Source organism: Streptomyces albiaxialis (genome assembly GCF_039530985.1).
In the GTDB taxonomy this organism is placed as follows: Bacteria; Actinomycetota; Actinomycetes; order Streptomycetales; family Streptomycetaceae; genus Streptomyces; species Streptomyces albiaxialis.
This window is the reverse complement of the sequence record NZ_BAAAPE010000017.1, coordinates 1-57671: the sequence shown is the minus strand read 5'-3', so window position 1 is coordinate 57671 and position 57671 is coordinate 1. Positions and strand designations below refer to the sequence as shown.

The 57671-nt window shown below is 73.9% G+C and carries 38 protein-coding genes and 2 pseudogenes (1 of these 40 running past the window's edge); 23 read left to right on the top strand and 17 right to left on the bottom strand.

What is annotated here, in order from left to right; all coding sequences use genetic code 11:
• A protein-coding gene (locus tag ABD343_RS34195) for an alpha/beta fold hydrolase (protein ID WP_344533968.1) crosses the window boundary here: on the top strand, positions 1-394 show its 3' portion. Its footprint begins 323 nt before the window's first position; 394 of the gene's 717 nt are visible here — the last part of the coding sequence; its start codon lies off the left edge, out of view; it ends in the stop codon at positions 392-394.
• Between the two features lie 41 nt (positions 395-435).
• Here the strand turns inward: ABD343_RS34195 and ABD343_RS34190 are convergent, their stop codons facing one another.
• Complete coding sequence (locus ABD343_RS34190; protein ID WP_344533967.1) at positions 436-588, bottom strand: hypothetical protein; 153 nt, start codon at positions 586-588, stop codon at positions 436-438.
• Between the two features lie 38 nt (positions 589-626).
• On the bottom strand, positions 627-2258 hold the full coding sequence (locus tag ABD343_RS34185) for an acyl-CoA synthetase (RefSeq protein ID WP_344533965.1): 1632 nt from the start codon (positions 2256-2258) through the stop codon (positions 627-629).
• A 159-nt stretch (positions 2259-2417) separates the two neighbouring features.
• On the opposite strand from ABD343_RS34185, the gene ABD343_RS34180 reads away from it, so the two are divergent.
• The 5 genes from ABD343_RS34180 to ABD343_RS34160 all read left to right on the top strand — a co-directional run bounded on the left by ABD343_RS34180 (position 2418) and on the right by ABD343_RS34160 (position 6846).
• A complete protein-coding gene (locus tag ABD343_RS34180) occupies positions 2418-3218 on the top strand; it encodes a crotonase/enoyl-CoA hydratase family protein (RefSeq protein ID WP_344533963.1) in 801 nt (266 codons plus the stop codon).
• 55 nt (positions 3219-3273) lie between these two features.
• Complete coding sequence (locus ABD343_RS34175) at positions 3274-4236, top strand: Zn-ribbon domain-containing OB-fold protein (protein WP_344533961.1); 963 nt, start codon at positions 3274-3276, stop codon at positions 4234-4236.
• Positions 4233-5297 carry a thiolase domain-containing protein gene (locus ABD343_RS34170; protein WP_344533959.1) on the top strand — a complete coding sequence of 355 codons (1065 nt, stop codon included), beginning with the start codon at positions 4233-4235 and terminating at the stop codon, positions 5295-5297. The genes ABD343_RS34175 and ABD343_RS34170 overlap by 4 nt, the downstream gene beginning before the upstream one ends.
• Positions 5294-6484 carry a thiolase domain-containing protein gene (locus tag ABD343_RS34165; RefSeq protein ID WP_344533958.1) on the top strand — a complete coding sequence of 397 codons (1191 nt, stop codon included), beginning with the start codon at positions 5294-5296 and terminating at the stop codon, positions 6482-6484. Before ABD343_RS34170 ends, ABD343_RS34165 begins: the two co-directional genes overlap by 4 nt.
• 140 nt (positions 6485-6624) lie before the next feature.
• Positions 6625-6846: a DUF397 domain-containing protein gene (locus ABD343_RS34160; protein WP_344533956.1), complete on the top strand. Its 222-nt coding sequence runs from the start codon at positions 6625-6627 to the stop codon at positions 6844-6846.
• Between the two features lie 196 nt (positions 6847-7042).
• Here ABD343_RS34160 and ABD343_RS34155 read toward each other — a convergent pair whose 3' ends face one another.
• Together ABD343_RS34155 and ABD343_RS34150 are read right to left on the bottom strand one after the other, a co-directional pair.
• Entirely contained in the window at positions 7043-8083 is a 1041-nt protein-coding gene (locus ABD343_RS34155) for an isoafricanol synthase (RefSeq protein WP_344533954.1), read from the bottom strand.
• A gap of 145 nt (positions 8084-8228) precedes the next feature.
• The gene (locus tag ABD343_RS34150) at positions 8229-8741 is read right to left on the bottom strand and encodes a hypothetical protein (RefSeq protein WP_344533952.1); all 513 of its coding nucleotides are present in this window, start codon (positions 8739-8741) and stop codon (positions 8229-8231) included.
• On the opposite strand from ABD343_RS34150, the gene ABD343_RS34145 reads away from it, so the two are divergent.
• The 3 genes from ABD343_RS34145 to ABD343_RS34135 all read left to right on the top strand — a co-directional run bounded on the left by ABD343_RS34145 (position 8713) and on the right by ABD343_RS34135 (position 14418).
• Positions 8713-11247, top strand: a complete 2535-nt coding sequence (locus ABD343_RS34145) for an ATP-binding protein (RefSeq protein WP_344533950.1) — start codon at positions 8713-8715, stop codon at positions 11245-11247. The genes ABD343_RS34150 and ABD343_RS34145 overlap by 29 nt on opposite strands.
• Positions 11248-11381: 134 nt before the next feature.
• Entirely contained in the window at positions 11382-11879 is a 498-nt protein-coding gene (locus ABD343_RS34140; RefSeq protein ID WP_344533948.1) for a hypothetical protein, read from the top strand.
• Positions 11880-11988: 109 nt separating this feature from the next.
• Entirely contained in the window at positions 11989-14418 is a 2430-nt protein-coding gene (locus ABD343_RS34135) for a glycoside hydrolase family 95 protein (RefSeq protein WP_344533946.1), read from the top strand.
• 21 nt (positions 14419-14439) lie between these two features.
• Here the strand turns inward: ABD343_RS34135 and ABD343_RS34130 are convergent, their stop codons facing one another.
• Together ABD343_RS34130 and ABD343_RS34125 are read right to left on the bottom strand one after the other, a co-directional pair.
• A complete protein-coding gene (locus ABD343_RS34130; RefSeq protein ID WP_344533944.1) occupies positions 14440-16512 on the bottom strand; it encodes an N-acetylmuramoyl-L-alanine amidase in 2073 nt (690 codons plus the stop codon).
• Positions 16513-16690: 178 nt separating this feature from the next.
• The gene (locus ABD343_RS34125) at positions 16691-17863 is read right to left on the bottom strand and encodes an aminoglycoside phosphotransferase family protein (protein ID WP_344533942.1); all 1173 of its coding nucleotides are present in this window, start codon (positions 17861-17863) and stop codon (positions 16691-16693) included.
• Between the two features lie 287 nt (positions 17864-18150).
• Between ABD343_RS34125 and ABD343_RS34120 the strand changes: the two genes are divergently transcribed.
• Positions 18151-19641 carry a DNA-binding protein NsdB gene (locus tag ABD343_RS34120; protein WP_344533940.1) on the top strand — a complete coding sequence of 497 codons (1491 nt, stop codon included), beginning with the start codon at positions 18151-18153 and terminating at the stop codon, positions 19639-19641.
• A 114-nt stretch (positions 19642-19755) separates the two neighbouring features.
• Here the strand turns inward: ABD343_RS34120 and ABD343_RS34115 are convergent, their stop codons facing one another.
• The gene (locus ABD343_RS34115) at positions 19756-21243 is read right to left on the bottom strand and encodes a PP2C family protein-serine/threonine phosphatase (RefSeq protein ID WP_344533938.1); all 1488 of its coding nucleotides are present in this window, start codon (positions 21241-21243) and stop codon (positions 19756-19758) included.
• A 357-nt stretch (positions 21244-21600) separates the two neighbouring features.
• On the opposite strand from ABD343_RS34115, the gene ABD343_RS34110 reads away from it, so the two are divergent.
• Complete coding sequence (locus ABD343_RS34110) at positions 21601-23082, top strand: HEAT repeat domain-containing protein (RefSeq protein ID WP_344533936.1); 1482 nt, start codon at positions 21601-21603, stop codon at positions 23080-23082.
• A gap of 380 nt (positions 23083-23462) precedes the next feature.
• A complete protein-coding gene (locus ABD343_RS34105; RefSeq protein ID WP_344533934.1) occupies positions 23463-27044 on the top strand; it encodes a hydantoinase B/oxoprolinase family protein in 3582 nt (1193 codons plus the stop codon).
• A gap of 214 nt (positions 27045-27258) precedes the next feature.
• Here the strand turns inward: ABD343_RS34105 and ABD343_RS34100 are convergent.
• Both ABD343_RS34100 and ABD343_RS34095 read right to left on the bottom strand, forming a co-directional pair.
• A pseudogene (locus ABD343_RS34100) lies at positions 27259-27723 on the bottom strand (D-glutamate cyclase family protein); the annotation flags it as partial.
• The gene (locus ABD343_RS34095; protein ID WP_344533932.1) at positions 27710-29056 is read right to left on the bottom strand and encodes an MFS transporter; all 1347 of its coding nucleotides are present in this window, start codon (positions 29054-29056) and stop codon (positions 27710-27712) included. The gene ABD343_RS34095 and the pseudogene ABD343_RS34100, both read right to left, overlap by 14 nt.
• A 112-nt stretch (positions 29057-29168) precedes the next feature.
• Here ABD343_RS34095 and ABD343_RS34090 point away from each other — a divergent pair, with 112 nt between their 5' ends.
• From ABD343_RS34090 to ABD343_RS34055, 8 genes and pseudogenes are all read left to right on the top strand, one after another.
• The gene (locus tag ABD343_RS34090) at positions 29169-29963 is read left to right on the top strand and encodes a GntR family transcriptional regulator (protein ID WP_344533930.1); all 795 of its coding nucleotides are present in this window, start codon (positions 29169-29171) and stop codon (positions 29961-29963) included.
• 98 nt (positions 29964-30061) lie between these two features.
• Positions 30062-31606 (top strand): hypothetical protein, encoded by a 1545-nt coding sequence (locus tag ABD343_RS34085; RefSeq protein ID WP_425578345.1) that lies wholly within the window; start codon positions 30062-30064, stop codon positions 31604-31606.
• 163 nt (positions 31607-31769) lie between these two features.
• The gene (locus ABD343_RS34080; protein WP_344533928.1) at positions 31770-32651 is read left to right on the top strand and encodes a hypothetical protein; all 882 of its coding nucleotides are present in this window, start codon (positions 31770-31772) and stop codon (positions 32649-32651) included.
• Positions 32652-32684: 33 nt separating this feature from the next.
• On the top strand, positions 32685-37559 hold the full coding sequence (locus ABD343_RS34075) for a coiled-coil domain-containing protein (protein WP_344533927.1): 4875 nt from the start codon (positions 32685-32687) through the stop codon (positions 37557-37559).
• Between the two features lie 598 nt (positions 37560-38157).
• Entirely contained in the window at positions 38158-41061 is a 2904-nt protein-coding gene (locus tag ABD343_RS34070; RefSeq protein WP_344533925.1) for a nitrate- and nitrite sensing domain-containing protein, read from the top strand.
• Positions 41058-41498, top strand: coding sequence for a roadblock/LC7 domain-containing protein (locus ABD343_RS34065; protein ID WP_344533923.1), 441 nt, complete (start codon positions 41058-41060; stop codon positions 41496-41498). The genes ABD343_RS34070 and ABD343_RS34065 overlap by 4 nt, the downstream gene beginning before the upstream one ends.
• Before the next feature lie 43 nt (positions 41499-41541).
• On the top strand, positions 41542-41988 hold the full coding sequence (locus ABD343_RS34060; RefSeq protein WP_344533921.1) for a DUF742 domain-containing protein: 447 nt from the start codon (positions 41542-41544) through the stop codon (positions 41986-41988).
• Positions 41969-42574 (top strand): annotated as a pseudogene (locus ABD343_RS34055) (GTP-binding protein); the annotation flags it as partial. The gene ABD343_RS34060 and the pseudogene ABD343_RS34055, both read left to right, overlap by 20 nt.
• A 187-nt stretch (positions 42575-42761) precedes the next feature.
• On the opposite strand, the gene glpK reads toward ABD343_RS34055, so the two are convergent.
• The 4 genes from glpK to ABD343_RS34035 all read right to left on the bottom strand — a co-directional run bounded on the left by glpK (position 42762) and on the right by ABD343_RS34035 (position 46910).
• Entirely contained in the window at positions 42762-44273 is a 1512-nt protein-coding gene (glpK, locus tag ABD343_RS34050; RefSeq protein ID WP_344533919.1) for a glycerol kinase GlpK, read from the bottom strand.
• Positions 44274-44352: 79 nt separating this feature from the next.
• A complete protein-coding gene (locus ABD343_RS34045; protein ID WP_344533918.1) occupies positions 44353-45096 on the bottom strand; it encodes an MIP/aquaporin family protein in 744 nt (247 codons plus the stop codon).
• Between the two features lie 150 nt (positions 45097-45246).
• A complete protein-coding gene (locus tag ABD343_RS34040; RefSeq protein WP_344533916.1) occupies positions 45247-46452 on the bottom strand; it encodes a lipid-transfer protein in 1206 nt (401 codons plus the stop codon).
• Positions 46449-46910 (bottom strand): Zn-ribbon domain-containing OB-fold protein, encoded by a 462-nt coding sequence (locus ABD343_RS34035; protein ID WP_344533914.1) that lies wholly within the window; start codon positions 46908-46910, stop codon positions 46449-46451. Before ABD343_RS34035 ends, ABD343_RS34040 begins: the two co-directional genes overlap by 4 nt.
• 227 nt (positions 46911-47137) lie before the next feature.
• Between ABD343_RS34035 and ABD343_RS34030 the strand changes: the two genes are divergently transcribed.
• Positions 47138-47947, top strand: a complete 810-nt coding sequence (locus tag ABD343_RS34030) for a M15 family metallopeptidase (RefSeq protein WP_344533913.1) — start codon at positions 47138-47140, stop codon at positions 47945-47947.
• A gap of 22 nt (positions 47948-47969) precedes the next feature.
• Here ABD343_RS34030 and ABD343_RS34025 read toward each other — a convergent pair whose 3' ends face one another.
• A complete protein-coding gene (locus tag ABD343_RS34025) occupies positions 47970-48440 on the bottom strand; it encodes a hypothetical protein (protein ID WP_344533911.1) in 471 nt (156 codons plus the stop codon).
• Between the two features lie 87 nt (positions 48441-48527).
• Between ABD343_RS34025 and ABD343_RS34020 the strand changes: the two genes are divergently transcribed.
• Positions 48528-50303: a P-loop NTPase gene (locus ABD343_RS34020; protein ID WP_486387854.1), complete on the top strand. Its 1776-nt coding sequence runs from the start codon at positions 48528-48530 to the stop codon at positions 50301-50303.
• A gap of 62 nt (positions 50304-50365) precedes the next feature.
• Here the strand turns inward: ABD343_RS34020 and ABD343_RS34015 are convergent, their stop codons facing one another.
• Entirely contained in the window at positions 50366-52792 is a 2427-nt protein-coding gene (locus ABD343_RS34015) for a glycoside hydrolase family 31 protein (protein WP_344533908.1), read from the bottom strand.
• A 223-nt stretch (positions 52793-53015) separates the two neighbouring features.
• On the opposite strand from ABD343_RS34015, the gene ABD343_RS34010 reads away from it, so the two are divergent.
• Positions 53016-55064 (top strand): acetoacetate--CoA ligase, encoded by a 2049-nt coding sequence (locus ABD343_RS34010; RefSeq protein WP_344533906.1) that lies wholly within the window; start codon positions 53016-53018, stop codon positions 55062-55064.
• A 90-nt stretch (positions 55065-55154) separates the two neighbouring features.
• Here ABD343_RS34010 and ptsP read toward each other — a convergent pair whose 3' ends face one another.
• Together ptsP and ABD343_RS34000 are read right to left on the bottom strand one after the other, a co-directional pair.
• Positions 55155-56825 carry a phosphoenolpyruvate--protein phosphotransferase gene (ptsP, locus tag ABD343_RS34005; RefSeq protein WP_344533904.1) on the bottom strand — a complete coding sequence of 557 codons (1671 nt, stop codon included), beginning with the start codon at positions 56823-56825 and terminating at the stop codon, positions 55155-55157.
• A gap of 53 nt (positions 56826-56878) precedes the next feature.
• A complete protein-coding gene (locus ABD343_RS34000) occupies positions 56879-57328 on the bottom strand; it encodes a PTS sugar transporter subunit IIA (protein WP_344533902.1) in 450 nt (149 codons plus the stop codon).
• Positions 57329-57671 lie beyond the last annotated feature (343 nt).

Here is a 57671-nt window from a genome sequence, read left to right as displayed (position 1 = left end):
GTTCGTCGCCTACCTCTTCGCGCAGGACCACGGCGACCGCGTGGAGCGGCTCGTCCTGGAGGAGACCGGCGCGATGCTCCCGCCCGCCGAGCCGCGCCCCCTGCCCGAACGGCCGCCGGGCGAGCCCCGGTTCGACTGGGAGGTCGTCGTGCAGTGGTGCGCGCAGCGCAACGCGCCCGACCCCGCCTGGTGGGACCGTCTCCCGGAGATCACGGCCCCCACCCTGCTCATCGGCGGCGGCGAGACCAGCCACCTCCCGCAGGAGGACCTGGTCACCATGGCCGAACGCCTCTCGCACGCCCGCCTCGTCACGATCGACGGCGGCGGCCACCTCGTCCACGAGGACCGCCCGAAGGAGTTCGCGGCGGCGGTGGTGTCGTTCCTGGCGGAGTAGCCGCGCGCGGCACGCGCCGCGGGCGGGCGGCGGGGCGTCGGTCACCTGGGAGCGCGCGGGCGCGCCGTGGTGAGGGGCTCGAAGTCGGCCGTGGCCAGTGCGTACGGCCGGTGGCCGCCCTCGGCGGAGAGCCGCACCTGCACGTCCCGCACGGCACGCCTCAGCGCTCGGGGGTAGTCCTGCACGCCGGGCATACGGGGACCCTAGCGGGCCCCCGTGCGCGGGTGAGGGCTCAGGTCTTCTCCGCCGCCGAGGCGGCGATCTCGCGGGCCCAGCGGTAGTCCGCCTTGCCGCTGGGGGAGCGTTGGATGCGGTCGGTGACGACGACCGTGCGGGGGACCTTGTATCCGGCGAGGCGCGTGCGGCAGTGGTCGCGGACCGCGTCCTCGGTCAGCGGCGCGGCGCCGGACCTCGGCTGGACGACGGCCGCGACGCTGCTGCCCCAGCGCGCGTGGGGGACGCCCGCGACGAGCGCGTCGTAGACGTCCGGGTGGGCCTTCAGGGCCTCCTCGACCTCCTCCGGGTAGACCTTCTCGCCGCCCGTGTTGATGCACTGCGAGCCCCGGCCGAGGACGGTGACGACGCCGTCCTCGTCGACCGTCGCCATGTCGCCGAGCAGCACCCAGCGGGCGCCGTCGGCCTCGAAGAAGGTCTCGGCGGTCTTGGCCGGGTCGTTGTAATAGCCCAGCGGGACGTGGCCGCGCAGCGCGACGCGGCCGATCCCGCCGGGCGCGACGGGACGGTTCGTGGCCGGATCGACCACGGCCGTACCGGCGTTGACCGTGATGCGGAAGCCCTTCCCCGGGCCGGAGTCGGCGGTCGCGGTGCCGTTGAAGCCGGACTCGGAGGAGCCGAAGCTGTTGATCAGGGTGGTGTGCGGCGCCAGCTCGGTGAACTGCGCGCGCACCGTCTCCGAGAGGACCGCGCCGGAGCTGGAGACCGCCAGTAACGAGGAGCAGTCGGTGCCCTTCAGCGGTCCGGCCAGCGCGTCGATCAGGGGGCGCAGCATCGCGTCGCCGACCAGCGACACCGCCGTCACCTTCTCCCGCTCGACGGTGCGCAGCACCTCCTCCGGCGCGAACTTCCGGTGGATGACGACCTTCTGCCCGTAGTTGAGCCCGATGAAGAGCGTGAGCGTGGCCGTGCCGTGCATCAGCGGGGGAGTGGGGAAGAAGACCAGGCCCTCGCCCCCGGCGGCGACCCGTTCCGCCAGCTCCTCCGGGCGGGAGACGGGCTCGCCGGTGGGCGCGCCGCCGCCGAGCCCGGAGAAGAACAGGTCCTCGGCACGCCACATGACGCCCTTCGGCATCCCGGTCGTACCGCCCGTGTAGATCACGAACAGGTCGTCGGCCGAGCGCGGCCCGAAGCCGCGCAGCGGCGAGCCCGCCGCCTCCGCCTCGGCGAACGGCACGGGCGCGAGGTCCGGCTCCGGCGCCCCCTCGGGCGGCGTCCCGACCCGGACGAGGTGGCGCAGCTTCTCCGTGCGGGGCAGCGCCCGCGCGACCCGCTCGGTGAACTCCGCGTCGAAGACGAGCCCGACGAGGTCGGCGTCCCGGTAGAGGTACGTCAACTCGTCCGCGACGTAGCGGTAGTTGACGTTGACCGGAACCGCGCGGATCTTCAGGCAGGCCAGCAGCGTCTGCACGTACTCGACGCCGTTGTAGAGGTGCAGGCCCACGTGGTCGCCGGGCGCGATGCCGCTGTCCGCCAGGTGGTGGGCGAGGCGGTTGGCGGCGCGGTCCAGCTCCGCGTAGCCGAGGCGGCGTTCGGCACCGGTGCCGGGGTGGTCCACGTACACCAGCGCCTCGCGCGCGGGAACGGTGTCGGCGATCGACTCGAAGAGGTCGGCAAGGTTGTACTCCACGGCACTCCTCCACAACCGGCGGTGGCGGTCATCAGAGCACCGGGGGCCGGAGGTGGGAAGGGTCCCGGCAGAAGAAATCTGACTCCCTGTCAGAAAACTCTTGCGGTCGCCGTGCCGCTACTGCAACCTGTTCCAGGTCTGGAGACAGGAGGCCCCGCCATGGGCGGCACGGAGCATCTGACCCTGGAACGCGAGGGCGCGACCCTCGTCCTCACCCTCAACCGTCCCGAGGCCAAGAACGCCCTGTCCCTGCCGATGCTCGTCGGCCTCTACGACGGCTGGCTGGAGGCCGACGCGGACGACACCGTCCGCTCGGTCGTGCTGACCGGCGCGGGCGGCGCGTTCTGCGCGGGCATGGACCTCAAGGCCCTCGCGGGCGACGGCATGGCCGGCGAGAGGTACCGCGAACGGCTGCGCGAGGACCCCGGCCTGCACTGGAAGGCGATGCTCCGGCACCACCGCCCCCGCAAGCCGGTCATCGCCGCCGTCGAGGGCCACTGCGTGGCGGGCGGCACGGAGATCCTCCAGGGCACCGACATCCGCGTCGCGGGCGAGAGCGCGGTCTTCGGGCTGTACGAGGTGCGGCGCGGGCTCTTCCCCATCGGCGGCTCCACGGTCCGCCTCCCGCGCCAGATCCCCCGCACCCACGCCCTGGAGATGCTGCTCACCGGCCGCCCCTACCCCGCCGAGGAGGCCGCCCGGATCGGCCTCGTCGGCCATGTCGTCCCGGACGGCACCGCGCTGGAGGCGGCCCTGGAGATCGCCGGACGCGTCAACGCCTGCGGCCCCCTCGCCGTCGAGGCGGTGAAGGCGTCCGTCTACGAGACGGCCGGAATGCCGGAACCCGAAGCCCTCGCCGCCGAACTCGAAAGAGGCTGGCCGATCTTCGACACGGCGGACGCGAAGGAGGGCGCCCGCGCCTTCAAGGAGAAGCGCACCCCCGAGTTCCGGCGGTCGTGAGGCGGACCGGCCGGACGGACCGCCCGCACCGGCGCCGCGAAAGGAGACCGCAACCATGAACGCGCCCCCCGCCCCCGACGTGCTGCGCGCGCCGCTCGTCGTCGAGTTCCCCTTCACCCGCTCGCTCGGCCCCACCCAGACCGCGTTCCTCACCGGACTCCGCGAACGCACCGTCCTCGGTGCCCGCACCGGCGACGGCCGCGTCCTCGTGCCGCCGCCCGAGTACGACCCGGGGACCGGCGACGACATCCGGGACCTCGCCGAGGTCGCCCCCACCGGCACCGTCACCACCTGGGCCTGGAACGAACGCCCGCGCAGGGGCCAGCCCCTCGACCGCCCGTTCGCCTGGGCCCTCGTCCGGCTCGACGGCGCCGACAGCGCGCTCCTGCACGCCCTCGACGCCGACGGGCCGTACCAGGTCCGCACCGGCATGCGCGTCCGGATCCGCTGGGCGGAGGAGCGGACGGGCGCGATCACGGACATCGCCTGCTTCGAGCCGTACGACGGGCCTCCCGGCACGGGCGAACCCCGCACGCACAGCGGCGCGTTCGACGACCCCGTCACCGGCATCACCGTCCCCGCCCGCCTCGACTACACGTACACACCGGGACGCGCCCAGACCCGCTATCTGCGTGCCCTCGCCGAGCGCCGCACCCTGGGCGAGCGCTGCCCGGAGTGCCGCCAGGTGTACGTACCGCCGCGCGGCGCCTGCCCCACCTGCGGCGTCGCCACGTCCGAGCAGGTCGAGGTCGGCCCGAAGGGCACCGTCACCACGTTCTGCGTGGTCAACATCAAAGCGAAGAACCTCGACATCGAGGTCCCCTACGTCTACGCCCACATCGCCCTCGACGGCGCCGGGCTCGCGCTGCACGGGCGGATCGCCGGGATCCCCTACGACCAGGTGCGCATGGGCCTGCGCGTCGAGCCCGTCTGGACCGGCGACGGCCGCTACCCCGACCACTACCGCCCCACCGGCGAACCCGACGCCGACTACGACACGTACAAGGAGCTGCTGTGACGCCGCCACGGGAAGTCGCCGTCGTCGCCTTCGCGCAGAGCGACCACGTACGCGCCGCCGAGGAGCTGTCCGAGCTGGAGCTGCTGCTGCCCGTGCTGCGCGAGGTGCTGGAGCGGACCGGGCTCACGACGGACCGGATCGGGTTCACCTGCTCCGGCTCCTCGGACTATCTCGCGGGCCGCGCCTTCTCGTTCACCATGGCCCTCGACGGCGTCGGCGCCTGGCCGCCGATCTCCGAGTCGCACGTCGAGATGGACGGCGCCTGGGCGCTCTACGAGGCGTGGGTCAAGCTGCTGACCGGCGAGGCCGACACCGCGCTCGTCTACGCGTTCGGCAAGTCCTCGCCCGGCGACCTGCCCGAGGTTCTCACCCGCCAGCTCGACCCGTACTACGTGGCGCCCCTGTGGCCCGACTCCGTCTCCCTCGCCGCGCTCCAGGCCCAGGCCCTCGTGGACGCGGGCCACACCGACGAGCGGGCGCTCGCCGGGATCGCCGCCCGCAGCCGCACGGACGCCGCCGGCAATCCGCACGCCCAGCTCCGCGCCCCCGCGCCGATGGGCGACCACGTCGTACGGCCGCTGCGGCGCGGCGACTGCCCGCCCGTCAGCGACGGGGCCGCGGCCGTCGTCCTCGCCGCCGGGGACACCGCGCGGGCGCTGTGCGAGCGGCCCGCCTGGATCCGCGGCATGGACCACCGCGTCGAGACCCACTCGCTGGGCCTGCGCGACCTCACCGACTCCCCGTCCACCCGGCTCGCCGCCGAGCGCGCCGGGCTGTTCGACCCGGAGGCCCCGCCCGTCGAACTGGCCGAGCTGCACGCGCCGTTCACCTCGCAGGAGGTCGTGCTGCGCAAGGCCCTGCGCCTCGCCGACGACGTCCGCGTCAACCCCTCCGGCGGGCCCCTCGCCGCGAACCCCGTGATGGCCGCGGGCCTCGTCCGTATCGGCGAGGCCGCCTCACGGGTGACGGGCGGCGAGGCGCGCCGCGCCGTCGCCCACGCCACCTCGGGCCCCTGCCTCCAGCAGAACCTGGTGGCCGTCCTGGAAGGGGAGTCGTCATGAGCGCCGTCATGAGCGCCGGCACGAGCAAGGAGCCCGTGGCCGTCGTGGGGATCGGCCAGACCAAGCACGTCGCGGCGCGGCGGGACGTCTCCCTCGCCGGGCTCGTCCGCGAGGCCGCCCGCCGCGCGCTGGAGGACGCCGAGCTGACCTGGGCCGACGTCGACGCCGTCGTCATCGGCAAGGCGCCCGACTTCTTCGAGGGCGTGATGATGCCCGAGCTGTACCTCGCGGACGCGCTCGGGGCCGTCGGCAAGCCGCTGCTGCGCGTGCACACGGCGGGCTCCGTGGGCGGCTCGACCGCGCTGGTCGCCGCCAACCTCGTCGCCGCACGCGTGCACGGCACGGTCCTCACCGTCGCGTTCGAGAAGCAGTCCGAGTCCAACGCGATGTGGGGCCTGTCCCTGCCCGTGCCGTTCACCCAGCCACTCCTCGCGGGCGCCGGCGGCTTCTTCGCGCCGCACGTGCGCGCGTACATGCGGCGTACGGGCGCGCCCGACACCGTCGGCTCCCTCGTCGCCTACAAGGACCGGCTCAACGCGCTGAAGAACCCCTACGCCCACCTGCACGAGGAGGACCTGACCCTGGAGAAGGTCCGCGCCTCGCCCATGCTGTGGGACCCGATCCGCTACTCCGAGACCTGCCCCTCCTCCGACGGTGCCTGCGCGATGGTGCTGACGGGACGGGAGGGTGCGGCGCGCGCGCCCGCGCCGCCCGCCTGGGTGCACGGGGGAGCGATGCGCAGCGAGCCGACGCTGTTCGCGGGCAAGGACGCGGTCTCCCCGCGCGCGGGCCGCGACTGCGCCGCCGACGTCTACGGGCAGGCCGGGATCGGCGACCCGCGCCGGGAGATCGACGCCGTAGAGATGTACGTCCCGTTCTCCTGGTACGAGCCGATGTGGCTGGAGAACCTGGGCTTCGCGGAGGAGGGCGAGGGCTGGAAGCTGACCGAGTCCGGCGCGACCGCGCTCGACGGCGACCTGCCCGTCAATCCCTCGGGCGGCGTGCTGTCCACCAACCCCATCGGCGCCTCCGGCATGCTGCGCTTCGCGGAGGCGGCGCTCCAGGTACGGGGCCGCGCGGGCGACCACCAGGTCCCCGGCGCCCGCAAGGCCCTCGGCCACGCCTACGGCGGCGGCTCGCAGTTCTTCGCGATGTGGCTGGTCGGCGCGGCACCTCCCGCCTCATGAGCACCCGGTGCGCGCCCGGCCGTCACAGGGTGCGGCCGGCGGCCGGAAGTTCGGTTCTGCTTCCCGCGCACGCGGCCTGTCCGCGCGCCCGTCCCGTGGTTAGGGTGGCGCCGGGACGACGCACTGGGAGGAGTACGGGCGTGGCCAACAGCACCACCACCGGGCAGCCGGACCTCGATCTGAGCCAGGCGCAGTGGCAGTCGAGCAGCCGGGGCACGGGCGACGTCGAGATCGCCTTTGTCGAGGGCTTCATCGCGCTGCGGCACGGCCGTCAGCCCGACGGCCCCGCGCTGATCTTCAACCCCAGGGAATGGCGCGCGTTCGTCCGGGGCGCCCGCGAAGGGGAGTTCGACCTCACCTGAGGCCCATCGCCTGGGGCCTTTCGCCGAGGTCCTTTCGTCGAGGGGCTCCGCCGGGGCCTTCCGAGGGGGCGCCGGAGTACGGCTCCGGGTACGCCCAGGCGCGCGGCGGGCCCGTCGGCCCGCCCTCGCGCACCACCGTCAGCCGGGCCGGGCCGCCCGGCGTGCGCACGCCCCCGGCCGACGTCGGCCCACGGGCTCAGAGAAGCCCCGTCCACGGGCGCGGTCTGCCGTGTGCCACGGCGCCGGTGCCCGTGTCCGCGTAGCGCGGGGTCTCCAGCGACCACGAGAGGTTCCCCCGCATCAGCGCCCGCATCGCGTCCGTGTACCGCGCGACCCCGTGCCGTACGGCCGGTGCCGCGGACTCGCCGTCCAGGAACGCCGGGAGCGCCGCCGCCAGTTGCTGGAAGCGCGCGACGCGCGCGTTGGCCAGCCGCGCGACCCGCCGCACCGCCTCCTCCATCGAGCAGCCCGCGCGGGAACGCAGCACCAGCACGCTGTTGTTCACGTCGTCCGCGGCCAGCTCCTTCTCCAGCGACACCAGGTCGTTGACGAACAGTACGACGTCCGCCGTCAGTTCGCGCAGCACCGCCACCGGCAGCGCCCCGTGCAGCGCGTCCGGCACCGAGTAGCCCCCGCAGCGCTCGGCCAGGTCCAGGCACGGCTGCACGCCTATCGAGCGCCGCCGCAGGGACAGGAAGTCGGCCAGCGACAGCGTCGCGCCGGACGTGCGGTGCCGCGCCTCCCACTCGTACGCGCACAGGTACTCGCGCCAGTGCGCGCGGAAGCGGCGCCTCCAGTGGTCCGGCATCCCGGCCGTCGCGCGCACCCACACGTCGCGGAACGCCGCCGCGAGCGGACCCGCCCGTACGGTCGCCTCCCGCGGCCCGTCGTCAAGCGCGCACAGCAACGCGTCCACCAGCGGGGGAATCCGCGCCGGAGAGCGTCCGAGGGTGGTGTCGAACTGGTCGTCGAAGACGAAGAACCAGCCGTTGAGGTCCGTCGCCAGCTCCAGGTCGTCCGGGGCGGCGTCCGGGTAGAAGTAGGCCATCAGCCTTTCCAGCCGCAGCGCGTCGTATTCCCGCGTCGCGGCCGTCCCGGACAGCAGCCCGAACGCGGCCAGCCAGTCGAGGGTGTGCCGCCGGGCACGCCCCGCGGCCTTGTTGAGCGGATCGGGGAAGGGGATGTCGAGCAGCGCCGCCCGCTGGTCGCGCAGGGAGCGATGTGGTTCACCGTTCATGTTCCGCAGTGAAACCCACGTCACCAGCCCCGGCCATACGCCCCTCTCCCGGCGCGCGGTGCACCGGTGTGCGCCACTGGCGTGCGGCGAAGGATGTGCGCACCCCGCGCGGGAAGTGCGGAGGAAGTGCCGCCGATATCCGCGCTCACCGCAACTGCGCCTGCCCGGCGGCGTACTCTCGGCCACACCTGCCCGATGGAGTAAGGACAAGGATGTGACGCGGAAAGCGGGCCGCCCGGCACCTCCGGGCCCGACACTGCTGGAGCGGGACACGGAACTCTCCGCCATCGAGCGGCGGCTGGCCGAGCTGTGCGGCGAGCCCGGCGCCGCCACGGGCATACGGACCGGCGGCGTCGTCGCCTTCGCCGGAACGGCCGGCGCGGGCAAGACCACCCTCCTCGGCGAGGCACGCACCCGCGCCGCCGCCCACGACTGCACCGTTCTGTACGCGCGCGGCGGCGAACAGGAGCAGGAGTCCGCCTTCCACGTCGTCCGCCAGCTCGTCCAGCCCGTCCTCGCGGCGGCGGACGACGAGGAGCACCGCGAGATCCTCGGCGGCTGGTACGACATCGTCGCCCCGGCCGTCGGCCTGGTCGCCCCCCACCGGCGGCAGCCCCGACCCGCAGGGCGTGCGCGACGGGCTCGACTGGCTGGTCACCCGGTTCGCGGTGCGCCACAACCCGGTCGTCGCCGTCATCGACGACATCCACTGGGCCGACCCGCCCTCCTTGGCCTGGCTCACCGGCTTCGCGCCCCGCGCCGCCGAACTCCCCATGCTCTTCGTCCTCGGCTACCGCCCCGAGGACCTGCCCCGCGACGCCGGAGGCTTCCGCCGCGCCGTCGAGCGCGACGGCACCAGGCCGTACGAACTCGCCCCGCTCAGCGCCGGAGCCGTCGCCCGCATGGTCCGCGAGCGCCTCGGCGACGACGCCGACACGGCCTTCTGCCACGAGTGCTGGGCCGTCACCGGCGGCAGCCCCTTCGAGGTGACCGAACTGGTCGCCCGCTCCTTCGACCAGGGGCTCAAGCCCCAGCCCGACAACCTGACCCAGCTCCGCGAACTCGCCTCCGCCGTCAAGGGCGAGGGCTTCATCGAGGCCCTGCGCCGCCTCGGCACCTCCTGCGTACGCCTCGGCTGGGCCGTGGCCGTCCTCGGCGCCGAGGCCACCCTGCCGCTGGCCGCGAGCGTCGCCGGGCTCGGCCGGGAGGAGGCCGCCCACGCCACCGCACGGCTCCGCGAGGCGCGCATCTTCCGCGCCGCCGCGGCACCGGGCCACGAGCCCGCGGCCCGCGCCCTCTCCCGGGTGCCGCCGCGCGACGGCGAACCCCTGGAGTACGGCCACCCGCTCCTCGCCACCGCCGTCTACCGCGCCATCCCCGACAACCTGCGCACCGCCCTGCACGGCCAGGCCGCCGCCTCCGTGACCGCCGCGGGCCTCGGGCCCACCGTCTCGGCGCGGCACCTGCTGGAGATCCACCCCGACGGCGACGCCTCCGTCGTCGAGGAGCTGCGCCAGGCGGCGCGCGAGTACCTGGCCTCGGGAGCGCCCGAGGCCGCGCACCGCTGCCTGGGCCGGGCGCTGCGCGAGCCGCCCTCGCTGGAGGACCGGCCCCGGGTGCTCTACGAGTTGGGCACCTCCGCGCTGCTCAACGCACCCGCCGCCACCGTCAACCACCTCCGCGCGGCCCTGGAGGAGCCCGCGCTCACTCCCGGACTGCGCGTCCAGGTCGTCTACCGCCTCGCGCAGGCCCTCGGGCACACCGACCGGATGGGCGAGGCGGCCCGCACGCTGGAGGCCGAGGCGCGCAACGCGACCGACACCCGCACCCGGCTGCGCCTCCAGGCCGAGCTGTTCCTGCGGAACGCCTTCCGGGCCGACGAGGAGGACAGCCCCGCCCGCTCCCGCAAGCTCGCCCGCCTCGCCGGGCACCTCACGGGACGCGGCATGGCCGAGCGCTGGATCCTCGGGCTGCGCGCCTGGGACGCCATGGTGCGCGGCGAGCCGACCTCGGTCGCCCTGCACCACGCGGAGGAGGCCCTCGGCTCCGGTCTGAGCTGGACCGACGAGGAGTGGGGCTTCGAACTGCCCGTGATGGTCGCGCTCACCTTCATGTACTGCGACCAGCCGGGGCGCGCCGAGGAACTCTTCAAGGCCGGCATCGACGAGTGCGAGCGCAAGGGCTGGCGCGGCGGCCACCTCTCGTTCGGCTTCACCCTCCTCGGCTACATCCGCTACCGGCGCGGCCGCCTCACCGACGCCGAGGACTTGGTCCGCGCGGGCCTCGGCATCGCCGACAAGGTCGGCAACCGGGTCCCGGCGCAGTGGTTCGCCGTCGGCATCCTCATCGAGGTCCTGATCGCCCGCGGCCAGCTCTACGAGGCGCAGCGCGTCGCCGAGCACTACGGCTTCGGGCAGGTCACCCCCGACGCCGTGATCTACCCCGACTCCCAGACCGTCCACGCCGAACTCCTCCTCGCCAGCGGACTCCGCGAGGAGGCCGAGGCCCAGCTCACCGCCGTCGGGCGCAGGCTCGACCCGCGCGGCATGCGCAACCCGGCCTGGTGCCCCTGGCAGCTCCGGCTGGCCGACGCGCTCTCCACCACGGAGCCCGAGCGCGCCGCCCGTACCGCCTGGGAGGCCGTCGAGCGGGCCCGCCGCTTCGGCGCGCCTTCGGCCATCGGGCAGGCCCTGCACGTCTCCGCGCTGGTGAGCACGGGCGCGACCCGGCTGGAGCGGCTGCGCGAGGCCGTGAGCCACCTGGAGCGCTCGCCCGCCGCGTACGAGCTGGCCAGCGCCCTCGTCAGCCTCGGGGCGCAACTGCGCAGGTCAGGGCTGCCGCAGGACGCCGCGGACGGGCTCTACCGCGGCCTGGAGGGCGCCACGCTGTGCGGCGCCCCGGCGCTCGCCGCGCGTGCCAGGGACGAGTTGTCCGCCGCGGGGCTGCGCCCCCTCCAGCTCCGGGAGGACGACACCGACACCCTCACCACCCAGGAACGCGCCGCGGCGCAGGGCCTCGTGCGCGGGCTGCCGCTGGGGCGCATCGCCGAGGAGCTGTCGCTCACCGAGGGCGCCGTCCGGCTGCTGCTCTCCGGCGTCTACCGCAAACTGGGCACCGACCCGGCCGGGCTTCCGGGCCTGCTGGCCCGCCGCCTGGGGAGGTAGCCGGTCCTGGGCCGCTTCCCGGGGCCGACCGCTTCCCGGGACCGACCGCTCCCCGGGACCGGGACCGCTTCCGAGGAGAGTCCGTACGGGGGTACGGCGCGTGACCGCGCGAGGCGGCCACGTACTATTGCGGCATGTCGTTCCTCCGCCGTCGCAGCGCCGCCGTGCCCGCGGGCCCGGACTTCGATGTCCTGGCCATGGACCCGACCGACTGGCCGGGAAATCTCAGCGCCGGACTGCTTCCCGCACCCGACGGCACCTGCCAGGGCGTCTTCCTGCGGTACGACCTGTTCGGCGGCCGGGGCCCCGCGATGGTCATCGGCAATCTGCCCGAGGGCTCGCCCGCCCGCGAGGTCGCCGAGGGGCAGGTCCCCTTCGAGGTCACCCAGCTCCTGGCCGCACTGGAGAACGACGAGCCGGTCGAGGTCCTCGGCTCCGAGGACGACCCGGTGATGCACGAGGACAACCTGCTGATCGTGCGCCGCGTGAAGCTCTCCGAAGACCGCATCGCCTGCGTCCAGTTCGACCGCAGCGACGGCGTCCTCGTCACCATCGCGAGCTGGGACCGCCCGATCACCAACGATCTGTACGCGCTGCTGAAGCCGCTGCCCGCGGAGATGTTCCAGCAGTAGCTCTCCGCAGTGGTCCTGCCGGGACCCTTGCCGGGCTTTCATCGGATCTCTAGCCTGTCGGCTGCCCGATCAGGTCGCGATCCGCGCTGCCCGCAGGAGGCCCTGGACGATGAACGGCGTGTCCCGTAGAACCGCGGTCAAGTCCGTACTGGGAGGCGGTGCGGCGCTGGCCGCCGGTGGCCTGGCGCCGCTGCCGGGCGCCTCCGCCGCGCCCCCGCCGGAGGACCGCAAGCCCTCCGATGAATTCACCCTCTGGTACGACCGCCCCGCCTCCGACTGGGAGACCGAGGCCCTGCCCGTCGGCAACGGGGCCATGGGCGCCATGGTCTTCGGCACCGTCGCCGCCGAACGGCTCCAGTTCAACGAGAAGACGCTGTGGACCGGAGGCCCCGGCTCCGAGGGCTACGACCACGGCGACTGGCACGAGCCCCGCCCCGGCGCCCTCACCGGCGTCCAGGACGCCATCGACGCGGAGGGCAAGGCCGACCCGGAGAAGGTCGCCGCCGCGCTCGGCCGGCCGAAGACCGGATACGGCGCCTACCAGACCTTCGGCGACCTCCGGATCGACGTCCCCGGAGCACCCGAGAAGCCCACCGGCTACCGCAGGGAGCTGAGCCTCGGCGACGCCCTCGCCCGCGTCGCGTACGCCGACGGCGCCGCCACGTACCGGCGCGAGTTCTTCGCCTCCCACCCCGCGGGCGTCCTCGCGGGCCGCCTCACCGCCGACCGCCCCGGCCGGATCTCCCTCACCCTCCGCCTCACGTCCCCGCACGAGGGCACCACCGCGCGCGCCCGCGACGGCCGGATCACGCTGCGCGGCACCCTCAAGGACAACGGACTGCGCCACGAGGCGCAGCTCCAGGTCGTCACCGAGGGCGGCACCCGCACCGACGGTGACGACGGCTCCGTCACCGTGCGCGACGCCGACGCCGCCTGGTTCGTCCTCGCCGCCGGGACCGACTACGCCGACACCTTCCCCGACTACCGCGGCGAGGACCCGCACGCCAGGCTCACCGCCGCCGTCGAAGGAGCCGTCCGGCAGGGGTACGAGCCGCTCCGCACCGCCCATGCCGCCGACCACCGCGCCCTGTTCGACCGCGTACGCCTCGACATCGGCCAGTCCGTGCCCGACGACGTGCCCACCGACGCGCTGCTCAAGCGCTACACGGGCGGCGAGGGCCCCGCCGAACGCGCCCTGGAGGCGCTGTACTTCGCGTACGGCCGCTACCTCCTCATCGCCTCCTCCCGCCCCGGCTCGCTCCCCGCCAACCTCCAGGGCGTGTGGAACCACAGCACCGAGCCCCCGTGGTCGGCGGACTACCACACCAACATCAACCTGCAGATGAACTACTGGCCCGCGCACACCGCCAACCTCGCCGAGACCGCCGAACCCCTGCACCGCTACATCACGGCCCTGCGCGCCCCCGGCCGCAGATCGGCGGAGAAGCTCTTCGGCTCGCGCGGCTGGGTCGTGCACAACGAGACCACCCCGTACGGCTTCACCGGCGTCCACGACTGGCCCACCGCCTTCTGGTTCCCCGAGGGCGCCGCCTGGCTCTGCCGCCATCTGTACGAGCACTACCTCTTCACCCGCGACACCGGCTTCCTCCGCACCACCGCCTACCCGGCGATGAAGGAGGCCGCCGCGTTCTGGATCGACAACCTGCGCACCGACCCGCGCGACGGCCTGCTCGTCGCCACCCCCAGCTACTCGCCCGAGCACGGCGACTTCACCGCGGGCGCCGCCATGTCCCAGCAGATCGTGCACGACCTGCTCACCAGCACCCTGGAGGCCGCCCGCGCCCTCGACGCCGACGGCGGCCTCCGGCGCGAGCTGCGCGGCACCCTCGACAAGCTCGACCCGGGGCTGCGCGTCGGCTCCTGGGGGCAGTTGCAGGAGTGGAAGGCCGACCTCGACGACCCGGAGGACGACCACCGGCACGTCTCCCACCTCTACGCGCTGCACCCCGCGGCCCGTATCGAGCCCGGCAGCGAGGAGGCGAAGGCCGCCGAGGTCTCGCTCACCGCGCGCGGCGACGGCGGCACCGGCTGGAGCAAGGCGTGGAAGGTCAACTTCTGGGCCCGGCTCCGCGACGGCGACCACGCCCACACCCTGCTCCGCCAGCTCCTCCGGGAATCGACCCTGCCCAACCTCTGGGACACGCACCCGCCGTTCCAGATCGACGGCAACTTCGGCGGCACCGCCGGCATCGCCGAGATGCTGCTCCAGAGCCGGCCCGGCACCCTCGACCTGCTCCCCGCGCTCCCCGCCGCCTGGCCCGAGGGCAGCGTGCGCGGCCTGCGCGCCCGGGGCGACGTCACCGTCGGCGTCGACTGGAAGGACGGCGCCCCGCGCACCGCCACCCTCCGCGCCGGGCACGACGGCACGCTCCGCGTCCGCGGCTTCCCCGGCGCCGCCTCGGTCCGCGACCGCACGGCCCGCCGCACGGTCCGCGTACGCGACGAGGGCGGCGGCACCTTCGTGCTCACCGCCCTCGCCGGGCACACCTACGCCGTCACCGCACGGGGCGCCGGCTGACGGGAGATCAGCGGACGGGCGTCAGCGCCCCTTGACCACTCGGACGTCGTCCGCGCGGACGAACGCCACCCGGTGGCCGAGCTGGATCTGGTAGTACGTCAGCTTGCCGCGCACGACCTTGAAGTTCTTCGCCTCCGGGTCGAAGTCGACGGCGTAGAGGTACGCGCCGCGGGTCTTGAGGCCCGCGGCGTACCGCTCGCCCTTCTTGACCTTGTACGGCAGCGCCACCAGGTCCTGCACCGGCACGCCCTCCGGGTACGCCTCCTTCTCCGGGTACGCGCGGCCGTAGACCGGGATCTCGTCCTTGCCGGGCTTCGGCTCGACGAGCGTGCCCCGCGCCGGGACGGCCGTCGGCTCGTCCTCCGGGTTGTGGAACCAGGCCTTCTGGCCCAGGTACCAGATCGCCGTCCAGTCGCCCTTCCGGTCGGCCACCGCGTACTTCTGCCCGGTGGTCGCCCGCGCGCCCGTGTCGTTCACCCCGGTCGTCGACGGGGAGCCGTCCGGGCGCAGCCCGACGTCCTTGACGAGCGGCGCGTCCGAGTCCGGCGCGCTGTGCAGCCGCACGGCCGAGGAGCCGTGCGCCTTGCAGGGCTTGCCCGCCCCGTCGCAGCCGGTGAAGACGGGCTTGTGCTCGTCGTAGTCCGGCGCGATGGTCACCAGCCCGCTCCCCGGGCCCGCCTCGGGCGTGAACGGCTTGCCCATCAGGGCGAAGTAGTGCTGCCAGTCCCAGTACGGGCCGGGGTCGGTGTGCATCCCCTTGATCGCGGCGGGCGTCGTCCCCGGCACGTTGTCGTGCCCGATGATGTGCTGGCGGTCCAGCGGGATGCCGTACTTCCGCGACAGGTACTTCACCAGGCGCGCCGACGAGCGGTACATCGCCTCCGTGTACCAGGCGTCCGGATCGGTCAGGAAGCCCTCGTGCTCCAGGCCCACCGAGGTCGAGTTCACATACCAGTTGCCCGCGTGCCAGGCGGTGTCCTTGTTGCGCACGTGCTGCGCGACATGGCCGTCGGCGGAGCGCAGGGTGTACTGCCACGAGACGTACGTGGGGTCCTGCACGAGCTTGAGGGTCTTCTCGTACGTCTCCTCGGTGTCGTGCACCACGATGTAGTCGATCTTCTGGGACTTCGGCCTGTTCGTCCTGTCGTGGTTGCCGTAGTCCTCCTCGCCCTCGTCGTTCGTGTACTTCTCGTACGGCGCGGGCAGCCACTCGCAGTCCACGCTGCGGGGGCACTCCACGGGGCCGCGCGCCCGGTCGGCCCGCGTCCTCTCGGGGCGGAGCCCCGGCGCGGACTTGAGCGTGAGACGCTCGCCCGCGTCGTTCGTCCGCGCCTGGCCCTCGCGCAGGGTGGCGAACACGTCATCGGCGAACGAACTGCTCTCGCGGGCGGCGTCCTTGCCCCCGGCGCCACCCGAAGCGCCACCCTCCGGGTACGCGGCCACCGCGCCGTACCAGTCGGCGGGATCGGCGCTCAGCGGGCGGCCCAGCTTCTTCTGCGCCGCGGCGAGCAGCGCCGCGCCACCCCGGACGTTCGCCGCCGGGGACGTGCGCAGCTTCTCGCGCGACAGTCCGGTCAGCTTCGACGCCCGCTCCAGGGTGCGCAGCCGCGCGGGGAGCTTCTCGATCCCCGCCGTCTTCTCCGCCGCCCTGGCCTCGGGCGTACGCGCCGGGCGCGCGCTGTCCCCGCGCGCGTCCTCGGAATCGGCGTGATGCCCCTGCGCACGGGACCGGGCGAGCGCGCCCTCGGCATCGGTGAGATGCATCGGGCCGTAGCCCCCAGAGACGCTCGGGGCGCCCCGGTGGGTGTCCCAGCGGGACTGGAGGTACGAGACGCCCAGCAGCACGCTCTCCGGCACCTTGTAGCGCTGAGCGGCCTCGCTGAACTGCTTCTGGAGCGAGGCGTCCGCCCCGCCCGCCGCGTCCGCCCTGTCTGCTGAGTCCGCCCCGCCCGGCGCGTCGGCGGCTGCCGTGGGACCTCCGGTCAGCAGCGGGAGCACGAGCGCCGCGGCCGCGATTCCGGCCGCGGCGCACCGCGCCACGCGGCGGTCCGGCGTGCCGACGGGTCTTGTGGGGTCACGGAAGGATCCTGGCAATGCGGCCTCCTCGGACGGGGCGCCCTGGCTGTCCAGGGGCGCGAGCAGACCAGAGGTACCGGCTTGCCGACGATCCGTCAATCATCCCGGGGAGGCGGGAAGTCGCACGTCAGCCACATGCCCCCGGCCGCGAGGGGCCCACCCCGGGCGCCACCGGTCCAGACCGGTGACGCCCCGCTCAACGGGTGCCGACCGCGGCACGCACCGCCCTGCGGGCCATCCCGCAGTCGTCGTGCAACCGGCGCAGCAGCAGCCGCTGCTCCTCGCCGGTGGGCATCGCCCCGGGACGCGCCGGGCCACCACCGGAGGCCCCCGGCACGGGCGGGGAGGGATCGCGCATGGTGCGCTGCACCGCGGTTTCGTACCGCCGGATCTCGCGCGTGAGGACGAGCATCAGATTCACCAGAAAGGCGTCGCGCGCCGCGGGCCCGGACGCCTGTGCGAGCTGGCTGATCTGGCGGCGCGCCAGCGGCGCGTCACCCAGCACGGACCAGAGCGTCGCCAGGTCGTACCCCGGCAGATACCAGCCCGCGTACTCCCAGTCGACCAGGGCGGGGCCGGTGGGGGAGAGCAGCACATTGGTCAGCAGGGCCTCCCCGTGGCAGAACTGCCAGGGGACGCCGGAGCGCCCGGGACCGTGCGCCAGGCCGTGCAGCAGCTTCTGGAGATCGCCGAGGTCGCGGTCGGTGAGCAGGCCCAGCTCGTGGAAGCGGGTGATGCGCGCCGCGTAGTCCACGGGCTGCTTGAAGAGCGAGGCCGGGGGCTGCCAGAGCCCGATCCGGGAGAACGAGCCGATCACCGCCCGCAGCTCGCTCCGGGTCGGCGCCTCGAACGGATGGCGCCGGGCCGCTGCCGGACGCCCCGGCATCCGCTCGATGACCAGCGCGCACGCGTCGGGGTCGGCCGCGACCAGCCGGGGCACGCGGACGGGTGGGCGGTGCCGGACGAACGCCCGGTACGCCGCTATTTCGTGCCGGAACCGCTCGACCCAGGCAGGGGAGTGGTCCAGCAGGCACTTGGCCACGACCGGGTTGCGCCCCGCCGTGCCGGCCAGCAGCACCGTGCGGCCGTGGCGGCGGAGCATCTGCACGGGGTTGAAGTCCGGACAGATCCGGTGGATCGAGACGATGGCGGCGCGGAGCTGAGCGCCCTGTGGGCCGGACAAGTCCAGTCTCCCGCTGGGGGCTTGGGACACGGTGCCGTGCGCACGCCGATGCGGTCCTGACCCGGGGGCGTGCGGGCTGCCCGTACGCGGCGGGTCGGACGGGAGGGCGGCCGGGGCCCTGCTGCTGAAGGGCTGCGGGACGCGCGGCCGGGGCGGTGCGGACACGGGGGACGTTGCTGGATACATGGGCGAGCAGGATCCCTTCGTGCGCCGACGGGTTACTGCGCCCCCGGCCCGACGGCCGACCTGTGCACCCTGGGGAATGCGGGTCGGCGACAATGGCCCCGGTGATTCGGCGGACGGTCCGAGGACAGTCCGCTCCGGTCCCGACCGGGCCGGGGTGGCGCGTTCCTACAGGACACCCGCGCGCGGGTGGCACACCATCTGGCGAACCCTGGCGAACCCTGGCGAATGCTCGCCGCGCCGTTGTGAGGAAGTTACTGTCAACTCAGCCGAGAACCTGGGGGCTTGACGTGACAAAGGGACCCAACGCACGCCTCGCGGACCTCTTCGGCCTCGCCGGCTGGTCCAAGGGCGAACTCGCCCGGCTCGTGAACCGGCAGGCGGCGGCCATGGGCCATCCGCAGCTCGCGACGGACACCTCGCGGGTGCGGCGTTGGATCGACACGGGGGAGACCCCGCGCGATCCGGTGCCGAAGGTGCTGGCGGCCCTTTTCACCGAGCGACTCGGCCGTGTCGTGACCATCGAGGATCTCGGGTTCAGCAGGCCGGGGCGAGCGGGGAAAGCGCAGTCCGTGGAAGGGCTGCCCCTGCCGCCCGGGCAGGTGGCCGCGGTCCTCACCGAATTCACGGGAATGGACCTCATGCTCAACCGACGCGGCTTGGTGGGCGCGGGCGCCGCGCTCACCGCAGGATCGGCACTCAGCGGTGCCATGCAGGGCTGGCTCGCCACGGACCCGGCGGCGGCCGCCGGGATGGACGCCCTGGGCCGGGCCGAAGGCCTGGCCCACGCGGACCAGGCCTCCTTCGACCGGTACGAGGCGGCGCCCGTGGGCGCCCAGGAGATCGACGCACTGGAGCGTTCCGTCGAGGTCTTCAGGGCCTGGGACGCCGCCAGGGGCGGCGGCCTCCAGCGCAAGGCGGTGGTCGGCCAGCTCAACGAGGTGGGGGGCATGCTCGCCTATCACCATCCGGAGGCGCTCCAGAAGCGCCTGTGGGGCGTCGCGGCGAACCTCGCGGTGCTCGCCGGATGGATGTCCCACGACGTGGGCATGGAGCCCACCGCGCAGAAGTATTTCGTGATCGCGGCGCACGCCGCGCGGGAGGGCGGCGACCGGCCGCGGGCCGGCGAGGCGCTCTCCCGGGCCGCGCGCCAGATGGTGCACCTCGGCAGGCCGGACGACGCGCTGGACCTGATGAAGCTCGCCCGCTCCGGCTCCGGCGAGGAGGCGCTGCCGCGCACCCGCGCCATGCTGCACACCATCGAGGCGTGGGCCCAGGCCTCCATGGGCCGCGGCCAGGCCATGCGGCGGAAGCTCGGCGAGGCCGAGGAGCTGTTCGCCTCGGACAAGGGCGATGTGCCACCGCCCAGTTGGATGCAGATGTTCGACGAGGCGGATCTGCACGGAATGCAGGCCCTCGCGTTCCGTACGCTGGCGGACCACGAGCCCGTGGCCGCCAGGAAGGCCGAGCACCACGCCAAGAGGGCCCTCGCGCTGCGCGAGGGCGGCCGTCAGCGTTCGAAGATCTTCGACTACATCTCGATGGCCTCGGCGTGCTTCATCGGCGACGACCCGGAGCAGGCCGACCGTTACGCCCGCTTGGCGCTGCTGACGATCAGTGAGAATTCCTCGCACCGCACCTGGGACCGCCTCCGCGAGATGTACCGCCTCACGGGGCAGTACGCGGGCTATCCGAAGATCCAGGACCTGCGCGCGGAGATCCAGGAAGCGCTGCCGAGGGCTCCCCGGTCGTCGAAGGGGAAGGGAGTCAAGTCGCTGTGACGGCCCCGGGCCCCGCCCGGTCCGTACGGCTGTCCGTACCACCGCCTGCACCACTGCCCGGACAACCGCATATCGGTTCCGCCGCCTGCCCGCTCGTGCGTGTGCCCCAGCGGGTCAGGGTGTCACGCGCGCGATCAGGACGCAGGCGTCGTCCTCGCGCTCCCTGTCGCCGAACTCCTCGGCGATGGCGCGGACGCACTCCTGCGCTGTGCGCGCGGAGGCGAAGCGGGGGGCGAGGGCCAGCAGGCGCTCCGCGCCCGTCGGCGGCTCCTCCTCGTCCTGGCCGCCCAACTGGGTGCTGCGCGGTGCGAGTCCGTCGGTGTGGAGCACCAGCAGATCGCCGGGCTCCAGCCGCTCGGTCCGCTCGCCGTACGAGGCGCCGGAGGTCACGCCCAGCAGGACGCCCTCGGGCCGGTCCAGCACGCGCCCGGTGCCTTCGCGGAAGAGCAGCGGCGGCGGGTGGCCGGCCTGGGACCAGGTGAGGGTGCGCTCCCCCGGGTCGTACCGACAGCAGACGGCGCTGCCGAGGGCGGGCTGGGCGGCGGAGTCGAGGAGCTGGTTGAGGTGGCCCATCAGGGGGCCGGGGCCGATCCCGGCCACCGCCATGCCGCGCACGGCGCCGAGCAGCATCGCCATGCCGGAGGTCGCCGTGACGCCGTGCCCGGTGAGGTCGCCCGCCGTGAGCAGGGTGGCGCCACCGGGCAGCTCCAGCGCGTCGTACCAGTCGCCGCCGATGAGGGCGCCGGTCGCGGAGGGCAGATAGTGCGCGGCGAGATCCAGCGCGCCGGACGCCTGACCGTCGCCGTGCGGGAAGCGGGGCGAGCCCCGCCACGGCGGGAGCACGGCCTCCTGCAGCTCGACCGCGAGCCGGCGCTCGGTCTGCTCGATGTGGCGCTCGCGCTGGAGGGAGTCCCGGGTCTCGCTCACGGCGCGCTCGCTGCGGCGCAGCTCGCTCACGTCGCGCAGCACGGCCCACATGGAGGCGGTGCCCCCGTCCTCGTCGAGCACGGGCTCGCCCACCATGTGGAGGCTGCGGACCGAGCCGTCCGGGCGGACGACGCGGAACTCCTGGTCGATCGCCCTGCCGTCCACGAGACAGTCCGTGACGGCGGAGGCCAGCACGGCCTGGTCCTCGGAGACCACCCAGGACGGCAGCTCGTCCAGCGAGAGGGGGCCGTCGGCCTTCGTCCTGCCGAAGATGCGGAACAGCTCGTCGGACCAGGAGACCTCGTCCGTCAGCAGATTCCAGTCCGCGCTGCCCACGCGGCCGACGAGGGAGGAGGGGCGGGGCACCGCGCCGTACGCAGCGGCGGGGGTGCCGTCGGAGCGGCGCTCGCGCCCGGCGGGGTCGGCGGGCAGCCCGTCCCGGAGCTGGTCGAGATGGCCGCCGAGGTCGTCGAGCTGGTGGACGGCCAGCTCGCACAGGGCGCGCTGCCAGCGGTGGCGGGGGTCCGGGGAGCCGTCCTCGGCCTCGTCCGGCGTGCCGCGGCGCACCGCGTCGACGCCTCCGCGCAGCCTGCGGGCCTGAGTGATGAGGGCGTCAAGGGCGCCGCGCTCGGGCTGCGGCACGGCTGAGCGGTCCGCATGGAGGTGAGACGGCATTGGGGTCTCCGATACGGGTGAGGGCTGGTTACGACTTTCGCACAGGCTGCGACCGTGCGTAAGGGATTTGGCGACACACGATCCGGTGGTGCACATGGCATATGTCAGCGGCGTGTCGGACGCCCGTTCGGGCATACCCGGGCCGGTTCGGCGCCGGTTCGGGGCGAGCCGGTACGGAACGGGCACGAGGCCGGAGCGGACTCGGCGGAACCCGCCCTTCCGGGTAAGCTCCGGCTCTTGACCGGGCACCCTGCACCGGGGGTAAAACCCAGGAGTAGAACCACGGTCACCGGCAAGAATGGCTGGCAACGGAAATCCCGTTGCCAGTCGAACACCCCGCACCGGATGCTGACTCTTATGTTCGTCGATTCCGTCGATTCAGACATAGCGCCCAGCGGCACGCTGCTCGGCCTCCTCCAGCGAGGCAGGGGCGACGGCACGCTGCACGCCCTCGCGGCGCCGCGCGCCGAAGCGCTGACCGCGCTCCGGCACTGCGTATTGCACGACCCCAGGCGGGACTGGCAGATCGAGCATCGTTCGCTCTATTACGCGCGGCTCCACCGGGAGCTCGACGCGGGCCTCGACGAAATCGAAAAGCACCTCTTCGCCCCGGAGGATCTGCTGTGTACGGCGGAGGAGGCCGAGGTCCGCACCGGACTCGCCCTCTCCGTCCTCGGCCACCTCGCCTCCTACGGGACGGCCTCCGGCGACTCCACCGGCGAGCCCGCCCTGCGGCTCCTGCGGCGGTACGCCACCGCGGGCGCCAACTGGCAGTGGGCCCTCGACGAGCTGGCCGTGCGGGACGACGACGCCGGGCTGCGGCCTCTCGGGCCCGCGATCCTCGCCCGATTCCCGCGGACCCCGGAGGGCGACGCCGAGCTGTCCGCCGCCGCGCGCGACGCCTTCGAGCCCCGCCCCTGGAGACTGTGGGCCGAGGACCCCGCCCACCCCGGGCAGGCCGAGCGGCTGCGCCAGGTGCGCGAGCGCCGCTCCTTCGACCGCTGGCAGCGCCAGATGCACGCCACAGGGCCGCGCCCGGGCTGGAGCGTCCGCGAGATCCTCGACTGGGCGCAGGACGGCCTGGAGCAGGACCCGCCCCAGCACCGCGAGGCCGCCGCCGCCCGCTGCCTCTCCGCCGTCGCGGGCGTCGAGGAGCGCGCCGAGCTGATCGCGGCGGCGCGCGGGCCGCGCGAGGCCGCCCGCGCGGCGGCGCTGCGCCACCTCGCCGACCGGGAGGACCCGGGCGTCCTCGACCTCATCGAGGAGGCCGCGGCCGACCCCTCGGAGTCCGTCGTCCGCTCCGCGCTCTCCTCCTTCGCGCGGATGCGCGGCCTCGCCGCGCTGGAGCGCGCCCGGCTGTGGGCCTCGGCCCCGGAGGGTGCCCTGCCGGACGGGCTCACCGCCGTCGCCGCCGAGACCCTCGCCTGCCGGGGCGGCCAGCGGGACGCCGACGCCGTCCTCGCCGCCCTCCGCCGCACCGTTCGCCTCAGCGGGCCGGACAGCGCCGGGCTCTGGCCCCTCGTGGACGGGGCCGGACGCCTGACGATCGCGTGCGCCGCGCCCGTACTGCGGCACATCTACCGGGAGACCGCCTCATCCCAGCTCCGGGGGCGTACGGCCCGGGCGCTCGCCGCCACGGACCCCTCCTTCCCCGCGGGGTTCGCCATCGAGTGCCTCTGGGACTGCGAGGAGTCCACGCGCGAGGTCGCCGCGGAGTACGCGGCGACGGGGGATGCGCGTGTCGTCGAACGCCTTCGCCGGCTCGCGACGGATCCGGCCGAGGAGGCCGGCGTCCAAAGCGCCATCCGAGGCCGCCTGAGCCCCGACCCCGGCCGCTGACCCTCGCCGAACCTTTCCGCCCCCCCACCAGGGGCGCGGGGAACTGCGCGCCCAGCCCCGACGCACCCGCAGCCCGCAATGCGCATCAAGGGGCACCCCCTTCTCGTCCCGGTGCCCGGCGTAGAGGGCTGCGCTTGCCAGCCCTGCGCCTCAGCGCAGACCTCCCAAGCTCAGAGGGAAAGTGAACGTGCCCCGTAAGGGGCGCGGGGAACTGCGCGACAAGCCACGACGCACGCGCGCCCCCCCAAAGCACGGCAAGGGGCAGCCACTGCCCGCCGGGCATACGCACGGGCCCGGGATTCCCCCGGCACATGCCCCGTACGGTCGTCACAGACGGCAAGCAAAGGCCCGGCGGCACAAGACGAAGGCACGATGGGGGGATGAGCGAGCGCTGGGAATTCTGGATCGACCGCGGCGGCACCTTCACCGACATCGTCGGCAAACGGCCCGACGGAACGCTCGTCACCGACAAACTGCTCTCGCACGACCCCGCCCGCCCCGACCGCGACGCCGCCGTCACCGGCATCCGTAAGCTGCTCGGCGTCCCGCCGGGAGCCCCCGTGCCGGCCGACAGGATCGACGCCGTCAAGATGGGCACGACCGTCGCCACCAACGCCCTGCTGGAGCGCAAGGGCGAGCCGACCGTGCTGCTCACGACGCGCGGATTCCGGGACGCCCTGCGGATCGCGTACCAGAACCGGCCCCGCATCTTCGACCGCCGTATCGTCCTCCCGGAGGCGCTGTACGACCGCGTGATCGAGGTGCCCGAGCGGATCGGGGTCGACGGGACGACAGTGACGCCGCTCGATGAGGACGCCACCGCCGAGGCGCTGCGGGCCGCGTACCGGGACGGCTTCCGCAGCGCCGCCGTCGTCCTCTTGCACGCCTATCGCCATCCCGCGCACGAGCGCGAGGTCGCCCGCCTCGCCCGCGAGGCGGGGTTCACGCAGGTCAGCAGCTCGCACGAGGTCAGCCCGCTCATCAAGCTCGTGCCGCGCGGGGACACCACCGTCGTGGACGCGTATCTGTCGCCCGTGCTGCGCCGCTACGTCGACCAGGTCGCGAAGGAACTGCGGGGCGTACGGCTGATGTTCATGCAGTCCAACGGCGGGCTGCGCGAGGCGGGCCACTTCCGGGGGAAGGACGCCGTGCTGTCCGGGCCTGCAGGAGGCGTCGTCGGCATGGCGCGGAGCTGCGCGGAGGTCGGCCACGAGCGCGTCATCGGCTTCGACATGGGAGGTACGTCCACCGACGTCTCGCACTACGCGGGCGCGCTGGAGCGGGTGTTCGGGACGCAGGTCGCCGGGGTGCGGATGCGGGCGCCCATGATGGACATCCACACCGTCGCCGCGGGCGGCGGCTCGGTCCTGCACTTCGACGGCGCCCGCTACCGCGTGGGGCCGGACTCGGCGGGCGCCGTCCCCGGGCCCGCCTGCTACCGGCGCGGCGGCCCGCTCACCGTCACCGACGCGAACGTGATGCTCGGCCGGGTCCAGCCCGCGCACTTCCCCGCCGTCTTCGGCGAGAACGGCGACGAGCCGCTCGACGCCGAGGCCGTACGGGAGGGCTTCGCGCGGCTCGCGGACCAGACCGCCGACGGCCGTACGCCCGAGCAGGTCGCCGCCGGGTTCCTGGAGATCGCCGTCCTCAACATGGCGAACGCCGTCAAGAAGATCTCCGTGCAGCGCGGACACGACGTCACCCGCTACGCGCTGGCCAGCTTCGGCGGTGCGGGCGGCCAGCACGCCTGCGCCGTCGCGGACGCGCTCGGCGTCGGCACGGTCGTCGTACCGCCGCTCGCCGGGGTCCTCTCGGCGTACGGCATCGGCGTCGCCGACGCGACGGCGCTGCGCGAGCAGTCCGTCGAGGCCGAACTGACGGACGACGCGCTCAAGGACGTACGGGAGCTGTGCGCCCGGCTGGAGGAGCAGACCCGCGACGAACTGCGCGCCGACGGCATCCCGGAGGACGCGATCGCCACCGGGTCGCGCCTCCAGCTCCGTTACGCCGGTACGGACGCCACGCTGACCGTCCCGCTGGACGAGGGCACGGCCATGGCCGCGGCCTTCGCCGACGAGCACCGCGCCCGTTACGGCTTCACCATGGACAAGCCCCTCGTCGTCGCCACCGCCGTGGCCGAGGCGACCGGACAGGCCGGGCCCGTCAGCGCGGACACCGGGACGGCGGGGGAGACCCGGACGGAACCGGCGGCGCGCGTACAGGTGTTCACGGAGGGGAGCTGGCGGGAGGTGCCGCTGCACCGCCGCGAGGAGCTGCCGCCCGGGCACCCGGTGGAGGGGCCCGCGATCATCGCCGAGGCCGACGCCACCACCGTCGTCGACCCCGGCTGGCAGGCCGCGGCCGATCCCGGTGGCCACCTGATCCTCACCCGCGTACGGCCGCGCGCCGCCGAGTCCGCCCTCGGCACGGAGGTCGATCCGGTCCGCCTGGAGGTGTTCAACAACCTCTTCATGGCCATCGCCGAGCAGATGGGCGTACGGCTGGAGAACACGGCCCACTCCGTCAACATCAAGGAGCGCCTCGACTTCTCCTGCGCCCTCTTCGACCCCGAGGGCAACCTCATCGCCAACGCCCCCCACATCCCCGTCCACCTGGGCTCCATGGGCGAGTCCATCAAGGAGGTGCTGCGGCGCAACGAGGGCGCCATGCGGCCCGGCGACGTCTACGCGATCAACGACCCGTACCACGGGGGCACCCACCTGCCGGACGTCACCGTCGTCACGCCCGTCTTCGACAGGGACGGAACGGCGCTGCGCTTCCTGGTCGCCTCCCGTGGCCACCACGCGGAGATCGGCGGGCTGACGCCCGGCTCGATGCCCGCCTTCAGCCGTACGGTCGAGGAGGAGGGCGTCCTCTTCGACAACTGGCTGCTGGTCCGGGACGGCGTGCTGCGCGAGGCCGAGACCCGCGAGCTGCTCACCTCCGCCCGCTACCCCTCGCGCGACCCCGACACCAACCTCGCCGACCTGCGCGCCCAGATCGCCGCCAATGAGAAGGGCATCGCCGAACTGCACAAGATGACCGAGCAGTTCGGACTCGACGTAGTCCTGGCCTACATGGGGCACGTGCAGGACAACGCCGAGGAGTCCGTACGCCGCATCATCGCGACCCTCGACGACGGCGAATACGCGTACGAGACCGACAGCGGCGCCGTCATCCGCCTCGCCGTCACCGTCGACCGCGAACGCCGCACCGCGCTGCTCGACTTCACCGGCACCTCGGCCCAGCGCGACGACAACCTCAACGCGCCCAGCTCGGTGGTGATGGCCGCGGTGCTGTACGTCTTCCGCACCCTGGTCGCCGACGACATCCCGCTCAACAGCGGCTGTCTGACCCCGCTCGACGTCCGTATCCCCGAGGGCTCGATGCTCGCGCCCGCGTATCCGGCGGCGACCGTCGCGGGCAACGTCGAGACGTCCCAGGCCGTCACGGGCACGCTCTACGCGGCGCTCGGCGTGCAGGCCGAGGGCTCCGGGACGATGAACAACGTCACCTTCGGCAACGACCGTGTGCAGTACTACGAGACCGTCGCGAGCGGCGCGGGCGCGGGCGAGGGCTTCGACGGCGCGGACGCCGTCCAGACCCACATGACCAACTCCCGCCTCACCGACCCCGAGGTCCTCGAATTCCGCTACCCGGTGCGCGTCGAGGACTTCCACGTCCGCGAGGGCAGCGGCGGCGCGGGGCGCTGGCGCGGCGGCGACGGCGTCGTCCGCCGCCTCCGCTTCCTCGAACCGGTGACGGTCGCCCTGCTCTCGGGCCACCGCCGGGTCGCCCCGTACGGCATGGCGGGCGGCGCGCCCGGCGCTCTCGGCCGCAACGCCGTCGAGCGCGCCAGCGGCACCACGGACGCGCTCGACGGGCGCGACGCGGCCGATATCGCGGCGGGTGACGTGCTGGTGCTGCACACTCCGGGCGGCGGCGGATACGGCACCCCCTGACGCCGCCCCCGGGCAGGGGCTGCCCCGTGCGGTGCGTCGCGGACCGCCCCGCCGCCGTGGCCGGTCGCGCAGTTCCCCGCGCCCCTGAAGCGCCCCTCCGGGGCGCGCTCCGGGGCGCCGAGTTGCGCCCCGAAGGGGCGCGGGGAACTGCGCGCGCAACCACGACGCAGCCGCAGGCTGGTGCGCAGAGGGCGGGGCAGCCCGTAGGCGCCAGCGCCGCCGGGACCGGGCGCATCGTCACGACGAGGGGCCCGCTCAGTCGGCCCGCCGGGCGCGAGGCGCGGTTCGTCGCGTACGCGGGAAGGGCCCGGCCCTGTTCGACGTGGCGCAGCGGCACTCCGGCGGCGGTGAGCGCGTCGTCGAGCGGCCACGGGGGGCCGAGCAGGAAGGCGACGAGGTCCGTGCGCCAGTGGCCGGTGGCTTCGGCCGGTTCGGCGACGACCACGCCGTCCTCCCATACGCGGTAGCGGGGGAGCGCGGTACGCAGGTCGGCGCTGTCCGCCAGCCGCGTCGTCCAGGAGCCCGTGGCGCAGATGTCCCGTACGGGGCACGCCTGCGGGTTGTGGGCGCAGAACAGCGACAGGTCCTGGGCCCACGAGGCGGGGACGGCGACCAGGTGCGCGGCCACACGGCTCGGCGCCCGGGGCGCCCCCGGCGCCGTGCGCTCAGACCAGCTCACGGCCGCGCGTCTCCGGGAGACCGAGCAGGGCCAGCGCCGCGAGGCAGTAGGCCAGCGCCCCGAACACCAGGGCCCCGCCGACGCCCCAACTGTCCGCCATGGCGCCCACCAGCGTGGGGAAGAGCGCGCCCAGCCCGCGCCCCACGTTGTACGTGAAGCCCTGTCCCGTGCCGCGGACGGCGGTCGGGTACAGCTCGGCGAGGAAGGAGCCGAAGCCGCTGAAGATCGCCGACATGCAGAAGCCGAGCGGGAATCCGAGCACCAGCAGCAGCCCGTCGGCGGCGTCCGGCACGTTCGTGTATCCCAGGACGCAGGCGGCGGAGAGCGCGGCGAAGACGGCGATGGTCTTCTTCCGGCCGAGCCGGTCGGTCAGATACCCGCCGGTGAGATAGCCGGTGAAGGCGCCCACGATCTGCGTCGCCAGGAAGCCGCCGGTCGTCACGACGGTCAGCCCGCGTTCGTCGTCGAGATAGGCCGGTACCCAGGTGGCGAGCGTGTAGTAGCCGCCCTGGACGCCGGTGGCCATCAGCGAGGCGAAGAGCGTCACCCGCAGCAGCCCGGGCCGGAAGAGCGCCGCGAACGAGCCGCGTTCGCCGCTCTCGGCCGCGCTCTCCAGGCGGTGGACGGCGGCCGGGGCGTCCTGGACGTTCTTGCGGACCCAGAGCACCAGCAGCGCGGGAAGGGCGCCCGTGAAGAACATGACGCGCCAGGCCACATCCTCGTCGAGGAACTGGAAGACGGCCGTGTAGACGAGGACCGCCAGGCCCCAGCCGACGGCCCAGGCGCTCTGCACCGTGGCGAGCGTACGGCCGCGGTGCCGGGCCGAGGTGTACTCGGCGACCAGGACGGCGCCCACCGCCCACTCGCCGCCGAAGCCGAGGCCCTGGAGGGCGCGGAAGACGAGCAGCGTCTCGTAGTTGGGCGCGAATCCGCAGAGCACGGTGAAGAGCGCGTAGGTGATCACCGTGAGCAGCAGCGCCCGTACGCGCCCGATACGGTCCGCGAGGACGCCGGCGAGGGCGCCCCCGAGCGCGGACACCACCAGGGTCGTGGTGACCAGCAGGCCGGTCTCGCCGCTGCTGAGCCCGAAGTACGCCGCGATGGCGACCATGCCGAGCGGCAGCGCGTAGAAGTCGTACGAATCGAGGCCGTAGCCGCCGAACGCGCCCGCGAAGGCGCGGCGGCCACGGGGGCCGAGGTCGCGGAACCAGGCGAGGGCCCCGCTGTCGTGATCGTCGTGCCGTTCGTGCCGTTCGTGCCGTTCGCGCGTGTGCTGGTTCGGCTCTTCACTCCGGTTCCGAGCCTGGTTGCGAGCCTCTGGTGTCGTGCTCATGGGCACCTCGCAGGAGACGGGCGGGCCATCTTCGCGATTCAACGTAGGGATTGTTCAACGATTCGGCAATCCTCACGTTGTCATGTTCTTCAGGCTGCGGTTCACTTCAGCCATGAGCGACGACGTGCTGGACGAACTCACCGGGGACCGCGTGCTGTTGGGGAGGACCAGTACGGCGGAACGGGTCGCGGACATCCTCCGGTCCCGGATCATCGAGGGCGCCTTCCGCCCCGGAGCGCGGCTGGTGGAGGAGGAGATAGGCGGCGCCCTGGACGTCTCGCGCAACACGCTCCGCGAGGCGTTCCGGCTCCTCACCCACGAGCGGCTGCTCGTCCACCGGCTCAACCGCGGCATGTTCGTACGGGTGCTCACCGTCGAGGACCTGGAGGACATCTACCGCGTCCGCGCCCTCGTGCAGTGCGCCGCGCTGCGGGCGCTCGGGGAGCCCCCGTACCCGCTGGAGCGGCTCGAATCGGCCATCGGGGCAGGCCGGGACGCCGAGCGCGAGGGGCGCTGGCGCGACCTGGGCACCGCCAATATGCGCTTCCACCAGTCGATGGTGGAGCTGGCCGGAAGTCCCCGCACCGACGCCATGATGCGTGCCGTCCTGGCCGAACTGCGGCTGGTCTTCCACGTGATGGACGATCCCCGCCGCTTCCACGGCCCCTACCTCGCGCGCAACCAGGAGATCCTCGCCGCGCTGCGCGAGGGCGAAGCGCACGCGGCCGAACTGCTCCTGGCCGCCTACCTCGACGACTCCCGCCGCCAGCTCGCCGGGGCGTACGCGGCGACGGGCGCCGCGCGCGGCACCTCGCGCGGTACTCCGCGCGGCGCCCCGCGTGGCCGGAACGCGGCGGGCGCGACGAGGGCGGGACCTCCCCGCGAGGCGCGCGGACGCACCCGGTAGGATCGGCACCCTGCCGGACAGGATGCCCGGAACGCCACATACGTGCCGTATCCGTGCCGTTTCGGATCTTGTCAGTGGTACGGCTTAGTGTGTCCGTCGTGACTGAGCACGCCACGACGACGATCCCCCCGACGAGGGCCGCGGTGCCCCCGCCGGCACAGCCCCCGGCCGTCGGCCCCGCGGCCGACGAGGGCCTGGCCCGCCGTCTCCGCGCGCTCGCGTGCACCGCGCCGCTGCACGACCTCGACACCCGCAAGGCCAACCTCGCGGGGGAGTACTCGACGTACGAGATGGCGGAGCTGGCCCTCGCCGCCATCGATCTCGTCACGCTCCAGATGGACTTCGACACCGGCGCCGACCACGAGCAGATAGTGACCAGGCTGCTGCCCCGCGTCGCCGCGCAGGCCCCGGACCGTTCCGCGTCCGAGCACGAGCGCGTGGCCCGCTGGGTGCTGGAGAACCTGATCAACGTCGGCAGTGTCGACCGCGGATTCCGCGCGGTCTACGGCACGTTCGGCCCCGACGGCGCCTACGTCCGCAGGGATTACGACTTCAAACTCATCGAGGAGGTCCCCGGCCCCGGCGGCAGCGTCTATCTCCGCACCACCGACGAGGCGGTCAACGTCCTGGTGGGCGCCCTCGACACCGACGTCACCAGCGCCCAGATCGCCGCCGAGGTCAAGCTGGAGGTCCTCATCTCGCGCGGCCGCCTCGCCGACGCGCAGCTCGCCGCCGAGCAGGCCCGCTACCGCACGGTGCAGTACGCGGAAACGCTGCGCCGCACTCTGGAGGCCACCCGGCGCGACGTGCGCGCGGTCGACTGGCTGAGCGCGGTCCCCGAGATGATCACCGAGGCGCTCGACCACGTCGCCGACCGCTACCGCCATGAGAACGCGATCCTCACCAACATCCGCAAGGTGCGCGACGAGGCCGCCTCCGAGCGCGGCCCCGATCACAAGCGCCGCGCCGCCGAGCTGGTCGACATAGTCAAGGACTGCATCCGCCGCCACACCCAGCTCCAGTCCCGGCTGCTGGAGGCCGGGCCGCTCTTCCGTGCCGAGCAGGACCGCCAGGCGTTCGCGCCGCCCGCGGCCCGCGCGGGCACCGACCTGTACGGGCAGCTCCTGAGCCCCGTCCTCCCGCTGCCCCTGGAGCAGGCGACGCGCGTGACGGACGCGTTCTTCGCGCGCGGCGCGGGGCTGCGCACGCCCGGCGCCGTCCGCATGGGCGACCTGGTCGACCTGCTGCTCACCCCGCCCGCGCCGCGCGAGCACCTCGGCGCCGAGATGCCCGAGCCGGACCTCGTCGCGACCCCCGACGACAGCCGGTTCAGCGAGGAGCAGATGGAGACCGCGACGGAGCTGCTGGAGCTGCCCCCGGACGCGCCGCGCCGGCTGTCGGGCCTGCTCGCGGAGGCCCGCCGCCGCGATCCCGAACTGCCGTATCTGGTCGCGCTCCTGGCCGTCCACGCCGCCAGCCCGCCCGTGGGCACGGCCTACCGGCAGGGCGAGGAGCGCCTGCTGTTCGCCGTGGACGACGGCACACCGCTGGACGATCCGGAGTTCGGCGGCGCCGACCTGATCGTCGGCACGGCACTCCTGGACGCGGCGAGCATGGCGGCGGACAGAACGGAGGCGGTGTGAGCCCCCGGACGGCACCCCCGCGGCCGACCGCCCCGGTGACCCATGCGCCGACGGCCCATGCCCCAGCGGCGATCGCCCCGGTGGCCCATGCGCCGACGGCACCCGCCCCGGTGGCGCGCGGCCGTACCCCAGGTGACAGCACGGAGAGAACAGGCGATCGACGGTGACCGAGTACGTACCCGAACCCGACCCGGCGGAGCCGGAAGGGCCGAAGGCCGCGGCCCCCGTGACCCCGGCCGACGCCGCGGACGCGGCCCGGCTGGTCTCCTTCGGCCTGCACCCCAAGCTCGCCCCGGCCCGCGACGCCGAGTACGCCGAGCTGCTGCGGAGGTACCGGGACGAGCCGCCCTTCGCGCGCCTCGCCGACGCGGTGGCGACCGGCCTCGGACTCGTCGTGCTGGAGGTCTCCACCCGCGCGGGCATGGCGCTCGCCGCCGACGAGGACTCGGTGTTCGCCGTCCGCATGGGCGACTACGCCCGCCGGGCCACCGCCGACTCCGCCGACCGCTTCCTGCACGGCCTCGCGCACCTCGCCGTCGCCGCCATGGCGTTCCCCCGCCCCGAGGACCTCGCCGACGACGGCTACATCGGCCGTATCACCGTCAACGGCGTGGATTCGTTCGTCCGCCAGGCCTGCCGCAGGCTCGACGAGCGCGCCGAGGAGGAGGGGGAGAACACCGACCCGGTCAGCGACGCGCCGGGCCTGGAGGCCGCCTGGCGGGTCTACGCCCGCCGGAGCGCCACCGGCGCCACCAAGGACGCCCGCAGGCTCGCCGGTTCGACCACCGGCATCATCGCCAAGGCCGTCGCCTTCCTCGCCGACTCCGGCTTCCTCCAGAAGACGGGCGACGACGCGGGCGGGACGTACCGTACGACGGCGCGTTATCAGCTCCAGGTCCGCGACATGGCGGGCAGCGCCGCCATGGCCGAGCTGCTGGAGCTGGGCGTCGTCCCCGTCTCCGACGGCACCGCGAGCCTCCTCCCGCCGCAGGACCCGGACGACCTGGAACTGGCCCCCGACGCCGGACTGCCGTTCCACTCCTGACCCCCCCGCAGACACCAGACACGAGAGTCCGCCATGTACGAGCTGTCCCGGATCCGTCTCTACTCCATCGGTCCCGCCGGTGCGCGCTACGCCGACACCGTGCTCGACCTGCGTGGAGTCGGCGAGCCCGTCCCCAGCCCGGCGCCCGCCCAGGCGGACTTCTTCGAGGAGGAGCCGCAGGGCCCGCCGCGCCGCCCCGCGCCCGCCGGTGTCCTCTTCCTGGAGAACGGGGGCGGCAAGTCCGTCCTCCTCAAGCTGATCTTCTCCGTGATGCTCCCCGGCCACCGCAACACGCTGGGCGGCGCCAGCTCCGGCGTGCTGCGCAAGTTCCTGCTGGCCGACGACTGCGGGCACGTCGCGCTGGAGTGGCAGCACACGCTGACCGGCGAGTCCATCGTGGTCGGCAAGGTCAGCGAGTGGCGCGGGCGGCAGGTGTCGGGGGACCCGAGGAAGTTCGCCGAGGCCTGGTACTCGTTCCGGCCCGGGCCCGGCATGTCCCTGGACTCCCTGCCCGTCGCCGAGTCCTCCGCGCTGCGGCCCGCCGCCGAGGGCGCCTCGTCCGCGCGCGGCAGGCGCCGCACCATGAAGGGCTTCCGGGACGTCCTGATCGAGACGAGCAAGGCGTATCCGAACCTGGACGTGGTCTGGGAAGAGATCCACGAGCGGTGGAACGAGCACCTGACGGGCCTCGGCCTCGACCCCGAACTCTTCCGCTACCAGCGCGAGATGAACGCCGACGAGGGCGAGGCCGCCGGACTCTTCGCCGTCAAGAACGACTCGGACTTCACCGACCTCCTCCTCCGCGCGGTCACCGACACCCGCGACACCGACGGCCTCGCCGACCTCGTGCACGGCTTCGCGCACAAGCTCGGCCGCCGCGCCGAGCTGACCGCCGAGCGCGACTTCACCGCGGGCTCCCTCGACCTGCTCCAGCGCATCGACGAGGCCGCGGGGACCCGCGCCCAGGCCCGCGAGATCCACACCGGTGCCGAGCGCCGCACCCGTACGCTGGCCCGCCGTCTCAGCGCCCGCGGCACCCAGGAGCGCGGCCGCGCCGCCGAGCTGGCCGAACAGGTCGCGGGCGCCGAGGAGTCCGTGACCGCCGCCGAGGAGGCCCGCTCCCGCGCGTCCCTCGTCGCCGCCGAACTCGCCTACCGGCACGCCTCCCTGGCCCTCGCCGCCGCCGAGAAGTCCGCCGCCGCGCAGAAGCGCGAGCTGAGCGACGCGCGCACGTTGCACGCGGCCTGGCAGGCCGCCGAGACCGTGCTCGCGCACCGCGCCGCCGCCGACCGCTCGGCGCGCGTCGCCGCCGCCATCCAGGAGGCCGAGCGCGACGCCGCGCCCGCGCTCGCCGCCCGCGCCCGCGCCGCGGCGGCGCTCGTACGGGCGCTGAACGGGGCGGCGGAGGACGGCGAGCGGATCGCCACCGAGCAGGAGGAGCGCTCCGCCGCCCTCCAGACCGAGAGCGAGAGCGCCCACCGCGACGCGACCGCCGCCGCCACCGAGGCCCAGCGCGCCCGCAGCGAGACCGAGCACCTGCGCCAGCGCCTCGCCGAGGTCGAGCAGGAGACCGCCGAGGCCGTCCGCGCGGGCTGGCTCGACGACGCGGCACCCGACGCCGACCCGGCGCGCGCCGCGCTCGCCGCGTCGGACGCCGAGAAGACCACCGTCGCCGCCTTCGACACCGCCCGCGAGACCGCGGCCCGCAGCGCCGAGCGCGCCCAGGAGGCCGCCGCCGAGCGCTCCCGCGCCGAACTCGCCGCGGCCCGCGCCGCGGACGCGGCGGAAGCGGCCGAGTCGGCGTACGCGGCGGAGCGTTCGGCCGCCGAGGCCCTCGGCGCCGAAGAGCGCCTCGCCGAGCTGCTGGGCCTCCCCGGCGCCCCCCTCGCCTCCGACGGCACCGGACGCGCCGTTCCCGGACCCCGCGCGGGCGACGGGCCCGAGGGAGCGGAGAGCGCCCGCGAGACCACGGAGGGCGCGGCCCGGGACGGTTCGGCCCGGGACGGTTCGGCCCGGGACGGTTCGGGCCCGCTCACCGCCGAGGAGCTGGACCGGAACGCGGACGCGCTGCGCGAGCTGCTCGACGACGGCGTCGGCGCCGCCGAGCGCCAGCTCTTCGACCTGCGTACGGCGGCGGCCGACGACTCCCGGATGCTCGGCGCGCTCGGCGACGGCGGCCTCCTGCCGCCCGGGCCCGACGTCACCGCCACCGTCGAGTTCCTCGGCGAGCACGGCATCCCCGCCCTCCCCGGCTGGCGCTATCTCGCGCAGGCCGTCGACCCCGCCGACCACGCGTCCGTGCTGGCCGCGCGCCCCGAGCTGGTCGACGGCGTCGTCATCACCGACCCCGACAGCCACGCCCGCGCCCGCGAGGTGCTCGCCGGTGCCGCGCTGCTGCCCCGCTCGGCCGTCGCGGTCGGTACGGCCGCGGCGCTGCTGGCCCCGACCCCGCCGCCGGGCGCCGACGAGGGGGGCGCGGTCTTCCTCGTACCGCCGAACCCGGCGATGCACGACGAGCGGGCCGCCGACGACGAGCGGCGCCAGCTCCGCGAGCGTGCCGCGGGGCGCGACGGCGAGATCCGAGCCCTCGCCGCGCGCCTGAGCGCCGACCGCGCGCTGGCCGCGCGGCTCGCCTCCTGGCGCACCGGCTGCCCCGAGGGGCGCCTCGCGGAGCTGGCGGCGGCGGCCGGGGAGTCCAGGGCCGCCGCCGAGGCCGCGCAGCAGCGCCTCACCCAGGCCGTGACCTCCCACGAGGAGGCGGCCGAGCAGGCCGCCGAGACCGCCCGGGTCCGCGACGAGCGGCAGGAGCAGGCCCAGCGCGCCCGGCGCAGCGCCGACGCCCTCGCCGGGCTCGCCTTCCGGCTCCGCGAGCGCGGCAAGTGGCAGACGCGGCTGCGCGAGCTGGCCGACGAGTCGGCGGCGGCCGAGGAGCGCGCGGACATCTGCGTGGAGCGCGCGCGTTCGGCCGACGAGGACCGGCGTGCCGCGCAGCGCGCCGCCGACGACGCGCGCCGTACGGCCCGTGCGCTGCGCGCCGAGCGCGCCGAGATCGCGGGCGTCCCCGACGACATGGACGAGACGGACTCCGGCGACCGGGCCGGTTCCGCCTCCTCCCTCCCCGACCTGCGCGAGGCCTACCGCTCGGCCTCGCAGCTCTACGAGAAGGTCGGCGTCGGCGCCGACCTGCGCGCCGAGCAGGCGCGCGCGGAGGGCGACGAGTCGGCGGCGCTCGCCACCCTCGACCGGCTCACCAACAAGGTCCGCACCCGCGCCGCCCAGCTCCTCGAAGGCGCCGACGGCGCCGACGGCCCCTCCCGCCAGGCCGCCGCCGCGCGGGCCGAGGCCCTGGTGCAGAAGCTGGAGTCACGCGGCTCGGCCGCCAGCGAGCAGCTCGGGCGGCTGCGCGGCGAGGCCGAGCGCCTCGCCCCGGCGGACGGCGAGGCGCACACAAACCTCCCCGAGGAGCTGGTCCCGGCCGACGCGGGCCAGGCCCAGACCCTGCTGCGCACGGCCAACGCCGAACTCGCGGCCCGTACCGACGAGCTGGAGTCGGCCCGCGCCGCGCACCAGACGCTCGTCCGGTCCCACACCGCGGCCGAGGACGCGGCGGGCGCCTTCGACGAGACGGCCGCCACGCTCCGCGACCTGCTCCGCGATCCCCACGCGGGCGGCGCCGAGGGCGAACAGGAGGAGCAGCCCGAGCCGTTCGCCGGTGCCCCCGCCGACGCGCGGCAGGCCGCCGCCGAGGCCCGCCGCTCGCTGCGCGGCTGCGCCGCCGACCTCACCGCCGCCGAGCAGGCCGTCCGCGAGGCGAGCGACGTCCTCGTCCGGCACGCCAACTCCAGCCGCTACGAGCAGGTGCGTACGCCCGCGCGGCAGCAGATCCGCGAGCTGCCCGCGGCCGCGCTGCCCGAGCACGCCGCCGCGTGGGCGACCGCGTTCGCGCCCCGGCTGCGCGTGCTGAGCGACGAGCTGGAGCAGTTGGAGCGCAACCGGGACAGCATCGTCGACCGGCTGCGCGGCCTGGTCGAGTCCTCGCTCGCCACGCTCCGCTCGGCCCAGCGGCTCTCGCGGCTGCCGGAGGGGCTGGGGGAGTGGTCGGGGCAGGAGTTCCTGCGCATCCGCTTCGAGGACCCCGACCAGGCGACGCTCACCGAGCGGCTGGGCGAGGTCATCGACGAGGCGACGCGCTCGGCCGTCAAGAAGAACTCCGACCTGCGGCGCGACGGCATGTCCCTGCTGCTGCGCGGCGTCTCGGCGGCGCTCCAGCCGCGCGGCGTGGCCGTCGAGATCCTCAAGCCCGACGCCGTGCTGCGCGCCGAGCGCGTGCCCGTGGGGCAGATGGGCGACGTCTTCTCCGGCGGCCAGCTCCTCACCGCCGCCATCGCGCTCTACTGCACGATGGCCGCCCTGCGCAGCAACGACAGGGGGCACGACAAGCACCGCCACGCGGGCACGCTCTTCCTGGACAACCCCATCGGCCGCGCCAACGCGACGTATCTGCTGGAGCTCCAGCGCGCCGTCGCCGACGCGCTCGGCGTCCAGCTCCTCTACACGACGGGCCTGTTCGACACCACGGCCCTCGCCGAGTTCCCCCTCGTCATCCGCCTGCGGAACGACGCGGATCTGCGGGCCGGCCTGAAGTACATCAGCGTCGAGGAGCACCTGCGCCCCGGCCTCCCGCAGCAGGAGGCCGAGGGCGACGGGCCGGTGGTGCACGGGGAGATCACCGCGACACGGATGTTCCGCCGCCCCGAGGAGGAGCAGCCGGACGGGGCGCGCCCTGACGGGCAGCCGTCGGCTGGGCAGCCGGGGGACGGGGAGCGGCCGGACGGGGAGCCGTCGCCGTCCCGCCCTGACGTCCCGCCTCAGCAGGGCGGCGCGGGCGCGGAGCCCCTCTCCCGGTAGCGGCGGTTCCGCTCCCGGTTGCGGAGGCTCCCGACCCGGAGGCTCCCGGCCCGGAGGCCCGCGCTCCGGCGGGCTCAGGGCGGCGGTGCGGCACGCGTGGGCGCTGCCGTGCCGCGCTGCTCGGCTCCGAGACGACTCCGTTCCGCTGCACCCACACCTGTCGGGTGATCCAGACGTCCAGGACTCCCCAGGTGGCGACCACCGTGCTGGCCACCGTCGCCAGCACCATCGGGAAGGCCAGCCAGACCTGCGCGAGCGAGCAGAACACGGCGACCATGAGCTGAACCAGGGTCAGTGCGACGATGATCACCGCACGCACAGCGGCCGCCCTCACCGGGTCCGGGAGCCGGGTCTTCGCGTACATGTCTTTCACTCCCTCTTCACGACCCTCTGCACGGACACGTTTCCATAAACGTGTCCTGTGCCACAATCGCCGAACATCTGTCGGGGCATCGACGGACAACCCAGGATGAGGCACCCTGGGCGCCCTGTTCCAACGCCCATACATATCTTCGAGTTGGGTGCGCGGCAGTAGTAAGCTCGCGCCGTTTGCTGACGGAACACGCCCCCGCGCACCGGGGCCGACGTAGGGGAGGCCATGCGCTTTCGCGGGAAGTCCATCCGCCGGAAGATCGTGGTGCTGCTGCTGGTGCCGCTGGTGTCCCTCGTGTCCATCTGGGGCTTCGCGACCTACATCACGGGGAGCGAGGCCCAGCGCCTCGCCAACGTGGACGAGATCACCAACCGGATCGGCGACCCCTCGGACGAGACCGTCCAGGCCCTCCAGCGCGAGCGGCGGCAGATCCTCATCCACCTCGCGGACCCGCGCGGTTCCGCGTCCCGCGAGAAGCTCCGGCGGGCCCAGCGCGCCACCGACACCACTGTCGCGCGGCTCCGCGACCGCGCCGAGGACGGCGGGCTGCGCTCGATGCTGAGCGGCGACGGCCGCGCACGCCTCGACGAGCTGCTCGACGGCCTCAGCGGCCTGGACCAGCTCCGCTCCAAGGTCGCCGACAACACCATCACGCGGGGCGGCGCCTTCCAGGCGTACAACGAACTCATCGACCCCGCCTTCACGTTCTTCAGCTCGCAGGGCGGCCTCGACGACGTCGGGCTGGAGCGGCAGGCGCGGGCGCTCGTCGGCGTCGCGCGCGCCCGCGAGTACCTCTCGCGTGAGGACGCCCTGACGGCCGCCGCGTTCGTCGCCGGGCGCATCACCAAGGGGGACCAGCGCGCCCTCTCGGACCGGGTGGCCGAGCGCAGCATGTCGTACCAGAACAACCTGCCCTTCCTGCCCGCCGAGGACCGGCAGATCTTCGACAACTACTGGAACGGCACCGAGGGCCGCACCCTCCGCAGCTACGAGGACACGCTGATCGCCAGCGGCACGCGCGGCCTCGGCACGGCCGTCACCGTCAAGCGCTGGCACTCCGCCACCTCCACCGTCCTCACCGACCTCGACGACCTCGCCGCCGAGGCCGAAAAGCGCTACGAGGACCGGGTCGAGCCCGTCGCCGACAGGGTGCTGCTCCAGGCCGCCGCCGCTGGCTTCCTCGGGTTCCTCGCCGTCCTCGCCTCACTCATCATCTCCTTCCGCGTCGGACGCGGACTCGTCAGGGACCTCAACACCCTCCGCAAGGAGGCCAACGAGTCCGCCGGAGTGCGGCTGCCGAGCATGATGCGGCGCCTCGCCTCCGGCGAGCAGGTCGACGTCGAGACCGAGTCGCCGCGGCTCGACTACCCGCCGGACGAGATGGGCCAGGTCGGCCAGGCGCTCAACACCCTGCAGCGCGCCGCCGTCGAGGCGGCCGTCAAACAGGCCGACATGCGGCGCGGCGTCTCCGAGGTCTTCGTCAACCTCGCCCGCCGCAACCAGGTGCTGCTCCACCGCCAGCTCACGCTCCTCGACGCGATGGAGCGCCGCACCGAGGACGCCGACGAACTCGCCGACCTCTTCCGCCTCGACCACCTCACCACCCGCATGCGCCGCCACGCCGAGGGCCTGGTGATCCTCTCCGGCGCCGCGCCGTCCCGGCAGTGGCGCAAGCCCGTCCAGCTCATGGACGTCGTACGCGCCGCCGTCGCCGAGGTCGAGGACTACGAGCGGATCGAGGTGCGGCGCCTGCCGCGGCTCGCCGTGGACGGCAGCGCCGTCGCCGACCTCACCCATCTCGTCGCGGAACTGCTGGAGAACGCCACGGTCTTCTCCCCGCCGCACACCGCCGTGCAGGTGCTGGGCGAGCGCGTCGCGAACGGCTTCACGCTGGAGATCCACGACAGAGGGCTCGGCATGGCCGCCGACGCGCTGCTCGACGCCAACCTGCGGCTCGCCGAGACGCCCGAGTTCGAGCTGTCGGACACCGACCGGCTCGGCCTGTTCGTGGTCTCCCGGCTCGCGCAGCGCCAGGGCGTCCGCGTCTCCCTCCAGCCCTCCCCGTACGGCGGCACCACGGCCGTCGTCCTCATCCCCGGCGCCGTCCTCACCGAGACGCCCGGCGGCGGACGCGAGGACGAGGAGCGCCCCGGCCGCCGTACGGCGCTGGAGAACGGCACGAAGGGCGACGCGCTGCCGCAGCGGTCCGCGCCCCGGCTGGAGAAGCACCGCGAGAACGGCGTCGGCGAGCGCGCCCTGGGCGGGCCGGTCGACGGCCCCGTCGAACTGGAGCCGCCGCTCGGCGAGCTGGACGCGTCACTGGACACCTCGCTGGACACGTCGCTCGACGCGCCGGACAGCGGCGGACGGCTCTTCCGCAAGTCCCCGCCCGCGCCCGACGCCCCCGCCGAGCGCCCGCCCCGTACGGGCGGTCCCGGGCCGCGTGTGCCGCAGGCGGTGCCGCGTACGCCCTTCTCACGGGCACCGGCGGGCGAGCAGCACCAGCAGGCCGACGACGAGCAGGGTCCCGGCACGCGGGGCGCCGAGGACGAGGAGCAGACCGGCGGTCGTACGACACCGCTGCCGCGCCGCCGCCGCAACACCCCGGTCCTGGTCTCCGACCACGGACGCCCCGTGGGCGCGGCCCAGCGGGACCGGGACCGGGACGGGTCCGGCGACGAGGACAAGGACAAGGAGTCCCGCCGGGAACTGCCCCGCCGCAAGCCGAAGCAGCCGTCCAAGGCGCCCGGCTCCGACGGGACACGTGACGGGACACACGACGGAACACGCGACGAGGCGCCCGGCGAGGGCGCCGGGGACGCGCCCGCGCGGCCCGCCACCGTCGGCGGACTGCCGCGCCGGGTGCGCCAGGCGAGCCTCGCGCCGCAGCTCAAGTCCGACAGGCCCGCGCCGGACACGGCGTCCGGGCCGCCGCGGAGCGAGGCAGGCGCGGGCGGTACCGTCCTGGATGCCGAGGAAGCCGAACGCGAGGCCGAGGCCGTACGCAGCCGGATGTCCTCGCTCCAGCGCGGATGGGAACGGGGCAGGCGGCACAACGACGCCGGCCCGTCGGGGGACGAAGCGGGGGAGCCAGCACAAGGAACGACACCGGAGGGGGACGGTCGATGACCGCACCGAAAGCCGCATCGCACGCCACGTCAGGGAGTGGCGAGCTCAACTGGCTCCTCGACGAGCTGGTCGAGCGCGTCGGCAGCATCCGCAAGGCGCTCGTGCTCTCCGGGGACGGCCTCGCCAGAGGCGCGTCCCAGGACCTCAGCAGAGAGGACGGGGAGCATCTGGCCGCCGTCGCCTCCGGTTTCCACAGCCTCGCCAAGGGCGTGGGCCGCCACTTCGAGGCGGGTGACGTCCGGCAGACGGTCGTCGAACTGGACGACGCGTTCCTGTTCGTCACGGCCGCGGGCGACGGGAGCTGCCTGGCCGTGCTCTCCGACGCCGACTCCGACGTCGGCCAGGTGGCGTACGAGATGACGCTGCTGGTCAAGCGCGTCGGCGTGCACCTGGGCACGGCCCCCCGTTCCGGCCCGGCGGGCGGTACGGCGAGCTGAGACGGCGGAGGACGGGACGAGGGACTGACGGGACGCGCTGGCCATGACAGAGCGCTGGTTCGACGACGCGGCGGGGCCCGTGGTGCGGCCGTACGCCAAGACGCGCGGCCGCACCCGCAGCGGTCCCGGCGAGACGCGGATCGACCTCATCGCGGTGGTCACGGCCCAGGAGGCCGACGACGCGGACGGGGAGGCGGTGGAGACGCCGGAGGACGTGGAGCGGGTGATCCGCGCCGCCGAGGAGGAGTCCCTCCTGCCGCACCGCACCCTCGTCCCCGAGCACGTCGACATCGTCGAGCGGTGCCGCCGCTCGCCCCTCTCGGTCGCCGAGCTGGCCTCCGAGCTGGACGTGCCCGTCGGCGTCGTACGGGTGCTCCTCGGCGACCTCCTGGAGGCCGAACTCGTGCGCGTCACCCGTCCCGTCCCTCCGGCCGAACTACCGGACGAGAGCATCCTCAGAGAGGTGATCAATGGTCTTCGGGCGCTCTAAGCGCGGTGGACACAAGCCCGCGCCCGAGCCCGTCACGCTGAAGATCCTGGTGGCGGGCGGATTCGGGGTGGGCAAGACGACGCTGGTCGGCGCCGTCAGCGAGATCCGCCCCCTGCGCACGGAGGAGACGCTCAGCGAGGCGGGCACCGTCGTGGACGACACGCAGGGGGTGGAGGCGAAGTCGACCACCACCGTGGCCATGGACTTCGGCCGCATCACCATCCACGACGGCCTCGTGCTCTATCTCTTCGGCACGCCGGGACAGGACCGCTTCTGGTTCCTGTGGGACGAGCTGGCGCAGGGCGCGCTGGGCGCGGTCGTGCTGGCCGACACCCGGCGCCTGGAGGACAGCTTCGCCGCGATCGACTACTTCGAGCGGCGCCGCATCCCCTTCACGGTCGCCGTCAACTGCTTCGACGGCGCCGAGCGTCACCCCGCCGAGACGGTCCGCGAGGCGCTGGACCTGGACGGCGAGGTGCCGTTGATGCTGTGCGACGCGCGCGAGCGCGAGTCCGCGCGGGACGTGCTGATCTCGGTCGTCGAGCACGCGATGCACGCGAGCGCGCAGGCGGCGGCGGAACGGGCGGGACGCGAGGCCGCATCCACCTCCGGGTCCACCTCCGCGCCCGCTTCCGCGTCAGCGCCCGGGCCCGCGCCGACGCCCGCGCCGACGAGCTGAGCGGGCACGGCCGGTACCCCGCCGTCCAGGGTGCCGACCGTGCCCGCGGCCCGGGTGCGCCCGCGGGGGCGCGGGGCTCGGGGCGGGGGAGAGATCAGCCCTCGCCGTCCTCGTGCCAGCCGAAGCTGCGCTCCACCGCCTTGCGCCAGTTGCGGTACTCGCTCTCCCGCGCGTCCGCCGTCATCCGCGGGGACCACTCGGCGTCCCGCTTCCAGTGCGACCGCAGCTCGTCGAGGTCCGACCAGACGCCGGTCGCCAGGCCCGCCGCGTACGCCGCGCCCAGACAGGTCGTCTCGGACACCACGGGCCGGATCACCGGCACGCCCAGCACGTCCGCCTGGTGCTGCATCAGCAGCCCGTTGGCCGTCATCCCGCCGTCGACCTTCAGCGTGGTGATACGGACGCCCGAGTCCTGGTACATCGCGTCCACGACCTCGCGCGTCTGCCAGCTCGTGGCCTCCAGCACGGCCCGGGCCAGGTGCGCCTTGGTGACGTAACGGGTGAGCCCGGTGACGACGCCGCGCGCGTCCGAGCGCCAGTACGGCGCGAAGAGCCCGGAGAACGCCGGGACGATGTACGCGCCGCCGTTGTCGTCCACGCTCGCGGCGAGGGTCTCGATCTCCGAGGCCTCGCTGATGATGCCGAGCTGGTCGCGGAACCACTGCACGAGCGCGCCGGTGATCGCGATCGAGCCCTCCAGGCAGTAGACGGGCGCCTCGCCGCCGAGCCGGTAGCCCATCGTCGTCAGCAGCCCGCTCTTGCTCGCCACCGGTCGGTTGCCGGTGTTGAGCAGCAGGAACGAGCCGGTGCCGTAGGTGTTCTTGGCCTCGCCCACGCCGTAGCAGGTCTGCCCGAACACGGCCGCCTGCTGGTCGCCGAGCGCCGAGGCCACCGGCACCCCGGCGAGCTGGCCCGTGGCCGTACCGTAGACCTCGGAGGACGACCTGATCTCGGGGAGCACGGCGGCCGGGACGTTCATCGCGTCCAGCACGCTCTGGTCCCACTCCAGGGACTCCAGGTTCATCAGCATCGTGCGGGAGGCGTTGGTGACGTCGGTGACGTGCCTGCCGCCCTCCGTGCCGCCGGTGAGGTTCCAGATCAGCCAGGAGTCGATGGTGCCGAACGCGATCTCGCCGTGCGTGGCGCGCTGCCGCAGCCCCGGCACGTTGTCCAGCAGCCAGGCGACCTTCGGCCCCGCGAAGTAGCTGGCCAGCGGCAGTCCCGTACGGTCGCGGAAGCGGTCCTGGCCGTCCGTGCCGCCCAGCTCCGTGCAGAGCGCGGAGGTGCGGGTGTCCTGCCAGACGATCGCGTTGTGCACGGGCTTGCCCGTCGAGCGGTCCCACAGCACCGTCGTCTCGCGCTGGTTGGTGATGCCGACCGCGCTGAGCTGTTCGGCGCGCAGTCCCGCACTGGCGAGCGCGCCCGCGACGACCGCCTGGACCTTGGACCAGATCTCGCTCGCGTCGTGCTCGACCCAGCCCGGCTTCGGGAAGATCTGGCGGTGCTCGCGCTGGTCGACGGCGACGATCGCGCCGTCCTGGTCGAAGATGATGCAGCGGCTGGACGTGGTGCCCTGGTCGATCGCTGCGACGTACTTGTCCGTCATGTGTGTGGACCCCTCGGTTGGTCGGGACTACGTCGGGACTGCCCCGGGACTGCTCCGGGACTGCCGGGGACGGTGGGCGTCAGAAGGCCAGCTCGTAGACCAGCGCGCCCAGCGCGCCGCCGATCAGCGGCCCCGCGACCGGGATCCACGCGTAACCCCAGTCGCTGGTGCCCTTGTTGGGTATGGGCAGCAGCGCGTGTGCGATGCGCGGCCCCAGGTCGCGCGCCGGGTTGATGGCGTAGCCGGTGGGCCCGCCGAGCGAGAGGCCGATGCCCACCACCAGGAACGCGACGAGCAGCGTGCCCGTTCCGGTCGCGCCCGGGCCCAGGCTCTTGGTCTCGCCGAACGAGAGCAGCGGCAGCACCAGCACGAACGTCGCGACGACCTCGGTGAGCAGGTTGTCCACCGGCTTGCGGATCTCCGGCGCCGTGGAGAAGATCCCCAGCGTCGGGGAGGCGTTGTCCTTGTCGCGGTTGGCCTCGAACTGCGCACGGTACGCCACCCAGCACAGCGTGGCGCCGATGACGGCGCCGATCATCTGGCCCGCGAGGTAGACCGGCACCTTGCCCCAGTTGTCGCCCTCGGCGATGGCGATGCCGAGGGTCACGGCCGGGTTGAGGTGCCCTCCCGAGAGGGTGCCGGCCGTGTACGCGCCCGCCATCACGCCGAAGCCCCAGCCGAAGGCGACGACGATCCAGTCGGCGTCCTTGGCCTTGGAGAAGCGGAGGTTGACGGCCGCGCAGACACCCGCTCCCAGCAGGATCAGGATGGCCGTCCCGATGATCTCACCGACGAAGATGTCCCCATTGGAAAACTGATCCATGACGGCCCCCCAGTGCCGACGTGCCCGACGTGCCCTGCGTCCGCGTCGAGCGTGACGGCAGTGTTCAACTCCGCTGAGGGGGCGTCAAGATGAGCGGCGGATACGGATCGCGCGGCTCGGCGGAGGGCGCGGACCGGCGGGCCGCCGGGGTCAGCGCACCGCGATCACCGAGGAGCCGTGCCCGAACAGCCCCTGGTTCGCGGTGATCCCGGCCCGCGCGCCCGCGATCTGCCGGTCGCCCGCCTGCCCGCGCAACTGCCATGTCAGCTCGCACACCTGGGCGATGGCCTGCGCGGGAACCGCCTCGCCGAACGAGGCCAGGCCGCCGCTCGGGTTCACCGGAATCCGCCCGTCCCGCTCGGTGGCGCCCTCCCGGAGGAGCTTCGCGCCCTCGCCGCGCGGCGCGAACCCGAGGTCTTCGTACCACTCCAGCTCCAGCGCGGTGGACAGGTCGTAGACCTCCGCCAGCGACATGTCCCCGGGCCCCAGCCCCGCCTCCTCGTACGCCGCGTGCGCGAGCGCCGCGCGGAACGGACGCGCGGGCTCCGGCACCCCGGCCGCCGAGTCCGTCGCGAGGTCCGGCAGGTCGAGGGCCGTACGCGGGTACTCGGGCGTGGCCGTCGAGACGGCCCGGATCCACACGGACGGCACCCCCGCGGGCGCGTGCCGCCGCGCGTACTCCGCACGGCACAGCACGAGCGCCGCGGCGCCGTCCGAGGTCGCGCAGATGTCCAGCAGCCGCAGCGGGTCGGCGACCACGGGGGAGGCCGCGACCTCCTCGGCGGTGACGGGCGCGCGGTAGCGGGCGTACGGGTTGAGCGCGCCGGACGCCGCGTTCTTGACCTTGACCCGGGCGAAATCCTCCGGGGTGTCCCCGTACACGGCCATGCGGCGGCGCGCGTAGAGCCCGAAGTACGCCGGGTTGGTCGCGCCCAGCAGCCGGAAGCGCTGCCAGTCGGGGTCGTCGGGGCGCTCGCCGCCCGCGGGCGCGAAGAAGCCCTTGGGCGCGGCGTCGGCGCCCACCACGAGCACCGTGTCGGTCAGCCCGGCCAGGAGCTGGGCGCGGGCCGTGGCGATGGCCTGCGCGCCCGAGGCGCACGCCGCGTACACGCTGGTGACCCGCGCGCCCTGCCAGCCCAGGGCCCGCGCGAACGTCGCCCCCGCCACGTATCCCGGATAGCCGCCGCGCACGGTGTCGGCACCGACCACCGAGCCGATGTCCGTCCACTCCAGCCCGGCGTCCGCGAGCGCCGCACGCGCCGCCTCCGTGCCGTACCGGACGAAGCCGCGGCCCCACTTGCCCCACGGGTGCATTCCGGCCCCGAGGACCACGACGTCCTCGCCCGTGCCGCTCATGCCGTCTCGCCTCCTCCGCCGACGTCGACGGGCCGCCAGTGCCAGGTCGTCCAGGTGTGCTCCTCGTCCTCGTTGAGCACTCCGGGCACCAGCTCGACCTCCATCCCCACGCGGAGCCGGTCGACGGTGACCCCGGGCGGCGCCTGCCCGAGCACCACCATCCGCTCGGCCTCCAGCTCCACCGCGAGCAGCGCGTACGGCTCCCACGTGCGCTCCGGATCCGAGACGTACGGCGCGGGCGGGCGGTAACGGCCGTCCGTGAACGACCACAGGCGTCCCCGGCGCGAGAGCGGCACCTCCTCCAGCTCCGTACCCGCGCAGCGCGGATTGCGGCAGAAGGCGTCCTCGCGCGGGAAGAAGACCGCGGCGCACTCCCGGCACCGCGTTCCGAGCAGCGCGAACTCCGCTCCCTCGCCGCCGAACCAGCCCTCCACGACGGGCCTGCGCACGCGTGCCACGGCCCCTCCCCTCCGGTTGCCCCTCCGCGTATCTGACGAACCGTCAGGAGTGTGGCACGCCGCGCGGACACTGTCACCAGGGCGTCACCAGTTCCTCACGCTCGTGTACGGCCCGCCGATCTTCCGAACCGAGCCGGGGACACGCGCGTCCACTTGGACATGAACGGCGGCAGGGGGCTCACGGGGGTGGTTCCGTGCCGCCGTTCTCCTTTGATAGAGGAATGGGCATGACACGACGTGCAGCGCTCGCCGCCTCCTCCGTCCTCGCCGGGCTCCTGGTCACCACCGCGCTCACCGGCGCCCCCGCGGCCCACGCCGCGAAGGGCATGGAACCCAAGGCCCCCAAGGAGTTCGTCGCCCTCAGCGACGCTGACCCGACGATCCTCCAGGAGATCCGCTACTTCACCCCGCACAACTTCGTCGGCGAGCCCGTGGACGGCTACCGGCAGCCGATGTGCCTCGTCACCAAGGACACCGCGAAGGCCCTCCACCGCGCCCAGAAGTCCTTCCTCAAGCGCGGCTACACCCTCAAGGTCTACGACTGCTACCGCCCCCAGCGCGCCGTGGACCACTTCGTCCGCTGGGCCAAGGACCTGCAGGACGAGCGGATGAAGGCCGAGTTCTACCCGAGAGTGGAGAAGAACCGCCTCTTCGAGGACGGCTACATCGCCGAGAAGTCCGGTCACAGCCGCGGCAGCACCGTCGACCTGACCATCGTGAAGCTCCCCGCGCAGCCCACCCGCCCCTACGTCCCGGGCGAGCCCCTCACCGACTGCGCGGCGCCCAAGTCCGAACGCTTCCCCGACAACTCCGTCGACACGGGCACCGGCTTCGACTGCTTCGACACCCTCTCCCACACCGAGGACCCCCGCATCCAGGGCGAACAGCGCGCCAACCGCCACCTCCTCAAGACCACCCTGGACAAGGCCGGCTTCAAGAACCTCCCGGAGGAGTGGTGGCACTACACCCTGAAGAAGGAGACGTTCCCCGACACGTACTTCGACTTCCCGGTCTCCCGCCGCTCGCTGCCCAGGTGACCCCGGCCCGGGGGACGGCTCCTCAGCCGTTCCCCGGCCCCGTGGCCAGCAGAACCTTCTCGACGCGGGGCCCCGTGCCGTCGCGCCACTCCAGCCGGACCTCCATGGCGGCGCTCATCCCGTAGGGAGACGTCAGCTCGCAGCGGAGGTCGTGGCCGGGCGACAGCCGGTCCACCGTGCGCGATCCGCCGCCCGGTTTCATACGGGGAGGCGACTTGCCCGGCTCGGTCGCGGCGAGTGTGACGGAGACGTCGGAGGCCTCGGCCGGACCGTTGTTGACGACGCGCAGGACGCGGCCGTCACCGAGGACCTCGGCGGTGACGGCCGCGGTGTTCCGCTCCCGCCGCTCCCGGTCCCGCTGCGCGATCTCCTCGGCGCGCCGTGCCTCCTCGATCGCCGCGAGCCGTGTCTGCAACCGGAGTTGACGGTACGCCAGGAACGCGGTCGACAGCAGACTCAGCGCGGCGACGATCAACGCCAGCACATCCACCATGCCGAATCCGCCTCCGATCTTGTCGTCGCTCTCGACTAACCTATGCGCACTGAGCCGTTGGAGTGAGGACGGGGCCCCTTGGACTGGATGACGATCGACGACGGCTTCCTGGCGAACTACCGGGAAGCGACGGACCAGGAGATGGTCCGCTACTTCGACGGTGCCGTACCCACCTGGGGGACGGTCGTCGCCGGGGCGCCCCGCCGCGAAGCCGCTTCGCGCATCACGGGACGGCTGCTCTACGAGCCGCTTCCGGCGAGCACACTGCACCTGGTCATCGGACCCAGCGGCGAGGGCAAGTCGACTCTCATCCGGCAGGTCGCCGCGGACATCGGCGGCGGATCGCCCGAGTGGCGGGTGTTCTGGCGGCCCCCGGGCAGCGACCTGATGCCCGAGCGCGTCGCGGACCTGGACACGGACCGCAAGACCCTCTTCGTGTCCGACGACGCGGAGGAGATCGCCGCGGACTGTTTCGAGATCATCCGGCGCCTGGAGCACCGCCCCGACATCCACTTCCTGCTCGCGGCGCGGGACACCGACTGGCTGGCCGCCCGCGCCGATTCGCTGCCCTGGCGGACGCTGCACCTCTCGGTCCACCGCGTCCCGCTGCGCGGGCTCAGCGAGGAGAGCGGCGACGCGCAGCAGATCGTCGAGGCCTGGGCGGAGTACGAGGCCCTCGGCCAACTCGCCTCGTACAACCGGGTCGAGGACCGCGCCCGCGCGCTCCTGGAGGCGACCCGCGGCCAAGAGGCCAGCAGGAACGACGGCGCCCTGCTCGGTGGCATGCTCCGGGTGCGCGTCGGCGACCGGCTGGACGAGCACGTGATGGACATGCTGCGGCGGCTGGTGCGCTATCGCCTGCAGAACGGCACCACCCTCGCGAACGCGTTCGTGCATATCGCCGCGCTGCACGCGATCGATGTCCGGGAGATGTCACCGCTCATCCTCGCCGAGACACTGGGGATCGACCCCGCGTTGGTCGAGCAGGACGTCGTGAGACCGCTCGGCGAAGAGGCCGCGGCCACCCGCGCCGGCGACCGGCTGCTGGTGCGCCACCGGGCCATCGCCGAGTCCGCGATGCGCGTCGCCCGCAACCTCGACGGGATGGACCTGAAGGCGATGTACGGAAACCTGACCCGTGCCGGGATCCGGGTCGCCAAGCGGCCCCGCACCGGGGTGCAGGCGAAGGCGTTCCGCTATCTGTCGCAGTCCCTCCAGAGCGACCCCCAGCTCGCCCTCGCCTCCGCCCGTGCCGCGGTCGACGAGGAACCGGACGATCTTCGCCGCGTGGTGAACCTGTTCGTGGTGCTGCGCAACAACGACCTGCACGACGAGCTGAGCGGGGTGGCGGAGGACTGCCTCGACGGCCTGCGCTCGATGGTCAACTACGCGGAGGCGGCTCGCCGGTTCTTCTACGAGTGGTCCATCGCCGAGGGACAGTCCGGCAACCACTCCATCGCCTGCTGGCTGACCGCGGTGGCGCTGGCCGACCTGCCGGGCGTCGAACCGCTGCAGAACCAGCGCGATGTGGAGCTGCGTACGGCCGGATTCGCGCCAGGCTTCAAGGCGATGGCCGACCGGGCGGCCGGCGGACCGTTCGGGCGCGGGCTCCGTGCGGTCGAGACGCTGCTGCGGGAGTGGGAGGTCTCCGCCCGCACCCGGCGGGACCTGAGCAGGTACAGATCGGTCGCCGACGGTCTCGGGGTGCCGGAGCTGGATCCGGCGACCTGCCGCACGGATCTGGAGGCCGCGATCGTCGGAGCCTGGCGCAACCGCTCCCGTAACCTGCACGCGACCGTGCCCCGCGCGCCCGACCTGCGCTTCGACACTCTCTTCCGCATGCTCTCCGAGGCAGCGCGCTGAGACAGCGGGGGGGGAGAGGCCGCCGCGCTGCGCGGCGTCGGGCCCCGGCCCCTGACCCGGCCTCACCCCCTGCGCACCCGCACCCGGTACGGCACCGGTTCCCCGTCCTCGCGTTCGACGACCACGCGCGGTCCGCGCTCGCCGCCGCCGTACGCCCGCACGGTGAACCGTTCCGGAGGCGGCCGGTCCCAGCCCTCGCCCGGATCCGGGATCACGAGGCCGCTGCCCGTGCGGCCCGAGGCCGGGGGCCAGACCTCCAGTTCCGTGGACCCGTCCCGTCCCGTCACCGGAACCGCCGCGCCCGCGCGCGCCAGGACGGGCACCCGGGAGAGCGGAGCCTCGACCCGGACCGTGCCGGGGCCCTCGTACGCGGTGCCGGTGGCCGTGTCGTACCAGCGCCCCGCGGGGAGGCGCACCGTACGGGCGCGCACGCCCGGCGCCAGCACCGGCGCCACCAGCAGCGCGTCGCCCAGCAGGAACGCGTCCTCGCACTCGCGCAGCTCCCGGTCGCGTGGATGCTGCCACCACAGCGGACGCACGTACGGCGCGCCCGTACGGTGCGCGAGCTGAGCCAGCGTCATCAGATACGGCATCAGCCGTTCCCGCTCCGCGAGCGCCGTCCGCGCGTGGTCCAGGACCTCGTCCCCGAACTCCCACGGCTCGCGCCGCCCCGCCCACTTCGCGGCGTGCGTACGGAACAGCGGCAGATAGGCCCCGAGCTGGAACCAGCGCAGATACAGCTCGGGGGAGGGGTGCCCCGTGAAGCCGCCCACGTCCGGGCCCGAGTACGGCACCCCGCACAGCCCCAGGCCCAGCACCAGCGAGAGCGAGGCCCGCAGCCCCTCCCACCCGGTCTCCACATCGCCGGACCAGGTGCCGCCGTAGCGCTGCATCCCCGCCCACCCGGAGCGCGAGAAGAGGAACGGCCGCTGCTCCGGCACCAGCCCGCGCAGTCCCTCGTACCCGGCCCTGGCCATGGTCAGCGCGTACACGTTGTGCGCCTCGCGGTGGTCGCCGCCGCGGCCCTCCAGCGCGTGCCGCGCGGACAGCGGCAGCGTCGGATCGCCGAACGCCGCGAACGACGTCGGCTCGTTCATGTCGTGCCACACCCCGGCGAACCCCTGCGCCAGCCGCTCCGCGTACAGCTCGCCCCACCACTTGCGGGCCCGCGGATCCGTGAAGTCCGGGAAGACCGACACGCCCGGCCACACCACGCCCCGCACCTCGCGCCCGCGCCCGTCCCGCACGAAGACGTCCGCCGACGCGCCGTCGTCGTACACCGTCCAGCCCGGCTCCGCCTTCACCGCCGGGTCCACGATCGACACCAGCCGGACGCCCCGCCCGCGCAGCTCGGCAGCGAGCCCCGGCAGATCGGGAAAGTGCCCCTCGTCCACGGTGAAGACCCGGTGGCCCCGGTAGTGGTCGATGTCCAGATGCAGCGCCCGCAGCGGCAGCCCGCGCGCCCGGTACCCCTCCGCGACCCGCCGCACCTCGCGCGCGCTGCCGAAGCCCCACCGCGCGTGCTGATGCCCGAGCGCCCAGCGCGGCGGCAGCGCGGGCGAGCCCGTCAGCGCCGCCCAGCCGTGCAGCACCCGCGCGGGCGGACCGGCCAGCACCCAGTACCGCAGCGGCCCGCCGGACATCCGCACCTCGCAGCGGCCCGGTCTGTCGTGCCCCGAGCCCAGCCCTTCCTCGCCCTCGCGGAGCGAGACGTGCCCGTCCCAGGTGTTGTCGTGGAAGACCAGGTGCGTGCCCACGTCCGCGACGCCCATGAGCACCGGCATCGTGATGTAGAGCGGATCCTGGCCGGGGGAGAACGGGCCGGGGTCGGTGTTCCACAGCCGGTACGTGCCCTCGCGCAGCCGCAGGCCCGAGGCCCGGCCGCCGAGCCCGAAGAAGTGCGCGTCGGGCGGCAGTTCGGTCCGCTGCAGCCACCGCGCGTACGCCGAACGCGCGCCCTCCTCGCGCGCCTCCGGCCCCGTCCCCGCATCCGTCCCCGCCTGCCCGCCGTCCCCCTCTTGCGTGCCCTCGCCCTCCCACCAGCGCGGCGGCAGATCGCGCCGGAGCAGGACGCCGCCCGGCGTCCGTATCTCCACCGCGCCGTACCGCGAGACGATGACGAGCATCCGCTCCGAGACGACCCGCCACCCGCCGTCCTTGTCCGGCTCCAGGTCCACGCGCGGGTCCGGCTCGGGGCACGCGCCCGCCAGCGCGTACGACGGCTCGGGCCCTGCGCCGTCCCAGCCGAAGAACACCGCGCCCCCGACCGCCACCCGCACCCACAGCGACGACCGCTCGAAACGGATCACCCCGCCGCCGGGCCGGGGCTCGGCGCCCGTCGCCCCACCCGGCGTACGCGCCCGTTCGGCCCCCACCCGGGGCAGCGCCCGCGCGTCCGTACGGCGCCGACGCCAGGCCGACCGGAGGGCGCGCGCGCCCTGCGCCGTCCCGACCACTTTCACCGACCGCACCAGGTCACGCGCGTCCATGCTGCTCAGCCTGCCATCGTCGCGAGGCCGCGTCAGTGCCGTTCAGCCGCCGTTCACCTGCGCGCCACCGTGCGCCCACCACACACCCCCTGCCCGGGGTGTGTGACGCCGACCCTGGCGCGGAAGTTGATCACATGGCATCGTCCTGCACAGCCACCGGACGCGCACAGGAATCCGGCGAACGCGACGCCGGGCCGGAGCCAGGGAAGCCAGGGAGCCCTTCATGACCGCAGCGCACAGCACTCCAGCGCACAGCAGCACCCCGCAGTCCCCGGAGCCCGCCGCGCCGGAGCCCCTCTGGCGGCCGGACGCGGAGCGGGTGGAGACGGCACAGATCACCCGCTTCCAGACCTGGGCGCACGAGCACCACGGCGCGCCCCCCGTCACGCCCGGCGACCCCCAGACGAGCTACGACGCGCTGCACCGCTGGTCCACCGAGGAACTCGCCACCTTCTGGGCCGCCTTCGCCGAGTGGAGCGGCATCCGCTTCACCACCCCGTACGACACCGTACTGGCCGACTCCGCGATGCCCGGCGCGACCTGGTTCCCCGGCGCGACACTCAACTACGCCGAGCACGCCCTGCGCGCCGCGGAGGACCCCGACCGCGCCGGCGACCCGGCCCTGCTCCACGTCGACGAGCGCCACGAGCCGACGCCCGTGACCTGGGCGGAGCTGCGCCGCCAGGTCGGCTCCCTCGCCGCCGAGCTGCGCCGCCTCGGCGTCCGCCCCGGCGACCGCGTCAGCGGCTATCTGCCCAACATCCCCGAGGCCGCCGTCGCCCTCCTCGCCACCGCAGCCGTCGGCGGCGTCTGGACCTCCTGCGCCCCCGACTTCGGCGCCCGCAGCGTCCTCGACCGCTTCCAGCAGGTCGAGCCCGTCGTCCTGTTCACCGTCGACGGCTACCGCTACGGCGGCAAGGAGCACGACCGCGCCGACGTCGTCGCCGAGCTGCGCCGCGAACTGCCCACCGTCCGCGCCGTCGTCCACGTCCCGCTGCTCGGCACCGAGGCCCCCGAGGGCGCCCTGGACTGGGCCTCCCTCACCTCCGCCGACACCGAACCCGTCTTCGAGCAGGTCCCCTTCGACCACCCCCTGTGGGTGCTCTACTCCTCGGGTACGACGGGCCTGCCCAAGGCCATCGTCCAGTCCCAGGGAGGCATCCTCCTCGAACACCTCAAGCAGCTCACGCTCCACAACGACATCGGCCCCGGCGACCGCTTCTTCTGGTTCACCTCCACCGGCTGGATGATGTGGAACCTGCTGGTCTCCGGCCTCCTCACCGGCTGCACCGTCGTCACGTACGACGGCAGCCCCGGCTACCCCGACACGGGCGCCCAGTGGCGCGTGGCCGAGCGCACGGGCACCACGGTCTACGGCACCTCCGCCGCGTACGTCATGGCCTGCCGCAAGGCCGACGTCCACCCCGGCCGCGACTACGACCTGTCGCGCGTCAAGTGCGTCGCCACCACCGGCTCCCCGCTCCCGCCCGACGGCTTCCGCTGGATCCACGACGAGTTCGCAGCAGGCACAGGGGACATGTGGATCGCCTCCGTCAGCGGCGGCACGGACGTGTGCAGTTGCTTCGCCGGAGCCGTCCCCACCCTCCCCGTCCACACGGGCGAACTCCAGGCGCCGTCCCTCGCCGTCGACCTCCAGGCCTGGGACCCGCACGGCAAGCCCGTCACCGACGAGGTCGGCGAACTGATCGTCACCAAGCCCATGCCGTCCATGCCGATCCGCTTCTGGAACGACCCGGACGGCAGCCGGTACCGCGAGAGCTACTTCGAGATGTTCCCCGGCGCCTGGCGCCACGGCGACTGGATCACCCTCACCAGCCGGAACACCGTCGTCATCCACGGCCGTTCCGACTCCACGCTCAACCGGCAGGGCGTCCGCATGGGCTCCGCCGACATCTACGAGGCGGTCGAACGGCTCCCCGAGATCCGCGAGTCCCTCGTCATCGGCGTCGAACGCCCCGACGGCGGCTACTGGATGCCGCTCTTCGTCCACCTCGCCGAGGGCGCCACCCTGGACGACGCCCTGCGGGACAAGGTCAAGCAGACGATCCGCGCATCGCTCTCCCCCCGCCACGTCCCCGACGAGATCATCGAGATCCCCGGCGTCCCGCACACCCTCACCGGCAAGCGCCTCGAAGTTCCGGTCAAGCGCCTCCTCCAGGGCACCCCCATGGAAAAGGCCGTCAACCCGGGCTCGGTCGACAACGCGGACCTGCTGCGCTTCTACGAGGGCCTGGCGGGCGAGGGCGCGTAGGACAAAAGAATTCCCCGCGCCCCTGAGACCTCAGGGGCGCGGGGCTGTGTCAATGTGCGGCTCCGCCGCGTGGGCGCGACAGGGGCAGCATCATTCGCCGGAAAGCACCGCCTGAGCGGCGGCACGAGCCTCGGGCCCACTGTCAGCGGCCCGAGCAGCAGAAGCAGCCCGCTCACACTGAGCCAGCGTGTGCTTCGCGAGCTGCGCCCGTACGAACGGGATGGCCGAGGCCCCCATCGACAGGCTGGTCACGCCAAGACCCGTCAGCACGCAGGCCAGCAGCGGATCGGCCGCGGCCTCGCCGCAGACGCCGCAGCTCTTGCCCTCGGCCTTCGCCGCCTCGGCGGACGCCGCCACGAGGTCGAGCAGCGCGGGCTGCCACGGGTCCTGGAGCCGCGACACGGCCCCGACCTGACGGTCCGCCGCGAAGGTGTACTGCGCGAGGTCGTTCGTCCCCAGCGACAGGAACTCGACCTCCTGCAGCACCGAACGCGCGCGCAGCGCGGCCGACGGGATCTCCACCATCGCGCCGAACTTCGCGTTCAGCCCCGCCTCCCGGCACGCGTCGGCGAACGCCTTCGCGTCCGCGCGGTCCGCGACCATCGGCGCCATGACCTCAAGGTAGACGGGCAGCCCCTCGGCGGCCTTCGCCAGCGCGCGGAGCTGGCTCTGGAGCACCTCAGGGTGGTCCAGCAGCGTACGCAGCCCCCGCACACCGAGGGCGGGGTTCGGCTCGTCGCCGGGCGTCAGGAAGTCCAGCGGCTTGTCGGCACCGGCATCGAGCACGCGTACGACAACGCGCCCCTCGGGAAAGGCCTCCAGCACCTTCCGGTACGCCTCGACCTGCTTCTCCTCCGACGGCGCCCGCTCACTGTCGTCCAGGAACAGGAACTCCGTACGGAACAGCCCCACGCCCTCGGCGCCCGCCTCCACGGCGGCCGGTACGTCGGCGGGCCCGCCCACGTTCGCCAGCAGCGGCACCTTGTGCCCGTCGGACGTCGCGCCCGGCCCCTTCGCGGCGTCGAGCGCGGCCTTCCGCTCCTCGGCCGCCCGCTCCAGCCCGGCCCGCTCCTCGTCGGAGGGGTTCACGACCACGTCACCGGTGCTGCCGTCGACGGCGACGACGACACCCTCGGCCAGCTCGCCCGCACCGGGCAGTGCCACGACGGCGGGCACACCGAGCGCCCGCGCCAGGATCGCGCTGTGGCTGGTCGGCCCGCCCTCCTCGGTGACGAAGCCGAGCACCAGCGCCGGGTCCAGCAGCGCGGTGTCGGCCGGCGCCAGGTCCCGCGCGATCAGTACGTACGGCTCGTCGCTGTCCGGCACACCGGGCATCGGCACGCCCAGCAGCCGGGCGACGATACGGTTCCGCACGTCGTCCAGGTCGGCCACGCGCCCCGCCAGGTACTCCCCGGCGTTCGCGAGCAGGGCCCGGTAGGCGGCGAAGGCGTCGTACACCCCGCGCTCGGCGGTGCTGCCCACGGCGATACGCCGCTCGACGTCGGCCAGCAGCTCCGGGTCCTGGGCCATCATGGCCTGGGCCTCCAGCACGGCCTGCGCCTCGCCGCCCGCGAGGTTGCCGCGCGCCTGGAGGTCGGCGGCGACGGCCTCCACCGCCTGCCGGGCCCGCTGCTGCTCGCGCGGCGCCTCTTCGGCGTCGATCTGCTTGGCCGGGGGCTCCAGCACTGCCGTACCCATGTGCCGTGCCTCGCCGATCGCCACACCGTGGCTCACACCGACGCCTCGAAGCGTTGTGTCCATCTCACCCGTCTCCGCGGTAGTTCTGTCGTGCTCCGTGCTGCAGTACTGCAGTGCTAGTTCCAGAGGAAGAGCGTCTGCCCCGCCGTGACGTCGCCGTCCTCGGCCAGGTCGGCGAGCGAGTCGGCGGTCGCCTCCAGCGCGATCACCGGGGAGATCGGGGACTTCCCCGCCTCCTCGACGGCCGCCGGGTCCCACCGCACCATCGCCTGCCCGCGCGTGACGCTGTCACCCTTCGCGACGAGCAGCTCGAAGCCCTCGCCGTTCAACTGCACGGTGTCGATCCCCAGGTGCGTCAGCACCCCGTGCCCGTCCGCGTCGACGACGACGAACGCGTGCGGGTGCAGCGACACCACGATCCCGTCCACCGGCGCCACGGCCTCCGTGCGCTCACGTACGGGATCGATGGCGGTGCCGGGGCCCACCATGGCACCGGAGAAGACGGGGTCGGGCACGGCCGCGAGGCCGATGGCGCGTCCATTCAACGGGGACGACACGGTGGTCATGGGAAGCCTCCCGGGGGTGAAGATCCGAACAGACGCAGCCTAAGTCACCCGAAACCGGTTTGCCTCGCTGCCCGGCTCCCCTGTACGGTCGTAGACCTGCCCGGCGCCGAGAGCGCGGGCGGCACTCCGATTCTCTGAGTCAACTTCCCCTCGATTTTTCGATCGAGAGAAGCGTGTGCTTAAATCGGAGGCAGCGGAAAGGAAACGCGAAAGAGCGTCCGTTCCTTGAGAACTCAACAGCGTGCCAAAAGTCAACGCCAGATATGTTGATACCCCGGCCTGCCGGTCATCGGCGGGTTGAGGTTCCTTTGAAGTAACACAACAGCGAGGACGCTGTGAACCA

Bases quoted from the DNA above. Each gene is read 5' to 3' on its own strand.
- ABD343_RS34190 (WP_344533967.1), bottom strand. From the start codon at position 588: ATGCCCGGCGTGCAGGACTACCCCCGAGCGCTGAGGCGTGCCGTGCGG.
- ABD343_RS34180 (WP_344533963.1), top strand. From the start codon at position 2,418: ATGGGCGGCACGGAGCATCTGACCCTGGAACGCGAGGGCGCGACCCTC.
- ABD343_RS34175 (WP_344533961.1), top strand. From the start codon at position 3,274: ATGAACGCGCCCCCCGCCCCCGACGTGCTGCGCGCGCCGCTCGTCGTC.
- ABD343_RS34165 (WP_344533958.1), top strand. From the start codon at position 5,294: ATGAGCGCCGTCATGAGCGCCGGCACGAGCAAGGAGCCCGTGGCCGTC.
- ABD343_RS34155 (WP_344533954.1), bottom strand. From the start codon at position 8,083: ATGAACGGTGAACCACATCGCTCCCTGCGCGACCAGCGGGCGGCGCTG.
- ABD343_RS34140 (WP_344533948.1), top strand. From the start codon at position 11,382: ATGTCGTTCCTCCGCCGTCGCAGCGCCGCCGTGCCCGCGGGCCCGGAC.
- ABD343_RS34135 (WP_344533946.1), top strand. From the start codon at position 11,989: ATGAACGGCGTGTCCCGTAGAACCGCGGTCAAGTCCGTACTGGGAGGC.
- ABD343_RS34125 (WP_344533942.1), bottom strand. From the start codon at position 17,863: ATGTATCCAGCAACGTCCCCCGTGTCCGCACCGCCCCGGCCGCGCGTC.
- ABD343_RS34115 (WP_344533938.1), bottom strand. From the start codon at position 21,243: ATGCCGTCTCACCTCCATGCGGACCGCTCAGCCGTGCCGCAGCCCGAG.
- ABD343_RS34110 (WP_344533936.1), top strand. From the start codon at position 21,601: ATGTTCGTCGATTCCGTCGATTCAGACATAGCGCCCAGCGGCACGCTG.
- ABD343_RS34105 (WP_344533934.1), top strand. From the start codon at position 23,463: ATGAGCGAGCGCTGGGAATTCTGGATCGACCGCGGCGGCACCTTCACC.
- ABD343_RS34095 (WP_344533932.1), bottom strand. From the start codon at position 29,056: ATGAGCACGACACCAGAGGCTCGCAACCAGGCTCGGAACCGGAGTGAA.
- ABD343_RS34090 (WP_344533930.1), top strand. From the start codon at position 29,169: ATGAGCGACGACGTGCTGGACGAACTCACCGGGGACCGCGTGCTGTTG.
- ABD343_RS34075 (WP_344533927.1), top strand. From the start codon at position 32,685: ATGTACGAGCTGTCCCGGATCCGTCTCTACTCCATCGGTCCCGCCGGT.
- ABD343_RS34070 (WP_344533925.1), top strand. From the start codon at position 38,158: ATGCGCTTTCGCGGGAAGTCCATCCGCCGGAAGATCGTGGTGCTGCTG.
- ABD343_RS34065 (WP_344533923.1), top strand. From the start codon at position 41,058: ATGACCGCACCGAAAGCCGCATCGCACGCCACGTCAGGGAGTGGCGAG.
- ABD343_RS34060 (WP_344533921.1), top strand. From the start codon at position 41,542: ATGACAGAGCGCTGGTTCGACGACGCGGCGGGGCCCGTGGTGCGGCCG.
- glpK (WP_344533919.1), bottom strand. From the start codon at position 44,273: ATGACGGACAAGTACGTCGCAGCGATCGACCAGGGCACCACGTCCAGC.
- ABD343_RS34045 (WP_344533918.1), bottom strand. From the start codon at position 45,096: ATGGATCAGTTTTCCAATGGGGACATCTTCGTCGGTGAGATCATCGGG.
- ABD343_RS34040 (WP_344533916.1), bottom strand. From the start codon at position 46,452: ATGAGCGGCACGGGCGAGGACGTCGTGGTCCTCGGGGCCGGAATGCAC.
- ABD343_RS34030 (WP_344533913.1), top strand. From the start codon at position 47,138: ATGACACGACGTGCAGCGCTCGCCGCCTCCTCCGTCCTCGCCGGGCTC.
- ABD343_RS34025 (WP_344533911.1), bottom strand. From the start codon at position 48,440: ATGGTGGATGTGCTGGCGTTGATCGTCGCCGCGCTGAGTCTGCTGTCG.
- ABD343_RS34020 (WP_486387854.1), top strand. From the start codon at position 48,528: ATGACGATCGACGACGGCTTCCTGGCGAACTACCGGGAAGCGACGGAC.
- ABD343_RS34015 (WP_344533908.1), bottom strand. From the start codon at position 52,792: ATGGACGCGCGTGACCTGGTGCGGTCGGTGAAAGTGGTCGGGACGGCG.
- ABD343_RS34010 (WP_344533906.1), top strand. From the start codon at position 53,016: ATGACCGCAGCGCACAGCACTCCAGCGCACAGCAGCACCCCGCAGTCC.
- ptsP (WP_344533904.1), bottom strand. From the start codon at position 56,825: ATGGACACAACGCTTCGAGGCGTCGGTGTGAGCCACGGTGTGGCGATC.
- ABD343_RS34000 (WP_344533902.1), bottom strand. From the start codon at position 57,328: ATGACCACCGTGTCGTCCCCGTTGAATGGACGCGCCATCGGCCTCGCG.